The organism is Microbispora sp. H10836, from assembly GCF_012999525.1.
GTDB lineage: Bacteria > Actinomycetota > Actinomycetes > Streptosporangiales > Streptosporangiaceae > Microbispora.
In genome coordinates, this window is the sequence record NZ_JABBWU010000017.1 from 169,958 (window position 1) to 210,666 (window position 40,709).

Below are 40,709 nucleotides of genomic sequence, written 5' to 3' on the forward strand. Positions count from 1 at the left end.
CGTCGCCGGGCGTCCTACGGCGCCGGCGCAGGCCGTACGCACCGGCGGCGAGGACGACGAGGGCGCCGCCGCCGATCAGCAGGGGTGTGGTCACGCCCGAGCTCTTCGCGGCGGGGTCCTCGCCACGTGCCCTGGCCGCCCCCGCCGTGTCCGCGCCCGGCGTCGGAGAGCCGGGCCGTACGGCCAGGGGGGAGGACGAGGGCTTGGCGTCGGGCACGGGCGCGACCAGCTGGCCCACGGGCGTCACCTTGCCTCTCGCGGCGAAGCCCCAGTCGAGCAGCTTGGAGACCTCCTCCCAGAAGCCGCCGGGGTGATGCATGATCGCGACGATGACGGTGTGGCCGTCGCGCCTGGCCGCGCCCACGAAGCTGCCCAGGGCCTTGGACGTCCAGCCGTTCTTGACTCCGAGCATGCCCTTGTAGCGGCCCAGGAGCCTGTTGTGGTTGGCCATCTCGTAGTAGGCGGGCCGGGGAGACTCGCTGGCCTCGGCGTCGTCGCGGCGCTTCTTCCTGTCCTTCTTGAGGTAGTCCTTGGGCGCGGGGAACTTGGCGACCTTCGTGCTGACGTACTCGCGGAAGTCCGGCATCGCCAGCCCGGCCCGCGCGATCAGCGCGAGGTCGTAGGCCGAACTGCGCTGGCCCGGCTGGTCCAGGCCGTTCGGCGTCTTGGCCACCGTGTCGTACGCCTGGAGCCTGCGGGCCTCCTTGTTCATGTCGGCGAGCGTCTTCTTCAGGCCGCCGTTGGCCTCGGCCAGCGCGACCGCCGCGTCGTTGCCGGAGACCATGAGCAGCGCCCGCATGAGGTCGTCGACCTTGTAGATCGGCTCGGGGACGATGCCGACGGCGCTGCCCTCCACGTTGCAGGCCGCCTCGCTCGGCTTGACCTTGCGGTTCTTGTCGAGCCTGGGGATCAGCGTGACGGCCGTCAGCGTCTTGAGCGTGCTCGCCGGCAGGTAGTGCCCGTGCGGGTCCTTGGCCGCGAGCACCTGGCCGGTCTCGGCGTCGGCGACGACGTACGACGAGGCCTCGGTCTTGGGCGGCGCCTTGACTCCCGCGGGGGCGATGATCCCGTGGCCGGCGAGCAGGTCCCCGCCGACGGTGCCGTTTCCCGTGCCGTTCTCCGCCACGGCCGTGCCGATCTCCCGCGGCGCCAGGTCCGGTACGGCCGGCGCGCCCGCGGCGGGAGGGGCGCCGAGCAGCGCCGTCGTCAGCACCCCCGCCGTCGTCACGGTGGCGGCGAGGACACGATGATTCGTCCGCATAGGTGGCTCAGCCTAGCCTCGACTGCCTTCGCATGAAGCGACATATGCCCCATATGCCACAGGGCCACGCGGGGGGTCGCCGATACTGTGAGCCATGACGAGACGTGTATCTGTCTTTCTCGTGGCACTCGCCGCCTTCATGATCTTCGAATGGATCAACCTCGCCTTCAACCTCGCCGACGGGCATGAGACGTCCTTCTACGTCGTCCACGGCGTGCTCGTCGCGGTGAACATCCTCCTGGCACTGGCGCTCGGTGCCGTCGGCGTGCGGGGATGGATGAGGGGTAGGGCCTGATCTGGAAACGACCTTGTCCGATGTGACCTGAGTGTCCACAGGGACCGAACGTGATGGAGGCAAGCTTTGGCGATCGACTTCAATCCCTCGCGTGGCGCGACGCTCGGCGTGGAGTGGGAGCTTCAGCTCGTCGACAGGCACACGCGTCATCTGCGCCAGGACGCCAAAGAGGTGCTCGCCGCGGTGCCCGACCTCAGTGAGGGGCAGCGGCCCAAGGCCATGCACGAGCTCATGCAGTCGCAGATCGAGATCGTCACGGACGTCTGCCACACCGTGGCGGAGGCGGTGCAGGACCTGAAGAAGAGCCTCGGGCGGCTGGCCGAGGCCGTCGAGCCGCGCGGCACGGGGCTCGCCTGCACGGGGACCCACGCGATCAGCGACTGGCGCGACGCGGTCTACGCGCCCAACCAGCGCTACGTGGAGCTGGTCGAGGAGATGCAGTGGCTCGCCTGGCGGATCCAGACGTTCGGCGTGCACGTCCACGTGGGGGTCAAGGAGCGGGACAAGGTCATTCCGATCGTCAACGCCCTCGCGGCGTACCTGCCGCACTTCCTCGCGCTCACCTCCTCCAGCCCCTACTGGGGCGGGCAGGACACCGGGCTGGCGTCGAGCCGGGCCATCGTCTTCGGCTCGCTGCCCACGGCCGGGCCGCCGCACCTGCTCGCGGACTGGGCCGAGTTCGAGGAGTACATGGACACGCTGCTGCGGGCGGGCACGATCCGCAGCATCAAGGAGGTGTGGTGGGACATCCGGCCGCATCCCGACTTCGGCACCATCGAGATCAGGATGTTCGACGGGATCCCGACGCCGCGCGAGGTCGGCATGGTGACCGCGCTGTCCCAGTGCCTCGTGCAGCAGTTCGACCAGCAGCTCGACCGGGGGTACAAGCTGCCGCATCCGGCGGCGTGGGTGGTGCGCGACAACAAGTGGCGCGCCACGCGGTACGGCCTCGACGCGGACGTCATCACCGACGACCACGGCTCCACGGCGCCGGTGCGCGACGTATTGTATGAACTTCAGCGCGAACTCGAACCGGTCGCCGAACGGCTCGGCTGCGTCGACGAACTGGCGGTCGTGACCGAGGTGCTGGAGCAGGGCAGCTCATCCGAGCGCCAGCGGGCGATCCTCGCCGACGGAGGGACCCTCCAGGACGTGGTCGACGCCACGCTCATCGAGCTCGCGGAGGACAGGTTCGTGACCTCGAACCCCAACCGCGAGATCGGACAATCGGGCAGCTGACTGGGTAGGGCCTGACATGTCCGGCAACAGTGCCCCAGTTCTGGCAACGTGCGGAGGCCGGCGTAAATACTGGGCAATTCGCCGTATCGGAGGGTCGCGGCGTGAAAGGATTGTGATTGAAGGGTCGGTGGAGGCGAGGCGCCCGCTCGACCCTTTTGGGCTTTTTTGTGACTTTTAATGATCATATGGTGATCCGGCGACCCGTGGCGGGACGGCTCGCCGGAGAAGGGAAGTTCCGTGGCCACCTCATCGAAGCTCGCAACGCCGGACGCGGCCGTGCCGGGAAGCAACGACCTGGCCGGGCAACTGGCGGAATTCCTTCGCGGGCACAACGATGAGCTGATCGAGTTCCGGCGCGACGTACACGCGCACCCGGAGATCGCCTTCAGCGAGCATCGCACGACAGAGAAGATCGCTGAGCGGCTGACGGACGCCGGGCTCACCCCGCACCCGCTGTCGCGCGGCACCGGCCTGTGGGTGGACCTCGGCAGGGACGAGGGCCCCACGGTCGCCCTGCGCGCGGACATCGACGCGCTGCCCATGGAGGACGAGAAGGACGTCCCCTACCGGTCCACGAACTCGAACGCGTGCCACGCCTGCGGTCACGACGTGCACACGGCGATCGTCCTCGGCGCGGGGCTGTTCCTGGCGTCGCAGGCCGACGCGGGAGCCCTCCCCGGCCGGGTGCGGCTGATCTTCCAGCCGGCCGAGGAGGTCGCGGGCGGCGCGCTGGAGGTCATGCGCGACGGCGGCCTGAACGAGGTCGACCGCATCTTCGCGGTGCACTGCGACCCGCGTCTCGACGTCGGTCACGTCGGCCTGCGGACCGGCCCGATCACCGGGTCCTGCGACAGCCTGCGCATCCGCGTCGCCGGTCCGGGCGGGCACACCGCCCGGCCGCACCTGACCGTGGACCTCGTCTACGCGCTCAGCAAGATCGTAACCGAGCTGCCGGCCGCGCTGTCACGCCGCGTGGACCCCCGCTCCAGCCTCAGCCTCGTGTGGGGTCAGATCTCCGCGGGCTCGGTGGCCAACGCGATCCCGGACGTCGGGGTCGCCCAGGGCACGGTCAGGTCGCTCGACGAGGAGGCCTGGCACCAGGCTCCCGACCTGGTCAAGGCCCTGCTCGACTCGGTCGCCGGCGCGTACGGCGTGGAGGCCGAGATCGACTACCGGCGCGGCACTCCGCCCACGGTGAACGAGGCCACCAGCATCCAGATGCTGCACGACGCGGTGACCCAGATCGTCGGCGACGGGGCGGCCGTGCCCACGCCGCAGAGCCTCGGCGGCGAGGACTTCTCCTGGTACCTCGAGTCGGTGCCCGGCGCGCTCGCCCGGCTGGGCACCCGCCCGGTGGGGGCCGTCGACGAGGTCGACATCCACCGGCCGCAGTTCGACGTCGACGAGCGGGCGATCGGGATCGGCGTGAAGGTACTCGCCGCCACGGCGCTGACCGCGCTGTGGGGCGGCGCCCGCTGACCCGCGCCCGCCGAACCGGCCGAGTAGCACACCGCCCGTGCCCGACGCATCCCCCCTGCGCCCGGAAGATCCCCGGCATCTCGGGGACTACCGTCTCACCGGCCGCCTTGGCGTAGGCGGCCAGGGAGTGGTCTTCCTCGGCGCGGCCGGCGCGTCGGGCGGGCCGGTGGCCGTGAAGCTCCTGCACGCGCGGCTCGACGACGCATCCGCCCGGCGCGGGTTCGCCCGGGAGATCGAGGCGGTGCGCCGGGTGGCGCCCTTCTGCACCGCGCAGGTCCTCGACGCCGACCTGGACGGCGACCGGCCGTACATCGTGAGCGAGTACGTCGACGGCCCCTCCCTGCGCGAGCACGTGCGGGCGGCGGGCCCGCGGACGGGCGGCGACCTCGACCGGGTCGCCGTGGGGACGGCCACCGCGCTGGCCGCGATCCACCGGGCGGGGGTCGTCCACCGCGACTTCAAGCCGGGCAACGTGCTCCTCGGCTCCGACGGGCTGCGGGTCGTCGACTTCGGCATCTCCCGCCTCGCCGACGCCACCGCGACGACGGGAGACCCGGTCGGCACCCCGGCCTACATCGCCCCCGAGCAGCTCCAAGGGCGGCCCGCGGGACCGGCGGCGGACCTGTTCTGCTGGGCGCTCACGCTCGTCTACGCGGCGAGCGGCAGGCAGGCCTACACCGGTGACACGCACGCGGCCGTGATGGCCCGCATCCTGTACGGGACGCCGGACCTCGGGCCGCTCACCGGCCTGCTGAAAGACCTCGTCGTGGCGTGCCTGGCCGCGGAACCGGCCGACCGGCCGGACGCGGGACAGGTGCTGAGCGCCCTGCTCGGCCGAGTCCCGGGGCGACCGGGTCCGGCCGCGCCGAATCCTCCCGTGTCCACTGCCACCGAGCCGGTTCCGGCCGGACCCGAGCGGACGGAGCCTGAGCGGACGGAGCCTGAGCGGACGGAGCCTGAGCGGACGGAGCCCGACCGGGTGGCGCACGACCGGACCGGCAAACGACGTCCCGGGCGAGCGCGCGTGGTCGCACTGGCCGCCTCGATCTCCGCGGTCGCCGTCCTCGCCGCGCTGGGCGTCGTGTGGGCGCTGACGGACCGCGGGCCCGGACGCCTCGACGGGACCTGGACAGGCGTCGCCACCCATCCCTCGGCCGGCCGGGTCTTCCCGGTCGAGATCCGTCTCGCCGAGCCGGCGCGGATGCGGTGGGGCGCCGACCTGCACTGCTCCGGCCGTCTCACCCCCGCGGGCGGGTCGGACGCGGTGCTCGTGCTGACCCTCGACCGGGTGAAAGGCGACGCCTGTCATCCGGGAAACGTCACGATCACGTGGCGGGGCGAGAGCGCCGCCGGCTTCGAGGTGACGCGCGAAGGGGAACAGGCCGCCCGCTATTCGGGATCCCTTACCCGCACAAAATAACTCAATTGGGATGAACCTGTCATGAGATGCGGCGCGTTCCCCGCCCTCGTCGAGGGGTATCGCGGACAGTGGGACCACCCTCCTGGTTAGGAGGTCCGATTGCGGGCGTTCCGGGCGGTGACGGCGGGCGCCGTCGCCGCCGCCGTTGCCGCCGCCGCGGGCTGTCACGGCGGGGCGGACGCCGCGCCGCCGCGCACCGGCCCACTGCGGGTCGGGCTCGCGTACGACATCGGCGGACGGGGCGACAAGTCGTACAACGACGCCGCGGCCGCCGGGATCGACGAGGCCGCGCGCAACCTGAGCGGCATGCGGGTGAAGGAGGTGGCGGCCGCGCGGGGCGAGCCCGCCGGCCGGAAGGTGGAGCGGGTGCGGGCGCTCGCCGAGGCCGGGTACGACCCGATCATCGCCGTCGGCTACTCGTACGCTCCGGCGCTGAGGCGGATCGCTCCGCGGTTCCCCCGGACGCGCTTCGCCATCCTGGACGAGCCGTCCGTGTCGGGTCCCAACATCACGAATCTGCTGTTCGCCGAGGAGCAGGGCTCGTTCCTGATGGGCGCGGCGGCGGCCATGAAATCACGCACCGGCGACGTCGGCTTCGTCGGGGGCAACCGCTCCCCCCTGGTCAGGAAGTTCGAGGCCGGCTACGTCCAGGGTGTGAAGCACGTGAACCGGCGGGCGCGGATCAGGATCGCCTATCTCAACGGCCCCCACGACCTCCGGGGATTCGAGAGCCCGGCGAAGGCGCGCAGGGCCGCCCGGCGCATGTACTGCGCGGGCGCCGACGTGGTCTACCAGGTGGCCGGGGCCTCGGGGGCCGGGGTGTTCCGCGCGGCGAAGGACGCGGGGGCGTGGGCGATCGGCGTCGACTACGACCAGGCCAAGAGCGCCGACCCCGCGGTGCGCGACGTGATCCTGACCTCCATGATCAAACGGATCGACGTCGCCGTCTACGACTTCCTCGCCGACGTGGCCGATCGGACCGTCACCAGCGGTCCGGTGGTGTACGACCTCAAGCTCGGCGGTGTCGACTACACCCTCACGGGCGGCCACATCACGGACATCCAGCCGCGCCTGGAACAGCTCAAGCAGGAGATCATCCACGGCAGGGTCAAGGTTTCCCCAGGCTGACGCCCCGGTCACGGTGCGGCGTGGGCTCAATAACGGACATGTTGCGGACTGGTGTGCGGGTTTGGTCTATGCAGGTCAAACAACTATCTTCCGTGCAGGGTTGCCGTGCGTTCCTGCGTGCGTGCGACGAGAGTCAGACGGGCGCGGAACGGAAGGGGAGTCACGACCTTGCTCCACAATCGAATCAGCAGACTGGCCGCCGCCACCGCGGGCGGCGCCTTGCTCATGGCCGCCGCCGCGTGTGGAGGTGGTGGCGAAGGCGCCACGACCGAGGCCTCGGCCGGCGCGTCCTCCGCGCCGCCCGCCGCCGCACAGGCCAAGGTCGGCCTGGCGTACGACATCGGCGGCCGCGGCGACGGTTCCTTCAACGACGCGGCCGCGGCCGGCCTGGACAAGGCCGTGTCGGAGCTCAAGGTCGAGAAGAAGGAACTGGAGGCGACCGCGGGCGAGACCGACGCCCAGAAGGAGGAGCGGCTGCGCCTGCTCGCCTCCGGGGGCTTCAACCCGGTCATCGCGGTGGGCTTCGCCTACTCCGGTTCCGTGGCGAAGGTCGCCAAGGAGTTCCCCGAGGTCAAGTTCGCCATCGTGGACGACGACGCCGCGAAGGGCGACAACATCACGAACCTGATGTTCGCCGAGGAGCAGGGGTCGTTCCTCGTCGGCGTCGCGGCGGCGCTGAAGTCCGAGAAGGGCAACGTCGGCTTCGTGGGCGGCGTCGACGTGCCGCTGATCCACAAGTTCGAGGCGGGCTTCGAGGCCGGTGCGAAGGCCGTCAAGCCGGACATCAAGATCCAGAGCAAGTACCTCACCCAGCCCCCGGACTTCAGCGGCTTCGGTGACCCGGCCAAGGGCAAGACGGCCGCGCAGGGCATGTACGACGCCGGCGCGGACGTGGTCTACCAGGCGGCCGGCGGTTCCGGCGCGGGCGTCTTCGAGGCGGCCCAGGCCGCGAAGGCGACGGCCATCGGCGTCGACTCCGACCAGGCGGCGCTCCCGGCGTACGCCGGCTTCAAGGACGTGATCATCACCTCGATGATCAAGAAGGTCGACGTGGCGGTCTTCGACTTCCTGAAGAACTACAGCACCGGTGCGGTCAAGTCGGGCCCGTCCGTCTACGACCTCAAGGCGGGCGGCGTGGACTACTCCACGACCGGCGGCAAGATCGACGACATCAAGTCGAAGATCGACGAGTACAAGCAGAAGATCATCAACGGCGAGATCTCGGTCCCGACGTCCTGACCTGCGTAATCGAGGGGCCCGGGGGCACCCGCCCCGGGCCCTTTGCTCTACGCTCACTACCACTTGACCGTCACCGGGCACTCCGCGAGGAGGAGGCCGACATTACCGCCGCGACCGTTACGGAACCCGCAGTAGAGCTCACCGGGATCACCAAGAGGTTCCCGGGAGTCGTCGCCAACAGCGACATCCACCTCCGCGTCGCCAAAGGGCACATCCATGCCATCGTCGGCGAGAACGGCGCGGGGAAGTCCACGCTGATGAAGATCCTGTACGGGATGCAGCGCCCCGACGAGGGTGATATCCGCGTCGAGGGGAAGCCCGTGGGCTTCCACACCCCCGCCGACGCGATCGACGCGGGCATCGGCATGGTCCACCAGCACTTCATGCTGGCCGACAACCTGACCGTGCTGGAGAACGTGGTCCTGGGCAGCGAGCCGCGCCGCGGCGGCGTCGCTCTCGACTTCGGCGCCGCGCGGAAGAAGATCAAGGAGATCTCCGACGCGTACGGGCTGGGCGTGCGGCCCGACGTGCCGGTCGAGGACCTGGGGGTCGGCGACCGCCAGCGGGTGGAGATCCTGAAGGTGCTCTACCGGGGCGCCCGCATCCTGATCCTGGACGAGCCGACCGCCGTGCTCGTGCCCCACGAGGTCGAGGAACTGTTCGACAACCTGCGCGGACTGGTCCGCGAGGGGCTGACGATCCTGTTCATCTCCCACAAGCTGGACGAGGTCCTGCGGGTCGCCGACGAGATCACCGTCATCCGGCGCGGGACCACCGTGGCGACCGTGGACCCCCAAGAGGTGACCTCCCGCAAACTCGCCGAGCTCATGGTCGGCAGCGAGCTGCCCAGCCCCGAGACCCGCGAGTCGACCGTCACCGACGTCGTCGCCCTGTCCGTACGCGAACTGACCGTGCGCACCGGCGACGGGCGGCCGGTGGTCGAGAACGTGAGCTTCGACATCCGCAAGGGTGAGGTGCTCGGCATCGCGGGCGTCGAGGGCAACGGCCAGGCGGAACTGGTCGAGGCGATCATGGGCATGCGCCCGTGTGAGGTCGCCACGCTCACCCTCGGCGGCGCCGACATCTCCCGGTGGCCGACCCTGAAGCGGCGCGCGGGCGGCATCGGCTACATCCCCGAGGACCGCCACCGGCACGGCCTGCTGCTGGAGTCGCCGCTCTGGGAGAACCGCATCCTCGGCCACCAGACCCGCAAGCCCAACATCAAGGGCCCGTGGATCGACCGCGCCGGCGCGCGGGCCGACACCCGGCGCATCGTCGAGGAGTACGACGTGCGCACCCCCGGCATCGACGTGGACGCGGCCACGCTGTCCGGCGGCAACCAGCAGAAGCTGATCGTCGGGCGGGAGATGAGCGGCGACCCCGTGCTGCTGATCGCCAGCCACCCCACCCGGGGCGTGGACATCGGCGCGCAGGCGGCGATCTGGGACCACCTGCGCACCGCGCGCGCCGCGGGTCTGGCCGTGCTGCTGATCTCCGCGGACCTCGACGAGCTGATCGGCCTGTCCGACACGCTCAAGGTGATCCTGCGCGGCAGGATCGTCGCCGACGTCGATCCCGCGAACGTGACCCCCGAGCAACTGGGCTCGGCGATGACCGGCGCCGGGGAGGGCGTATGAACGGGTTCGTCGACCGGCTGCTCGGCCGGGTGCGGCTGGGCGGCTGGCTCGCCGTCGCCGCGCCGGTCATCGCGGTCGTCTTCGCGGTGCTGATCACCTCGGTGGTCCTGCTCATCGCGGGCAAGGATCCGGTCGAGGCCTTCACCACACTCGCGGACTACGGCACCCAGCCGCGGTCGATGGCCATGACTCTCAACACCGGGGTCATGTACTACATCTCCGCGCTCGCGGTGGCCGTCGGCTTCCGGATGAACCTCTTCAACATCGGCGTGGACGGCCAGTACCGCCTCGCGGCCGTGGTCGCCGCCGCGGTCGGCGGCGCCGCCGTGGTCCCCGGCGTGCTCAACATCGTCCTCGTGGTGGTCTCCGCGGTGGTCGTCGGCGCCCTGTGGGCCGCGATCGCCGGGCTGCTGCGGGTCTACCGGGGCGTGAGCGAGGTCATCTCGACCATCATGCTGAACGCGATCGCCACCGGCCTTGGTTCTTGGCTGGTCAGCGAGCACTTCGGCGTGCTGACCGGCAACGACCTCGGCACCCGGCCGATTCCCGACGACGCGCACATGCCGGGCATCCCGCTCATCGCGGGCACGCCGGTGCTGGTCAACGGGTTCATCGTGGTCGCGGTCCTGCTCGGCGTCGCGTACTGGGTCGTGCTCAACCGCACCCGGTTCGGCTTCGAGCTGCGGGCGACCGGCAAGTCCGAGTCCGCGGCGGTGGCCAGCGGCGTCAGCGTGAAGAAGATGATCGTCGTCACGATGGTCATTTCGGGAGCGGTCGCCGGTCTGATCGGCATGCCGGAGCTGCTCGGCGCCTCCTACAAGTACAGCAACAACTTCCCGACCGACCTCGGCTTCACCGGAATCGCGATCGCCCTGCTCGGGCGCAACAACCCGGTCGGCATGGCGATCGGCGCACTGCTGTGGAGCTTCCTGTACAACTCCTCCAACCAGCTTCAGCTGCTCGACATCCCCAAGGAGATCGTTCAGATCATGCAGGGCGTCGTCGTGCTCTCCGTGATCATCGCGTACGAGCTGGTCCACCGGTACCGGATGGTGGCGGAACAGCGCCGGGTCGGCCGCCAGCTCGCCGCGCCGCAGGAGGCGCCGAAGACAGAGGCGGCGGCATGAGCGAGCGAAGCGAGCGAGACGGTGAACGCGGCGGGCCGGACGTAATCGAGGAGACGGCATGACGGCGACGGATCTCCCGGTCGACCGCCCGGTCGAGACGCCCCCGGCGCGTCGCTTCCGGCTGTCGGCGCCGGTCCTTCTGCTCGGCCTGGCCGGGCTGGTGGTGCTGCTGTCGGTCGCGCGGCTGGTGACCGGGGCGAACGACATCACCTCGGCGGGCACGGTCAGCGCCGCGCTCGGTCTCGCCGTGCCGATCGGGCTCGCCGGTCTCGGCGGTCTGTGGTCGGAGCGGGCCGGCGTGGTCAACATCGGCCTCGAGGGCATGATGGTGCTCGGCACCTGGTTCGGCGCCTGGGGCGCCCTCCAGTTCCACAGCCCCTGGGCGGGCGTGGTCGCCGGGGCCGTCGGCGGGGCGCTGGGCGCGGTGATCCACGCCGTCGCCACCGTGACCTTCGGCGTCGACCACATCATCTCCGGCGTGGCGATCAACATCGTCGGCGTCGGCTTCACCCAGTACCTGTCCCAGCTCGTCTTCGACGGCATGCCGGGCGGCGGGACGAAGAACTCGCCGCCGCTGCCCAAGATGGGCACGGTGAGCCTGGGCTTCCTCGACGACCCGCTGCGGACCGTCGAGGCCAAGCACTGGTTCGTGCTGTCGGACTTCGCGGGCGTGCTGCGGGGCATCACCCAGGGCGTGTCGTGGTTCACGATCCTGGCGATCCTGCTGGTCCCGCTGTCGTTCTACATCCTGTGGCGCACGCCGTTCGGCCTGCGTCTGCGGGCGTGCGGCGAGCGTCCGGTCGCGGCGGAGTCGCTGGGCGTCAACGTCTACCTGTACAAATGGGCCGCCGTGATCATCTCCGGCGTGCTCGCCGGGCTCGGCGGCGCGTTCCTGTCGATCGTGGCGGCGGGGATCTACCGGGACGGGCAGACGGGCGGCCGCGGGTACATCGGCCTGGCCGCCATGATCTTCGGCAACTGGCGTCCGGGCGGGCTCGCCGGAGGCGCGGCGCTGTTCGGCTACACCGACGCCCTCCAGCTCCGCCAGGGCGGCATCTCGGTGCACGCGCTGCTGCTGGTCGTCGCGCTGCTGCTCGCCGCCGTGGCGGTCTACCAGCTCGTACGGCAGCGGCGCGGGGTCGCGGCCCTGCTCACCGGGGTCGTGGCGATCGCGGTGTTCGCGGTGTTCGCGGTGACGGACACCGTGCCGGAGCAGTTCACCTCGTTCACCCCCCACCTGACCACGCTGCTGGTGCTGTCGCTGGCCTCGCAGCGGCTGCGCATGCCGGCGGCGGACGGCGTCCCGTATCGAAGGGGGCAGGCGAAATGAGCATCGACTGGGAGGCGCTGCGGGTCGCGGCCCGCGAGGCCATGACCCACGCGTACGCGCCGTACTCGAAGTTTCCCGTGGGGGCGGCGGCGCTCGTCGACGACGGCCGGATCGTGACCGGCTGCAACGTGGAGAACGCGTCGTACGGCGTGGGCCTGTGCGCCGAGTGCGGGCTCGTCTCGGCGCTGCACGCGAGCGGCGGCGGCAGGCTGGTGGCCTTCACCTGTGTGGACGGCCACGGCGAGCTGCTGATGCCGTGCGGCCGCTGCCGCCAGCTGCTGTTCGAGCACGGCGGGCGGGATCTGCTGGTGGAGACGCCCGACGGGCCGATGCGGATGGCCGATTTCCTGCCGTTCGCCTTCGGACCCGACGATCTGTCGAGATAGGGGACAAGCGTGGGGTTCGACGCGATCGAGGTCATCATCGCCAAGCGTGACCGCGGTGAGCTGTCGACCGCCCAGATCGACTGGGTGATCGACGCGTACACGCGGGGCGAGGTGGCCGACGAGCAGATGTCGGCGCTGCTGATGGCGATCCTGCTCAACGGCATGGACCGCAGGGAGATCGCGGACTGGACCCAGGCCATGATCAGGTCGGGGGAGCGGATGGACTGGTCCGCCCTCGACCGGCCCACCGCCGACAAGCACTCCACCGGAGGGGTCGGTGACAAGATCACCCTGCCGCTGGCCCCGCTCGTCGCCGCCTGCGGCGCGTACGTGCCGCAGCTGTCCGGGCGGGGCCTCGGGCACACCGGCGGCACGCTGGACAAGCTGGAGTCGATCCCCGGCTGGCGGGCGTCGCTGTCGAACGACGAGATGCTCGCCGTGATCCGCTCGGCCGGGGCGGTCGTGTGCGCGGCGGGCGCGGGCCTCGCCCCGGCCGACAAGAAGCTCTACGCGCTGCGCGACGTCACCGGCACGGTCGAGTCGATCCCGCTGATCGCCTCCTCGATCATGTCCAAGAAGATCGCCGAGGGCACGGGGTCGCTCGTGCTCGACGTGAAGGCCGGCTCGGGCGCGTTCATGAAGAACGTGGACGACGCGCGCGAGCTGGCCCGGACGATGGTCGAGCTCGGCACCGACGCCGGGGTGCGCACGGTGGCCCTGCTGACCGCCATGGACCGGCCGCTGGGCCTGAAGGTGGGCAACGCGCTGGAGGTCGAGGAGGCCGTCGAGGTGCTCGCCGGCGGCGGCCCCGCCGACGTGACCGAGCTCACCGTACGGCTGGCACGGGAGATGCTGGAGGCCGCCGGGGTGCCGGGCGCCAAGGATCCCGAGGAGGCGCTGAAGGACGGCTCGGCGATGGACGCCTGGCGGCGCATGATCGCCGCTCAGGGCGGCGACCCGGACGCGCCGCTGCCGAAGGCCGCCGAGTCGGCCGTGGTCACCGCTCCCGCCTCGGGCACGCTGCGGACGCTCGACGCGCTCAAGGTCGGCCTGGCGGCCTGGCGGCTCGGGGCCGGGCGGGCCCGCAAGGAGGACCCGGTGTCGGCGGGCGCGGGCGTCGTCCTGCACGCCAAGCCGGGCGACGCCGTACGCGAGGGTGCGCCGCTGATGACCCTGTACGCCGACGAGGCCGGCCGGTTCGACCGGGCTCTCCAGGCGATCGAGGGGGCGTACGAGATCGGCGAGGACGGCGGCGCGGACCTGCTGCCGCTGGTCATCGACCGCCTGACGGCCTGAGCGTTCCTCCGGGCCCTTCCCCGGCGGTGCGGGCCTCGGCGTCGCTCGCCGCGAGGGCGTCGCCGAGGGGCGTGCGGTAGTACAGGACCGACCGGCCCGCCCTGCGGCGCCGTACGAGACCGGCGTCGAGGAGCACCCTGAGGTGGCGGCCCACCGATCCCAGCCCTTGGCCGGTCAGCGCCACGAGGTGGGTCGTGCTCTTGGGAGCGGCGAGCAGCACGAGCACCCGCGCCCTGGCCGGGCCGAGCAGCCGGCCGAGCGCCTCCGGCGCCGGCGCGCGGTCCGGCTCGGCCAGTGTGCCCGAGCAGGGGTAGACCAGGGCGTAGTGCCGGCCCGAGGTCCAGGCGGTCCAGGCCTGGCGGTGGGTGACCGGGACGAACATCAGCCTGGCCCCGCCGATCCGCCTCGGCGGGTAGTCGTAGGTGTTGATCTGCAGCCGGTTGCCGCCGAGCCAGCGCATCCCCTTGCGCATGTCGTTCAGCGCGGCGGCCCAGCCGCCCTGGCTCAGATGGCCGACGCGGGCGACGACGTCGGCCTCCATGATCCGCCGACGGCGCGGCCAGTCGGGCAGCACGGTCCGCGTCCACACCCACTCCAGCAGACCCGCCGCGCGTTCGGGCAGGTCGTAACGGCGCAGCGCCGTGGGCAACGGGCTGCGCAGCGCCACCTCGATGTCCGCGTGCGCGATCTCGGGCGGGGTCGCGCGGACGCGGGACAGTTCCTCCTCGAACGCCGGGTCGCCCTCGCCGGTCGGGGCGGGCGTGAGGAAGTCGGCGGTCCAGCTGCGTCCCCGCGCGGCCTTCAGCAGCAGCGCCGTGATCGGGTCGCCGGCCAGGCGGGCCCGGTAGGCGGGCAGATGCTCGTCGAGCCACTCCCGCTCGCCCGGATGCGCCCCCGACGCCTTCTCCAGCGTCCAGAGGCAGGCGGTGGCCTCGGCCAGCGGGGAGATCACGAACCGGCTCTCCGCGAGAGTGTCGGCGTTGACCAGCCACCAGCCCATGTTTCGCCTCCCCGCGAAACATTACCGGCGGCCCGTGAAGGTGATCGACGCTCACGTCATGCGCACGTATCGGGAACTGTTCCGCACCCCCGAATTCACGCCGTTGTTCACCGTGGCGTCCGCGCAGGTGGCTGCCTCGACCGTGAGCGGCCTGGCGCTCGGCACGCTCGTGTACGGGACGACACGGTCGCCGCTGCTGTCGGCCCTGAGCATGTTCGGCGCGTCCTTCGCACAGGTGCTCGGGGCGACGGTGCTGCTGTCGGCCGCCGACCGGCTGCCTCCGCGCGCGGCGATGACAGGTCTGGCACTGGTCTTCTGGGCCGGCACGGTCGTGCTCGCCCTGCCCGGCCTGCCGCTGTGGGCGCTGTTCGCCGTCGTCCTCGGCATGGGGCTCGCCGCGTCCCTCGGCGGCGGGGTCCGGTTCGGGCTGCTCAACGAGATCCTGCCCAAGGACGGCTACCTGCTCGGCCGATCGGTGCTCAGCATGTCGGTCGGTGTGCAGCAGATCATCGGATTCGGCGCCGGAGGTGCGCTCATGACCGCGCTGTCCCCGCGCGGCACCCTGCTCGCCGCGGCGGGGCTGTACCTCGTCGCCGCAGTCGTCGCCCGGTGGGGACTGTCAGCGCGCCCGCCCCGCGCCCAGGGACGGCCCTCGCCCGCGCAGACCTGGCGGACCAACCGCACGCTCTGGTCGTCGGTGGTGCGCCGCCGCCTGTACCTGGCTCTCTGGGTGCCGAACGGCCTGATCGTCGGGTGCGAGTCGTTGTACGTGGCCTACGACGCCTCGCACGCGGGGCTGTTGTTCGCCTGCGCCGCCGCCGGAATGCTCGCAGGCGACACGCTGATGGGGCGGTTCGTCCCCAAGCGGTGGCGCGAGCGGCTGAGCGCTCCGCTGCGCCTGCTGCTCGCCGTGCCGTACCTCGTCTTCCTCCTCCACCCGTCCCTGCCGGTCGCGGTGGCCGCCGTCGTCCTCGCCTCGGCCGGATACTCGGCCGGCCTGCTGCTCCAGGAACGCCTCATGGCCGTCACTCCGGAGGAGATGAGCGGGCAGGCGCTCGGGCTGCAGTCGTCGGGCGTGCTCACCATGCAGGGGGTGGGCGCCGCGATCGCGGGGGCGGTGGCCCAGTTCACCTCGGCCGCGGCCGCCATGGGCGTGATGGCGGTGGCCTCCGTCGCGGTCACCCTCGCGCTGGCGCCCGGCCTGCGGGCCGATGCGGCCGTGGAGGTCCGCTCCTGCGCGCCCGCCGGCAGGGCGGCGTGATCGGTCGTACGAGAACGTATGTCAGGGTGGTCGCGCCGTACCGGACCGGCCGGACGCGCAGAGGGGAGAACCGTGTCCGATCATCGAGGCATCCGGCATGTCGAGATCGGCGTCGCCGACCTGGCCCGCTCGCTCGGCTTCTACCGCGACCTGCTGGATCTCACCCCGGTGGACGGCCCGGCCGGGGGACCGGGCGTCGCATGGCTGCCGGCGGGGCCCGTGCTGCTCAAGCTGGTCGAGACGGGCGACGGCGATCTCGGCGGCTGGGTGAACGACGACCTCCAGCGCGGCATCCGGCACATCGGCTTCAAGGTCGGCGACGTCGACCTGCGGGCGGAGCGCGTGCGCGACGCCGGCGTGCCCTTCACGCTGCCACCGCTCGACGCGGTCGGCGGCGTGCGCATCGCGTTCTTCCAGGACCCGGACGGCACCCATCTGGAGATCACCGACAACTACCTCCGGTATCACCGGGTCGCCTCGCCCGAGCCGGCCGAGCGGGAACGGCTGGCCGCCCTGGCCAGGCCGCGTACGGCGCCGCCGGTCTTCGACCACGTGGCGGTCACGTCCGCCGATCTCGGCACGGCGCTGGCCTTCTACCGGGACACGCTCGGCTACGAGGTGATCGGCCAGATAACGCAGGACCAGGATCCCCGCGGCTTCCTGATCACGTATCTGCTGGCCGGGGACGCGGTTCTGGAGGTGTTCACGTTCACCGCTCCGACGACCGCGAGCCCGTGGACCCCCGATCCGTGCCGGAAGGGTTTCCGGCACATCGCGGTCGCCGTCGAGAACCCGGAGAAAGAGGCCGCGCGGCTGGTGGCCGCCGGGGCACGGGTCGCGGCGGACGGCCTGCTCGTCGACCCCGACGGCGTTCCCCTGCGCCCCTCCTGACCGCCCGGCGCTCGTCGATCAGGCGGGGCGGGGCGCGTCGTCCGGGACGGGAGGCGCGTAACCGGCGTTGACGAGGTGCGGGAACAGGTGCGCGGACAGGACGGCCCGATGGGTGGGGATCGCCTCCGCGTGCCGCCGCCGGCCTTCCTCGGTTACGTGGACGAACACGCCGCGCCTGTCCGCCTCGCACATGGCGCGGGCCACCAGCCCTTCGCGTTCCAGCCGGGCGATGAGGCGCGACAGCGCGCTCTGGCTCAGGTGGACCTGGCCGGCGAGCTCCTGAACGCGGAACTTGGCCGCCCCCGGCTCCGCGCACGGCGACTGCGCCTCCACCAGGCGCTCCAGCACCTCGAACTCGCTCACACCGAGCCCGTGCCTGTCGCTCAGCTCCCGCTCCAGCGCACACGACACCTCGGCGTACCGGGCGAGCAGTTCGCGCCAGGCCATCACCACGAAGCCGGTGTCGGTGTCGTTCACGTGAGACCGCCTTTCTCCGCGCGACCATACCATGCGTACGCAATAGATGCAAACGCATTAATTGCTTGTGCATTGAATGCATGTGCATGTAACTTCCCTTGCCATGACTTCCTCCACTCAGGACGAGCGCTGGGGGGCCCGCCTGTGGGGTGCTCTCACCGTCCTCTGCGCCGTCGTGTTCCTCGACGCCCTCGATGTGTCGATGGTCGGGGTGGCGCTCCCGTCCATCCAGGCTGATCTCGGGATGTCCACCTCGTCACTCCAGTGGGTGGTGAGCGGCTACGTGCTGGGGTACGGCGGTCTGCTGCTGCTCGGGGGCCGGACCGCCGACCTGCTCGGGCGCCGCCGGGTGTTCCTGTCCGCACTGGCCGTCTTCGCGGTCGCCTCGCTGCTCGGCGGGCTGATGAGCGACGGGACGCTGCTGATCGCGGCCCGCTTCGTGAAGGGCGTCAGCGCCGCGTTCACCGCGCCCGCCGCGCTGTCCATCATCACCACGACCTTCGCCGAGGGCCCCGCCCGCAACCGGGCCCTGAGCATCTTCACCGCCTGCGGCGCCAGCGGATTCTCACTCGGGCTGGTCCTGTCCGGCCTGCTCACCGAGATCGGCTGGCGCTGGACGTTCTTCATGCCGGTGCCTGTCGCGATCATCGCGCTGGCCGCCGGGGCGCGGCTCCTCGATCGGGGCGAGGAGCGCGGCGAGGGCGGCCACGACCTCCTCGGCGCCGCGACCATCACGGCGGCCATGCTGCTCCTGGTCTTCGCCGTGGTGGAGGCGCCCAAGGTGAGCGTGGTGCGCACCGTGCTGTCGCTCGCCGGGGCCGCCGCCCTGATCGGGCTGTTCGTCTGGCTGGAGCGCCGGGTCCGGCACCCGCTGGTCCGGCTCGGCATCCTGCGCTCCGCGCCGCTCGTCCGGGCCAACATCGGCCTGGTCATCCTGTTCGGGTCGTACGTCGGCTTCCAGTTCGTGGCGATGCAGTACTTCCAGAACCTGCTGGGCTGGAGCGCGTTGCAGACCGCACTCGCGTTCCTGCCGGCGGGGCTGCTGGTCGCGGTCACCTCCACCACGATGGGCGGGTTCGCCGACCGCTTCGGCACCGCGCGGCTGATCGTGGTGGGCTCGGTGGCGCTGCTCGCGGGATACGGGGTGTTCCTGCGGGTGGACCTCCACCCCGGCCTGCTCACGATGGTGCTGCCGGGCATGGTGCTGCTCGGCGTCGCGTTCGCGCTGTCGTTCCCGTCGCTCAACATCCAGGCGACCGCCGGAGTCGACGACGAGGAGCAGGGGCTCGCCTCGGGCCTGCTGAACACCTCCGGCCAGGTCGGCGGAGCAGTGGTGCTGGCGATCGTCACCGCCGTCCTGACCTCGGGGGCGGACGGCGGCGACCCGATCGCCCGATTCCGTGCCGCGATCGTGGTCTCGGCCGGGTTCGCCCTTGTCGGCCTGGCCGTCGCCCTCAGTGGGCTCCGGTTCAGGCGGCAGCCGGTCGAGGCGCGGGAGGAACCGGTGCTGGAGATGGTCTGACCCGTCCACCGGTTCGGAGGGGCGTCCCGGTCACCGGGGCGCCCCTTTTCCACGGTCCGCGCGGCGCGGGGACGCGAGTCAGCGCAGCGCGCCGGGCACCCAGAGGGCGGGCACGCCGCCCGCCTCGTCCAGAGCGATCGGCCGGGCGGCCCCGGTGCGCACGTCGACGGCGTGGACCGAGTATTCCTCTCCCTCGTCCTCGTCGTCGCCGGGCCGCTCCGCCTCGACGATCACCTCGTGCTCGCTCGCCCAGCCGCGAACGGCGGCGACGCGCGCGCCCGCCGGAAGGGCCGCCTCACGCCGGGTGAGCACCCGGCCGGTGGCGGTGTCGAGGGTGGCCAGCAGGCCGTGGTCGTCCTCGCGGGGGTGGGCGCGCTCGCCCGCGACGGCGAGGGCGTGTCCGTCCGGGGAGACCGCGACGCCGGACTCGAACAGCGCCGGGTCGATCGGCGTACGGCTCAGTGTGCGCCCGTCCGGCCGCACCCGCAGCAGGACGGTGGTGGTGAGGCGGCCGGGAGCCACGTCGGTGTCCCACGTGGCCGTGCCCGTCACCGTGCCGTCGTCCCCGACCGCCAGGATCCGCATCCGCCGCGGCAGCGTCGAGACCCGATAACTGGTGAGGCTCTGCACCCGGGGTGAGGGCGCCTGCGCGGCCGAGCCGAAGTCGGCGGCCATCCACCGCCCTCCGGGTGAGATGACCAGATGGGCGTCCTCCGGCGACGCGTCCTCGCCGAGCGGGAGCATCCCGCTTCTCTCCGCCCGGGCGCGACGCCGGTCGAGGACCATGAAGTCGGACGACGTCTCGCTGTAGTAGGCCATGCGGTTGCCGTCCCCGCTGACGGCCACAAGGGGCTGCCACCCGTCGCCGAGCTCGCGGGTCACGTCCGCCAGCCGCCACTGCTCACCGGCGGCTGTCACCACCCGCCAATGGTCGCAGCCGTTGTCCGCGTACTCCTCGGCGACCGGGTCCCAGTCGTCCCTCGTGCAAAACCCCCGGTAGGCGAAGCGCACGGGGTCGGGCAGGGAGGCGGGCAGCGGGCCGGGGATCGTCGCGCTCGCGTCCGGGGAACCGGGGGCTCCGGGGGTGCCGCCGTCCGCTGCCCGCCCCACGCGCCCGGCCAGGCCCGCCGCGGCGAAGGCGAGGGGGACGACGACCAGGGCGGTGAGCGTGACGCTCATGCCGGTGACCAGGGCACGGCGCCGTGTCCCGTGCCGCCGGCCGGCCCGCGCGGCCTCGGCGGCGAGCGGGAGGGGGTCGAGCGCGGGCATCGCCGCGGACAGGGCGGCCAGTTCCCTGCGCAGCGCGGCTTCCCACGGATCGTCGTCCCGTTCGTCCGCGCCGGTGTTCCCCGACGAGGGGGCGGGTGCCGACGGGGCCGTGTGCGGCACGGGCGTGGCGTGGTACGGCGCGGTATGGCCCGGGGCTTCGGAGGCCTGCCCCGCCTCGTAGGGCGGGGGCCAGGGGACGTGGGAGGGGGCGGCCGCCTCCGACGGCGGGGCCCAGGAGGTCGGCGAGGGCCCGGCGGCCTGCGACGACGAGATCCAGGCGCTGGGCGAGGAGAGGGCTGTCTCCGACGGTGCCGGCCACGAGGCCGGCGAAGGGCCCGTCGCCGCGCCGCCGGTGCCGCCGCCCGCGTCCCCGGTCCCAGGGGCCGGCGCCGTCCCGGCGACGAACGAGGCGGGAAGGCGATTGCGCAGTTCGGCGACGGCGAGCACGGTCTCGGTCTTGGCCGGTGTCGCGTCCATGCGGCACAGGCCGGCCGCCTGCCAGGTGGAGTGCCCGTCATGGAAGCAGGCCACGACCAGGGCGCGCCGGTGCGGCGTCAGCCCGGTCAGCGCATCCAGGAGAGCCGCCGCGTCCGTGCCGGGACTGAAGACCGGATGCGCGTCGTGCCCGCGGGCGGCCCGGGGGGTTCGCGGACGCTTCGGGTGGGCCCGGCTCAGGTAGGCCCGGTAGAGCGCCTCACGGGCGGCATGGACGGGGAACGACCAGCGTACGGCGCTCCACTTGGCCGCGACGGCCGAGAGCGCGGTCACCACGAGAGTGCGGGCGGCCGCCGGGTCTCCCGTCAGCGACAGGGCCGTACGCGCGAGCGGCTGGGCCTGGTCGGCGGCGAAGGCGTCGAAGCCCGGCAGATCTCTCACCACGGCTCCCCGTCCGCGCGGCGACGGGTACCGCGTCGTGTCTGGTTCACGTATCACCCCGGCCCTGCGGTCCCTCCCGCCTCCGCAGCCGCTCAAGCCTAGTGCGGATGCGGGCAAATGACAGGATTTCGGGGAACGACTGACAGACTGGTCGGCATGGTCAGGAGGATCGACGGCCCCACCCGCATCCCGGTGCCGGGCGGCAAGGTCATTGACGAGTACGTCGGCCGCGTCAACAGCGGCGACGAGCAGGTCTCCATCGCGCGCATGGTGGCCCCGCCCGGCTGGGAGGAGCCCGCGCAGACCCCGGAGTTCGCCGAGTACACGCTCGTGCTCAAGGGGTCGGTCGTCGTGGAGCACGAGGGCGGCACGACCGTGATCGAGGCGGGCCAGGCGTTCGTCAGCGAGCCCGGCGAGAAGATCCGCTACAGCTCCGGGCCGTCCGGCGCGGAGTACGTGGCCGTCTGCCTGCCCGCGTTCTCCCCGGATACCGCCAATCGCGAGGAGTGAGAATCGGCAGGTCTCGGCGATCCGAAGCCGTTCCGTCCCTGGCTAGGATTGCCGGACGGACGACCGTGGGGAGGAGGGTGGCATGAGTAAGCTGCCCGATTTGGAGGAGATTCGCAGGGCGCCCAAGGTGCTCCTGCACGACCATCTCGACGGCGGGCTGCGTCCCGCGACGATCGTCGACCTCGCCCGCGAATGCGGCCACACGCTGCCCACGTACGACCCCGGTGAGCTGGGGGCCTGGTTCAGGGACGCCGCGGACTCGGGTTCGCTGGAGCGCTACCTGGAGACGTTCTCGCACACCGTCGGGGTGATGCAGACGCGCGAGGCGCTGGTCAGGGTGGCCGCGGAGTGCGCCGAGGACCTGGCGGACGACGGCGTGATGTACGCGGAGGTGCGGTACGCGCCGGAGCAGCACACCTCCCGGGGCCTGTCGCTGGACCAGGTCGTGGAGGCCGTGCTGGAGGGCTTCCGGCTCGGCTCGGCCGGGCCCGACGGCCGCCCGCGGATCAGGGTGGGCACGCTGCTGACGGCCATGCGCCACCAGGCCCGCTCGATGGAGATCGCCGAGCTCGCCGTACGCTACCGGGACCTCGGCGTGGTGGGGTTCGACATCGCCGGCGCCGAGGCCGGTTACCCGCCCACCCGGCACCTGGACGCGTTCGAGTACCTCCAGCGGGAGAACGCCCACTTCACGATCCACGCGGGGGAGGGCTTCGGCCTGCCCTCGATCTGGCAGGCCATCCAGTGGTGCGGCGCCGACCGCCTGGGCCACGGCGTGCGGATCATCGACGACATCAGGGTGTCGGACGACGGCGAGGCCAAGCTCGGCAGGCTGGCGGCCTACGTCCGCGACAAGCGGATCCCGCTGGAGATGTGCCCGACGTCGAACCTGCAGACCGGGGCCGCCCCGTCGATCGCCGAGCATCCGATCGGCCTGCTGCGGCGCCTCTACTTCCGGGTGACGGTCAACACCGACAACCGGTTGATGAGCGGGACGAGCGTGTCGCAGGAGTTCGCCAAGCTGGTGGACGCCTTCGGCTACGACTGGGACGACCTGCAGTGGTTCACGGTCAACGCGATGAAGTCGGCCTTCATCCCCTTCGACGAACGGCTCGCGCTGATCAACGGCGTCATCAAGCCCGGTTACGCGCAGATGAAGTGGCGCGCATGAAACCTCAGGTCTACCGGTCGAGGCTGGCCTGGATCTGCGGCTGGGCCTGGATGCTGTTCGCCGCCTGGAACGTGTGGGACCTGGTCGCCCACGGGAGCATCCCCAGCGCGCTGATCGCGGGCGCGGTGCTGGGCGTCATCACGGCGCTGGTCTTCGTGATGGCGCTGCGGCCCGCCATCGTGGCCGAGGAGGGCGGCGTCCGCGTGCGCAACGTGCTGAGGAACGCCTACGTCCCCTGGAGCGGCGTGGACGACGTGTCCGTGGCCAGTGCCATCGTGATCGAGTCCGGGGGCACCACCGTACGCTGCTGGACGCCCCAGGCGACGGCCCGTGAGCGGGCCAGGGCCGCCGGGCGGGCCGCCAAGGCGGCCAAGTCGGCGAACCGGGCCGAACGGGCGGCGGCCGAGGCCGTCGGCGCCCGCACCCACGCCGACTGGGTGGCCGCCCAGCTCACCGAGATGAGCCGGTCCCGCCGGGAGAACTCCTCCGGTGAGACCCGCGTCACCTGGTCTCCGTCCGCCCTAGCGGCCGTCGCCGCCGCGCTCGCCCTGGTCGCGGCCGCCTTCGTCGTCTCCTGACCTCGGAGACGGACCCGGCGGCTCCGGGGTGGTCACCGTCTGCCGAAGGGGTCTGAGTGCGTCTGGCGCGAGTGATCGTCGTCGTTGTGCTCGCCGCGCTCGCGAGCGTCTACGTGGTCGCCGGTGCGCCGATCGCGCTGGCGGTGTTCGGCGTGCAGGTCCTCTACCTGCTGAAGGTCAGGACGTGGTGGCTGCTCGCCGCGCAGGCCGTCCTCGTCTACTCGGCGAGCGTCGCCGGCGGGGTCTCCACCGGGATCCTCGGCTTCCTGGCCGGATCGCTGCTGCTGACCAGTGCCCATCGTGATACCGCGCGCGTGCTCGCGCCGCTCGTGGTGGTGAGCGCGGCGCTGATCGACGCCGCCCGCGGCGGGGCGACGGCCGACGCGACGATCACCGTGGTGCTGGTCTCGCTGGTCGTCTTCGGCCTCACCCGGCTCGTGGAGCGCGCGGGCGAGATGCACGCCGCCCGGCTCTCGCTGGCCGCCGCGGCCGTGGCCGCCGAGCGGCTGCGCCTCGCCGCCGAGCTGAACGACGGCCTCGGGCGGAGCCTCGAGGTGATCGTCGAGGGCGGTCGCCGCGCGCTCGCGGAGCCGCACGGCGCGGCCGAGGTGCTGGCCTCGGTGACGGCCACCGCGCGCGCGGCGCTGACCGACGCCCGCGCCGCCTCCGCGAACTACCGCGCGACCTCCCTCGCTCCCGAGCTGGTCACGGCGCGGGCGATGCTCGACGCCGCGGGAATCGCCGTCGAGGTGCGCGGCGGCCACACCGAGCCCCTCGGCCCCGGCGGGGCGCTGCTGGCGGGTGTGCTGCGGGAGGCCGTCACCGACGTCGTACGGCGGGGCACCGCCCGGCTGTGCGTCATCGAGACGGGCGAGCAGGGAGACGAGCGGGGAGACAGGGTGCGGCTGCGCGTCGTCGACGACGGCCACCGCACCGCCGAGGGCGCGGACTTCGACGGCCTCCGGCTGGAGGAGGCGGGCGGCACCCTCGCCACCGGTCTGACCCCCGCCGGGCACTTCGTGGTTGAGGCGACCCTTCCCCGCGGGCCGTCGGCGGAGACGGCGTCCGGCGAGGCGGGCACCGGCGCCGGTGCGGGGGAGAGCCAGGCGGGCGGAAGGCGGCGGTGGCTTCTGCCGGAGCCCGCGCACGACACGTCGTACGCGGTGTCGGTCACGGTGTCGGTCACGGTGCTCGCGGCCGTCCTCGTGGGCTTCAGCGTCAAGGCGCTGCTCCAGCTCCCCGGCGCCCTCGTGCTCCCGGCCGCGGCGTGCCTCGCCGTGATCGTCGTCATGCAGCTCCGCTCCGTCGACGGGCGTCACATGGTGGCGCTGGCGGTGATGGCGGTGCTCACGTACGCGCCCATCCCGGTGTTCGGACCCGTATGGCTCGGAGTGGCGGGCTTCCTCGCCGGGCCGGTCCTGCTCGCGTTCCCCTGGCGGGTGGCGTGGCCGGCGGCGGCGGCGATCGTGGCGAGCGTCGCCGGGGCCGGGACGCTGTTCGGCCTGCCCGCTTCCGTCCTCGCCAACAGCACGATCAGCGCGCTCGTCACCGGGCTCGTGGTCTACGCCCTGCTCCGCCTGGCCCAGATCGTGAAAGAGCTCCAGGCCGCGAGGGAGAGCCTGGCCCGCTCCGCGATCGTCGAGGAGCGTCTGCGCGCCGCCCGTGACCTGCACGACCTGCTCGGGCACTCCCTGGCCGCGATCCTCCTCACCTGCGAGCTGGCCCGTCGCCTGCGGAGCCCTCGGGAGCGGATCGAGGAGATCGTCGCCATGGCGGAGGGCGCGCGGGCGGACCTGCGCTCGGTGTCGGGGGAGCAGCGGGAGCTGTCCCTGGCGGCCGAGGTGGAGTCGGCGCGCACGGTGCTGTCGGCCGCCGGGATCCGGGTGACCGTGGAGCCGATCGAGCCGGACCTGCCCGCCGAGGTCGAGACCGTGCTGGGCACCGTGCTCAGGGAGGCCGTGACGAACGTGCTCAGGCACAGCGAGGCCCGCCACTGCGCGATCACGATGCGAGCCGACGAGAGCGGGCTGCGGCTGCGGGTGCGCAACGACGGAGTACGCCCGGGGAACACCAGGCGCGGGTCGTCCGGCATCGGCAACCTGACCACCCGCCTCGCCGCCCTGGACGGCCGGCTGACCTCGCACGTGGACGGCGACCGGTTCACGCTCGACGCCTGCGTGCCGCATCCCGCCCCGGCGCCCGCGCGAGTCTAGATCCAGCCGGCTTCGGTGGCGATGCGCACGGCGTCGGTCCGGTTGCGGGCGTTGAGCTTGGTGACGATCCCGGTGAGGTAGTTGCGCACGGTGCCCGCGGCCAGGTGGAGCCGCGCGGCGATGTCCGCGGCGTCCGCGCCGGAGGCCGCCAGGCGGAGCACGTCCGCCTCGCGCGGGGTGAGCGGGTTGTCCGACAGGTCCCAGGCGGTGACCGCGAGCGAGGGGTCGAGCACCCGCTCGCCGGCCGCGACCTTGCGGATGGCGGCCACGAGTTCGTCCGGCGGCGCCGTCTTCAGCACGTATCCGGCCACACCGGCGCCGAGGGCACGGCGCAGGTGCCCCGGCTTGCCGTACGCGGTCAGCATCAGGGCGCGGCAGGCGGGCAGACGCGTGCGGAGCTCGGCCGCGGCCGCCAGGCCGTCCAGTCCGCCGGGCATGTCGATGTCGAGGACGGCGACGTCGGGGCGGTGGACCAGCGCGGCGGCCAGGGCGGCCTCTCCGGACTCCACGGTCGCGACGACTTCCAGGTCCTCCTCCAGCCCGAGCAGGGCCGCCAGGGCGCTCCTGATGACGTGCTGGTCCTCGGCAAGGAGTACGCGAATCACGCGGATATGTCTACCAGTGTCCGGATCATGACGAGGTCATGGTCACGAGGTGAGGCCGTCTCTGGGAAGCGGCACCGCTGATCAGCAGGCTTGAGCACATGACAGAGGTGCTCCGCCTTGACGCGGTGAGCAAGGTGTATGGGAAGGGACAGGGCGCGGTGGCGGCCCTGCGCGAGGTCTCGGTGAACATCCCCGGCGGGAGCTTCACCGCGGTGATGGGACCGTCGGGTTCGGGCAAGAGCACGTTCCTGCACTGCGCGGCGGGGCTGGACACGCCCTCCTCCGGCTCGGTGCGGCTGGGCGGCACCGAACTGTCCGGCATGGACGAGACCCGGTTGACGGAGCTGCGCAGGCAGCGGATCGGTTTCGTGTTCCAGGCGTTCAACCTGGTCTCGTCCCTGACCGTGCTGGAGAACATCACGCTGCCGATGCGGCTGGCGGGTGCGCGGGCCGACCGGGGGTGGCTCGAGGAGATCGTCGGGCGGGTGGGGCTGACCGGCCGCACCGGGCACCGCCCCGCCCAGCTGTCCGGCGGGCAGCAGCAGCGGGTGGCCATCGCCAGGGCGCTGGTGACCCGGCCGCAGGTGGTCTTCGGCGACGAGCCGACCGGCGCACTCGACACGATGACCGCCGGTGACGTGCTCCGGCTGCTGCGGGAGGTGGTGGACGGCCTCGGCCAGACCGTGGTGATGGTCACCCACGACCCGGTGGCCGCCTCCTACGCCGACACCGTCCTGTTCCTCGCCGACGGCCGGATCGTGGACGCGATGGCCGCGCCGAGCTCCGAGAGGGTCGCCGAGCGCATGACCAGGATGGGGGCGTACGCGGCATGATCACGGGACTCGCCCTGAAGACCCTGCGGCACCGCAGGGCGGCGTTCGCGGGGGCGTTCGTGGCGCTGGTGTGCGCCGCCGCGCTGGTCTGCGCGTGCCTGATGCTGCTGGAGACCGGCCTGCGGGGCGGGGTCGCCCCGGAGCGCTACGCGGGGGCGCCGCTGATCGTCGCCGGCGACCAGAACGTCCACGAGACCGTGACCAAGTCCTCCGGGAAGGTCAAGACGAAGGCCAAGCCACTGTCGGAGCGGGTCTGGATCCCCGAGGCGACGGCAGCGAGACTGCGCGGCCTGCCCGGCGTCTCGAAGGTGCTGACCGAGGTCACGTTCCCCGTGAACGGGCACGCTGTCGGGCACGGGTGGGAGTCCGCGGGGCTCACGCCGTTCGCCATCGCACAGGGACGCCCGCCGCGCGCGGACGGCGAGGTGGTCGTGGACGCCCGCTCCGGTTCATCCGTGGGTGCGGCTCTCGACGTCCGGGGGAAGGCCTACCGGGTCGTGGGGGTCACCGCGCAGGCCCTGCCGAGCCAGGACACGGTGTTCTTCTCGACGGCCGAGGCCCGGCGGCTGGCCGGGCGCCCGGGGCTGGTGACCGCGATCGGCGTGTTCCCCCGCGTGGATGTCTCACCGGTGCTGACCGATCGTCTCGTGGCCTACACCGGGGACGGGCGCGGCACGGTGGAGTTCCTCGACGCGGAGCGGGCGCGGGTGCGGCTGATCAGCCTGGGCGGCGCGCTGGGCGGCACGTCCCTGCTGGTGGCGATCCTCGTCGTGACCGGCACCGCCGCCCTCGCGGTCCAGCAACGGCGGCGTGAGATCGCCCTCCTCCGCGCGGTCGCCGCCACGCCCGGTCAGGTGCGCACGCTACTGGGCGGCGAGGCGCTGCTGGTCGGTCTGGCGGCCGGTGTCATCGGATCGGCCGCCGGCATCGGCCTCGGGTTCTGGCTGCACGGCCGGTTCGTCGAGCTGGGCGCCTTGCCGGCGAACCTGCGCCTGGTGGTCAGCCCGTTCCCGGCCGCGGCCGCCCTGCCGGCCACCGTGGCGGCGGCCTGGGCCGCGACCCGGCTCTCGGTGCGCCGCACCGCGCGGATCCGCCCGGTGGAGGCGCTCGGCGAGGCCGCCATGGGCGGGGGCCTGCCCCTCGGCCGGTCGATTGCGGGCGTCCTGTGCGTCGCCGGCGGGATCACGCTGACGCTGGTGCTGTCGGGACTCGAGACCGAGGCGGCGTCGAGCCCCGTGACGATGCTGACCGCGCTCGTCTGGACGGTGGCCTTCACCCTGCTCGGACCGGTGCTCGCCCGCGCCGCGACCGTCCTGCTCGGCGTCGCGCTGCGTGCCTCCCGCGCCGGATATCTGGCGGCGCGCAACCTGCGGACGGGCCCGGGGCGGATGGCCTCCGTGATGGCGCCGCTGACCCTTCTGGTGGCCATGACCTGCACCATCCTGTTCACCCAGACGACGATGGGGCACGCGTCGGCCGCGCAGGCCGCCGCCGGCACCCACGCCGACTACGCGGTGAGCGGCACGACGGCCGATGCGGTGCGCCGTGTGCCGGGCGTGAAGGCCGTCACCTCGGTGGTGCGCACCTCCGTGCGCGTCGGGCTGGACAAGTACGGCGCGCAGGGCGTCGACGGCGGCGATCGGCCGATCGGGCAGGCCGTGGACCTCGGCGTCGTGTCCGGCTCGCTCGACGGGTTCGGCGCCCGGTCGGCCGCGCTGAGCGAGTCGGCCGCCACCAGGCTCGGGCTGTCGGTCGGTGAGACGCTCAAGCTCACCCTGGGCGACGGCACCCCGGCGGAGCTGAAGGTGGTGGCGATCTACTCCCGCGGCCTCGGCTTCGGCGACCTGACCCTGCCGTACGCGCTGATCGCAGACCATGTCGACGATCCCTCGGGCACCCTGCTCGTCGAGGCCCCCTCGGTCCCGCGTGCGGTCCTGGCGGCCGTGGCGCCGGTGGTGACGCCGGCGGAGGGGACCGGGACGCAGACCCCGAACGCCGAGGTCAACTATGTGGCGATGGGCCTGATCATCGCGTTCAGCGCGATCGCGGTGGTCAACACGCTGGCCATGTCCACCATGGACCGGTCGCGGGAGCTGGCCCTGCTCCGCCTGGTCGGCGCGACCCGGCGGCAGGTGCTGCGCATGCTCCGCCTGGAGACCCTGACCGCGCTGGTCGTCTCCGTGCTCGCCGGGACCGGCATCGCGCTGGTCACGCTGTCGGCCTTCAGCAGGGGGATGACCGGGTCGGCCCTGCCGTACGTCCCCCCGGCCGGCTACGCGCTGGTGATCGCCGCCGTGGCCGCGCTCGCCCTGGTCGCCACGAGCCTGCCCGCGCGTCTCGCCCTGCGCGCCCGCCCGGCCGAGACCATCGGCGCCCGCCAGTGAACCCTCTTCCCCCGGTAACCTCCACGGCTGGAATCATGATGGGAGCGGACGCCGCGGCGGTCCGCCGCACCTTCCTGGACCTCGCCGAGCGCCTGGACCGCGCCCCCATCCCGTGGCCGGGCGCCAACCCGGTGCGGCTCGACGGCGCGGTCCTGCGCGAGACGATGCTGAACGCGCTGTATTCCGACACGTTGTTCCCCGCCCTGGCCGGGGCTCATGCGGGCGGCGCTCGGCCCGGGTCCCCTCCCGGTGCCCTCCACCGCCCCGGACGAGGCGCCGGTGCGGGTCACGGCGAAGGGGCCGTCCAACGTCCTGCTCGTGCAGAACCTGCGCGACCCGGCGACGCCGTACAGCGGCGCCCCGCGGATGCGCGAGGCACTCGGGAGCCGGGCGCGCGTGGTCGCCGTCGACTCGGGCGGGCACGGTCCTACCTGATCAACGGCAACGCCCGCGGTGACGGCGTCGTCACCGCGTTCCTGGTCACCGGCGAGCGGCGGCGCGGGACATCGTCTGCGGGTAGGTCACAGGCCGAGCGCGACGGAGAGGTCCTTCTTCAGGGCCTCCAGGTCCTGCGCGGCCCTGGCCCGGGCGGGCGCGACGTCCTCGCCCTCGACCGGTACGACGACCTCCAGGTAACACTTGAGCTTGGGCTCGGTGCCACTGGGCCGGACCACGACCCGGGCGTCGCCGGACAGGCGGTAGCGCAGGCCCTCGGTCGGCGGCAGCCCCGCCACCCCCTGGGACAGGTCCTCGGCGGACTCCACGACCCGGCCGGCCAGCTGCACCGGCGGCTGCGTGCGCAGGCGCTTCATGGCCTGCGTGATCAGCGACAGGTCCTCGACCCGGACCGACAGCTGGGCGGTCGCGTGCAGGCCGTAGCGGCGGGCCTGGTCGTCCAGCAGGTCGAGCATCGACCTGCCGTCCCGCTTGGCGGCGGCGGCCATCCCGGCGACGACGAGGGCGGCCCCCACGCCGTCCTTGTCGTGGACCGGCAGGCCGGTGTCCGACCCGACGCTGTAGCCCAGCGCCTCCTCGTAGCCGAAGACCAGCCCGGGACCCGACTTCATGATCCACTTGAATCCGGTCAGGGTCTCGGCGTGCCGCACGCCGTGCTCGGCGGCGATCCTGGCGAGCAGCGATGACGACACGATCGAGGTGGCGACCAGCCGGTCGTCTCCCGAGGTGTGCCGCAGCACGTGCTCGGCGAGCAGGCCGCCCACCTCGTCGCCGGTGAGCATGCGGTAGCCGCCGCCGGGCAGCGGGACGCCGACCGCGCACCGGTCCGCGTCGGGGTCGTTGGCGATCACCAGGTCGGCGCGGGTCGCGGCGGCGAGTTCGAGCGCGAGGTCCATGGCGCCCGGCTCCTCCGGGTTGGGGAACGCCACGGTGGGGAAGCCGGGGTCGGGCATCGCCTGCCGGCTCACCATGACCGGCACCTCGAAGCCCGCCGCGCGGAACGCCTCGGAGACGGTCGTGCCGCCGACGCCGTGCAGCGGCGTGTACGCGACCGCGATGTCGCGGGCGTCGCCGATCGGGAGCGCTGCCAGGGCCCGCAGGTACGGCACGACGATGTCGTCGTGGCCGAGGGTCCGCCAGTCCTCGCCCAGCGGCAGCGCGTCCACCCGGCCGGCCGCGTCGATGGCGGCCGAGATCTCCTCGTCGATCGGCGGCACGATCTGCGCGCCGTCGCCCCAGTAGACCTTGTAGCCGTTGTCCTCGGGCGGGTTGTGCGAGGCGGTGACCATGACGCCCGCGTCCGCGCCCAGGTGGCGCACGGCGAACGCCAGGACCGGGGTGGGCCATTTGGCGGCCATGACCGAGGCGCGCAGGCCCGCCCCGGTCAGCACGCGGGCCGTGTCGGCGGCGAACACGTCGGACTTGTGCCGCCCGTCGTAGCCGATGACGACGTGGCGTCCGGGGCCGAGCACACGGGCCAGCCCCGCCGCCGCCCGCATCACCGTGACCCGGTTCATCCGGTTCGGCCCGGCCCCCAGCGCGCCGCGCAGGCCCGCCGTGCCGAACTCCAGCTTGGCGCCGAAGCGGTCCTCCAGCGCGGCGAGATCGTTCCGCTCCAGGAGCGCGTCGAGCTCCTCCCGCGTCTCGGGGTCGGGGTCCTGCTCACGCCACTCTTCGGCGAGCCGTACGAGATCGGTCATGGGTCCCCCTACAGCTTGTCGACGACCTGGGCGAGCAGGACGCCCATGCGGGCGGCCGTGACCCGGCCGACCTCCAGGACCTCCTCGTGGTTGAGCGGCTCGCCCACCAGGCCCGCGCCGGGGTTGGTGACCAGGGAGATCCCGAGCACCTCGGCCCCGGCCTCCCGGGCGGCGATCGCCTCCAGCACGGTGGACATGCCCACCAGGTCGCCGCCGAGCGTGCGCAGCATGCGGATCTCTGCGGGCGTCTCGTACGTCGGGCCGCGGAAGGCGACGTACACCCCCTCGGCCAGCGTGGGGTCCACCCCGCGGGCGAGGTCGCGCAGGCGCTTGGAGTAGACCTCGGTGAGGTCGATGAACGTCGCGCCGGTGATCGGGTTGTCGCCGGTGAGGTTGATGTGGTCGCTGATCAGGACCGGGTCGCCCACATTCTGGGTCTCCGGGCGCAGCCCGCCCGCCGCGTTGGTCAGCACGACCGTGCGCACCCCGGCCGCGACGGCCGTGCGCACCCCGTGGACCACCGGCTCCACCCCGCGGCCCTCGTAGAGGTGCGTACGCCCGAGGAAGATCAGGGCGTTGAGCCCGGCCGAGGTGCGCACCGCCCGCACCGTGCCCGCGTGACCGGCGACCGCGGGCGGGGAGAACCCGGGCAGTTTCGTCACCGCGAGTTCGGCGACCGTCTCACCGATCGCGTCCGCGGCCGGGACCCAGCCCGAGCCCATGACGAGGGCGACGTCGAAGGAAGAGATGCCGGTGAGGTTCCTCAGCGTGGTCGCGGCCTCGGCCGCCAGGTCATATGGGGTCACTTTGCTGAGGGTACAGAAGCGCATGAACCCGGCCGATAAGTGCCGGGGCCGTGTCAGTCGCCGAGCTTCTTGCAGGGCCGGGTGCGCAGCCACGTGACGTAGTCGTCGGGCGCGCCCGCCTTCTCCGCGGACTCGGCCAGGATGCCGATGTACCGCGCCGACGGCAGCCCTCCCTCGTAGGAGTCCAGCACGTACGACCAGGCGAGCACGTCGCCCTCCAGTGTCGCGACGCGGAGCCGGACCTTGCGGTAGAGGCCGAGGTCGGTGCCCATCCAGCGGTCGAGGGACGCCTCGTCCCACTCCGGCACGTCGTACAGGACGACGAATACCTGCTCGTCGGCGTCCTCGACTATCGTGGCGAGAGCGCCCTCCCAGCTGACGTCCTCGCCGCCGAAGGTGAGCCGCCAGCCCGGGAGCCAGCCCGTTCCTCGCATGGGCGAGTGGGGCGCCCACTCCGCCATCTGCTTGGGGTCCATGTTGCTGCCGTAGGCCGCGTAAACAGGCACGGCACACAAGCCTAAACCAAGATCCCGGAAGTTGGACGGGTAGCGCGCACCGGGTGTGGCGAGAGAAATCCGCGTAGTCAGCCCGTTACGCGCCCCTCGCCGGGAATGCGAAGCCAGGATGCGTGACAATGGAGCATGTGACAAGGATCGTGATCATCGGTGGTGGCCCCGGCGGATACGAGGCGGCCCTGGTCGCCGCGCAACTGGGCGCCCAAGTCACCGTCGTGGAGGAGGAGGGCCCCGGCGGGGCGTGCGTGCTGACCGACTGCGTGCCGTCCAAGACCCTGATCGCCTCGTCCGTCCGTAAGCAGGCGCTTCTCGACGCCTCGTCCCTCGGGGTCCACTTCGACGGCGGTCCCGACGGCGACGCCGGCGGGGTGGCCGTGGACATGATCGACGTGAACAAGCGCGTCAAGGAACTCGCGCTGGCGCAGTCGAACGACATCGCCGCCCGGCTGGCCGCCGAGGGCGTGGAGGTCATCCGTGCCCGGGGCCGTCTGGTCGATCCCCAGGTTGTGCGGGCGGGGGACCGTACGATCCGGGCCGACGTGGTCATCGTGGCGACCGGCGCCCACCCCCGCGTGCTGCCCGGGGCGGAGCCCGACGGCGAGCGCATCCTCAGCTGGCGGCAGCTGTACGACCTGGAGGAGCTGCCCGAGCACCTGATCGTGGTCGGCTCCGGCGTCACCGGCGCCGAGTTCGCCGGCGCCTACCGGTCGCTCGGGTCGCAGGTCACGCTGGTCTCCTCGCGGGACCGGATGATGCCCAACGAGGACGCCGACGCGGCCGAGGTGCTCGAGGAGGTCTACCGGCGGCGCGGCATGAACGTCATGGGCCGCTCGCGCGCCGCCTCCGTGAAGCGCACCGAGCACGGCGTCGTCGTGACGCTGGAGGACGGCCGCACCGCCGAGGGCAGCCACTGCCTCATGACCGTCGGCATGGTCCCCAACACCTCCGGGCTCGGGCTGGAGGACAACGGCGTGCGGCTCGACCGCAACGGCTTCATCGAGGTCGACAAGGTGTCGCGGACATCCGCGCCCGGCGTGTACGCCGCGGGAGACTGCACCGGCGTCCTGATGCTCGCCTCGGTCGCCGCCATGCAGGGCAGGATCGCGGTCTGGCACGCGCTCGGCGAGGCCGTGCAGCCGATCCGGCTGGCGACGGTCGCCGCCAACATCTTCACCGACCCGGAGATCGCCGCCGTGGGCGTGTCGCAGCGGCAGATCGAGGCGGGCGAGATCGAGGCGAACGTCGTCAAGCTGCCGCTGGCCACCAACGCCCGGGCCAAGATGCAGGGCTTCAACGACGGTTTCGTGAAGCTGTTCTGCCGTCCGAACACCGGCATCGTGCTCGGCGGCGTCGTGGTCGCCCCGCGGGCCTCGGAGCTGATCCTGGCCGTGTCGCTGGCCGTCCAGCACCGCCTGACCGTGGACCAGATCGCCCACACCTTCGCCGTCTACCCGTCGTTGTCGGGCTCGATCACCGAGGCCGCCCGCCGCCTCATGTCCCCGCTGACCGCCGGGGGCATCTGACCCGTCAGTCCGCACACGCCGCGCCCACGGGGACGCGGGCGGCGGCGCCCGGACGCGGCCGCAGGGCCCGCGCCGGCCAGATCATCGCCGCGACCATGCACGTCACCAGGGCGAACGCGAACGGGAAGGCGAACGCGCCGGCCAGCCAGCCGGTGACGGGAGGAGCCACGAGCCCCGACATCCAGGTGATCGTCGCGACCCCCGCGACGCCCTCGGCGGGTGTCCGGGCGACCTGGCCCGCCGCCGCGAACACCAGGGGCACGACGACGGCGATGCCGGCGCCGAACAACGCGAACCCGGCGATCACCGGCACGGGAGTGCGGGAGGCGACCACGATCACGCCGCCGAGGACCGCTGTGACGGCCCCCGCGCGCACGGTCGCGACCGGCCCGAGCCCGCGCACCACGAAGTCTCCGCCGAGCCGCATCACGACCATGCACGCGGTGAACACGGCGTAGCCGGCCGCGGCGACGCCCGCTCCGGCCCCGGCGACGTCCGTGAGGTAGATCGCCGCCCACTGGCCGCTGGCCCGCTCCGCGAAGGTGGCGAAGAAGCCGATCAGGCCGATCAGCAGGACGGCCCTCGGCGGCACCGTGAAGCGCGACGGCGGCCTCTCGTCCGGCGCGGGCCCGTCGTCGAGGAGCGCACGGCTTCCCGCCGCGCCCGCGGCGACCAGCGACACCGCCACGAGGATGAGATGAGCACGGGCGTCCAGCCCCGCCTGCGCGGCCACCGCCCCGACGCCCGCGCCGCAGAGGTTGCCGACGCTCCACATGCCGTGCAGGCCGGACATGACCGAACGGCCCAGCCGCCGTTCGACGAGCACGCCCTGGGCGTTCATCGCCAGGTCGGACATGCCGGCGGCGGCGCCGGACAGGAGGAACGCGGGCACCAGCCACAGGGGTCCCGGCGCGAGCACGGGCAGGGCCAGTGACGCGCACCACAGGGCCAGGAGGGTCCGGGTCGTGGCCCTGGCCCCGAACCGGTAGGCCAGCCGGGCGGTCAGCGGCATCGTGAGGAACGAGCCGATCGGGGGGCAGAGCAGGATGAGCCCGAGGACTCCGGTGTCGATGCCGTGGTGCTCCTGGAGCCACGGCATCCGGGTGGCGAGGGTGCCCGCCACCGCTCCGTGTACGGCGAAGACGAGGGCTGTGGCCCGTTGATGTCTGTCTCGCATGGGGATAAATTAACAGGCAGGGTTCCTGATAAAAAGTGGGTTCTTCATGAAGACCGCGACGCCCCAGCTCGCACGGGCCATCAACGACCGGCTCGCACTCGATCTGCTGCTGGAACGTGGCCCGCTGACCGCGCCGCAACTGCGCGCGCTCACCGGCCTGTCCCGCCCGACCGTGTCGGACCTGATCGAACGCCTCCAGGTCAACGGACTGATCCGGGTCACCGGGGAGAGCGGCGGCGACCGGCGCGGCCCCAACGCCCGGCTCTACGGCATCGTCGCCGACCGGGCCTTCGTGGGTGGTGTGGACGTGCGGCGTGACGTGGTCAACGTGACGGTCGCCGACATCACCGGCGCGACCGTGGGCTCGGCGACACGGCCGATCGGCGAGAACCTTCCCGCGCTGGTCGCGGAGGCGCTCACCGAGGCGGCCGGCTCACGTCCCCTGCACGCGGTCGTGATCGGCGCGCCCGGCATGGTCGACCCGCAGACCGGAGACCTGTCGGCGGGGAACGCCGAGCCCGCCTGGCGGCCCGGGCTCCTCCCGGCCCTGCGCACACTGGTCGACGCGCCGGTCACCGTGGAGAACGAGGTCAATCTGGCCGCCGTCGCCGAGCACACCACCGGGGCGGCCGCCGGGCGGGACGACTTCGCGCTGCTGTGGCTCGACGACGGCGTCGGCGCGGCCGTCGTGCTGGACGGCAGGCTCCGCCGGGGCGCCTCCGGCGGAGCCGGCGAGATCGGCTTCCTGAGCCGGCTCGACATCACGGTGTGCGACCTGCTGGGCGCACAGGCCGTACGCGGGGTCGGCCTGCCGGCCCTCGCGGACAGGGTCGCGACGGCCGCGTTCACGCTCGTCGCCGTGCTCGATCCGGGCCTCGTCGTGCTCGGCGGCGCCACCAGCCTGGCGGGCGGCGACCCGCTGGCGGCCCTGGTCGCCGAGCGCCTGACGGAGGTCTCGCCCGTTCCCGTGCACGTACGCGTGAGCGGCATCCCCGACAACCCCGTGCTGCGGGGCGCCGTCTCCACCGCTCTCTCGATCGCCCGCGACGCCGTCTTCGGACAGGGCCGCCGCTGACCGGCGGACCCGAGCCCGCCCGGTGACCCGCGGGGGCGGTCGCCGGGCGGGCCCGCCTGCCGGCGGGGACGGTCAGTGGTGGCCGCTCGTGCCGGACAGCCCCGATCTGACCGTGTGCAGGGCCTGCCGCCCCCGCGCCACCGCCACGGCCGCCGCCTGCAGGTCGTACGGCGTCTGGGCGACGTGCAGCGCCTGCTTGGCCGCCTCGTACGCGTCGAGCGCCGCGCGCCATTCGTAGGTCGGGCCGCTGACCTGGTTGATCTTCATCTCGAAGTCGAGGGCGTCGATCTCCTCGCCGAACCGGGTCACGTCCTCCTCGGCGGCGTGCCTGGCCACCGCCATCTCGGCCACGAACCGCTCCTTGCGCCGGTGCGCGACACCCCACAGGATCAGCGTCAGGCTCAGGCCGAGTCCGGACAGGATGACGAGGATGAGCGCGGGCGACGGGCCCTTCGGGCGGACGACGTTCCCGGGCATGTCCCGCGCCCCGGTCGTCTCGTCCGCGGCCGTGACCTCCCCGCCGGCCGAGTCCTCGTCGGCGGGCGCGCCGGGCGCGACGGCGTCGTCGGGGAGGTCGGCAGGCGTGCCCCGGGCACCGGTGAGGTCCACGTCGTCGGCCTGGGTGAAGGAGGCCTTGTCGACGTTCGCCCCGTGGAAGTCCGCGCCGTCCAGTTCCGCCTGGGTGAACTCCGCCTCCGACAGGTCGGCGTCCCTGAGCACGGCATGCTCCAGGTGGGCCTGGCCGAGCTTGGCCTCGCCGAGCTTGGCCCGGGTGAAGTCGGCCGTACGGCCCTTGATCTGCCCGAGCGTGGCGTCCTTCAGATCGGCGTCAACGAGTTTGGCGTCGGTGAGGTTGGCCTGGGTGAGCACGGCCCGGGTGAGGACCGCGCCGGTCAGGTCGGAGTGCGGGAACTCGGCCTGCACGGCGTCCGCGTCGGCGAGGATCGCCCCGCGCAGGTTCGCCTGCTTGGCCCGCATCTGACCCATGTCGGCCTCGGTGAGGTCGGCGCCGCGCAGGTCGGCGTAGTCGAGATGCGCCTGGCCGAGGTCGGCCTCCTTCAGCGAGGCCTTGCGCAGGACGGCCCCGGTGAGGTCCTTGCCCGTGAGATCCACCGTGTCCAGCTTCGCCCCCGTGAGGTCGGCACAGCGCAAGCTGTAAGGCAGCGTCGCGCTGGTGAGGTCCTTGCCGCGCAGGTTGGCGCCGCTGCCCGGCTTGCAGGGAGCCGATGCCGCGTGAACGGCGGTCGCGGGAAGTGAGAGGAACGCGAGCGACAGGGCGGCGACGAGGGCAGGGACGAGACGACGCACGGGGGGCCTCCTGAGGGGAACGCCCCGAGTGTCCCACGCGATCTTTACCCCTGCTTGCAATCCGCTTGCCCATGTGCATGGTCACGTACGGCACAAGCGTGGGCGAGGGGTGACGCCTGGAGTTTTCCGCATGATCACGCACCGCATCGACCCAGGTCGCGTGGCACCTGTGCGACAAACTGCGAGATCACGACGTAGGGGCGGGTGGGAATGACGAAGGGGCGGGCCATCGGGCCCGCCCCTCGTCGATGCCGCGCCGGTAGCGCTCAGGCGTTACCAGTCGCCTCCGCCGAAGTCCCCTCCGCCGAAGTCGCCGCCGCCGCCCCAGTCGCCGCCTCCGCCGAAGTCTCCGCCGCCGCCGCCGCCCCAGTCGCCGCCGCCCGCGTCCACGCCCGCGGCGTAGCCGGAGTCGTACCCGGCGCCGTAGCCGCCGTGGCCCCAGCCGCCGAAGGCGCCGCCGAGCATCGTGCCGACCATCATTCCGGTGAGCAGGTCGCCGCCGAAGCCGCCGTAGTAGCCGTACGCGTAGGGCTGGTAGGCGGGACCGGCGTCCCAGTACGGCCGGCGCTGGCCGTTGACCATGACCTCGCGCATCTGCGGGTCGAAGCCGCGCTCCACCGCCTCGGCGTCCGCCGCGCAGGCGGGGACGTCGCGCACCGCGCCACCGGGCGGCGCCCAGCGCACGTTGCGCACCGACGGGCCGTGCTGGGGGTTGAAGAAGCACGGGGGCAGCCGCTCGGGCAGCGGCTGGTCGTTCACGCGCGCCTTCACGCAGGCCAGCGCGTAGCGCCCGTCCTCCAGGGTGGAGGTCACCGTGCGCAGCTCGTCCGCCCGCCGGACCGCGGCCAGTTCGTTCTTGGCCCGCTCGTAGGAGTCGAGCGCCCGCTGCCAGTCCGTCGTCGTCTCGGACTGCGGGAGCATCTTGACGTCCATGTCGAGTGCGGTGATCTCCTCACCGAACTTCGTGACGTCCTCCTCGACCGTCTGCTTGACGGCGGCGAGCTCGGCGGCCTCGCGCTCCTCGCGCTTGCGCTTGTTGCGGCGTCCGACGATCCACAAACCGGCACCTCCCACGACCGCGATGCCCAAAATCCCGACGAGGACCCCCGAACCGCCGCCACCGCCGACGGTGCTGCCCTTGGCGCGGGCGGCCTTGACGTCGCCCTCGCGCACCAGGTTCACCCGGTTGACGAAGTCCTTCATGCCGGTGACCACGTCGCTGTTGGAGCTCGTGGACAGCCGGGTCAGCGTTCCTGCCGCGTTCTTGGGCAGCTCGCTCGATCCGGCGAACAGGCTGTTGCCGTCGAGGAGCGCGACGGTCGCGCTCGACCGGCCGGCCTTGTCGAGTTCGGTCAGGAGCTGCGGGATGTAGGTGCTCACCTGGCTCGTGGTCACGGTGCCGTCGGGCATCGCGACGACGTAGATCTTGGACTTCGAGTCCTCCAGCGCTTGGCGGATCTCGTCCTGCTGACTGGACGACAGCGGGGTGCCGCTCATGGCGTACAGCGGGTTGCCGCTCTTCCAGGACGACAGGACCGTGGCCGGGTCCGGGGGAGCCGCCGCCATCGCGGCCGGGGCGAGTGCGAGCATTGTGATGAGCCCGGCGAGCAGCGCCGCCAGGGCGGCCCCCACCCGGCCGAGCGGTGTCTTCATGGTCACGGCTTCAAGCCTCCTTCGCCCTACTGGACGAACGGCAGGGCGTGATGGTTCCTCCACAAAAACCTATCGTTCCGCATAGGCGACGGGGCATGCGTCCTTCCGGTCGGCAAGTGGCCCTCGCGCCGCTCGCCGAACCGTCTGTCCCGATCCGCCGCCGGCCGCCGCAAGGCGATCAAGTCGCGACGGAGGAGAGGCGCGTCACGGTGCTCCGTCGCGGTACGGCCCGTCACTTCTCGTGAGAGGTGACGGCCGGGGCGCCCTGCTCAGGCGTCCTTGATCTCGCACAGGACGGCCCCGGCGGTGACCGTCTGGCCGACGGAGGCGGCCAGGCCGGTGACCGCGCCGCCCTTGTGGGCGGTGAGCGGTTGCTCCATCTTCATCGCTTCCAGGACGACGATCGTGTCGCCGGGCTCGACGGTGTCGCCGTCGGCGGCGACGACCTTGACGATCGTGCCCTGCATCGGGCTCACCAGGGAGTCACCGCTCGCCGCGGCCTTCTTGGCGCCGCCTGCGCCCGGCCGTCTCGGCGCGGTCTTCCTGGCCGGGCCGGAGCCACCCGCACCGCCCGCGGCGCTCAGATGCGGCGAGCCCAGTCCGGCGGGCAGGACGACCTCCAGGCGCTTGCCGCCGACCTCGACCGTGATGCGTTCCCGCTCGGCCGGCTCCGCGGCGCCCATCTCGCCCTCATACGGCGCGATGGTGTTGTCGAACTCGGTCTCGATCCACCGGGTGTGCACCGTGAACGGCTCGCCGGTGAAGGCGGGGTCGTTCACCACGGCCCGGTGGAAGGGCAGCACGGTCGGCATGCCGCCGATCTCGTACTCGGCCAGGGCCCGGCGTGAACGCTCCAGCGCCTGGGCCCGGGTGGCGCCGGTGACGATCAGCTTGGCCACCAGCGAGTCGAACGCCTGCGGCACGCTCATCCCGGTCTCATATCCGCCGTCCAGCCGCACCCCGGGCCCCGACGGGACCCGCATCGAGGTGATCGTCCCCGGCGCGGGCAGGAAGCCCCGGCCCGCGTCCTCGGCGTTGATCCGGAACTCGATGGAGTGGCCGCGCAACA

The 40,709-nt window shown here is 72.6% G+C and carries 35 protein-coding genes (1 of these 35 cut by a window edge); 23 read left to right on the forward strand and 12 right to left on the reverse strand.

Going from position 1 to position 40,709, the window contains the following annotated elements:
- A protein-coding gene (locus tag HHX30_RS28525) for a D-alanyl-D-alanine carboxypeptidase (RefSeq protein ID WP_169985386.1) crosses the window boundary here: on the reverse strand, window positions 1-1,261 show its 5' portion. The gene continues 11 nt to the left of window position 1, outside the view; 1,261 of the gene's 1,272 nt are visible here — the first part of the coding sequence; its start codon is at window positions 1,259-1,261; its stop codon lies off the left edge, out of view.
- 94 nt (window positions 1,262-1,355) lie between these two features.
- Here HHX30_RS28525 and HHX30_RS28530 point away from each other — a divergent pair, with 94 nt between their 5' ends.
- The 11 genes from HHX30_RS28530 (at window position 1,356) to HHX30_RS28580 (ending at window position 13,837) form a co-directional block, all read left to right on the forward strand.
- Window positions 1,356-1,556 carry an SCO4848 family membrane protein gene (locus tag HHX30_RS28530; protein ID WP_169985388.1) on the forward strand — a complete coding sequence of 67 codons (201 nt, stop codon included), beginning with the start codon at window positions 1,356-1,358 and terminating at the stop codon, window positions 1,554-1,556.
- A 66-nt stretch (window positions 1,557-1,622) separates the two neighbouring features.
- Window positions 1,623-2,795: a glutamate--cysteine ligase gene (locus HHX30_RS28535; protein WP_169985390.1), complete on the forward strand. Its 1,173-nt coding sequence runs from the start codon at window positions 1,623-1,625 to the stop codon at window positions 2,793-2,795.
- Between the two features lie 237 nt (window positions 2,796-3,032).
- On the forward strand, window positions 3,033-4,274 hold the full coding sequence (locus tag HHX30_RS28540; protein WP_169985392.1) for an amidohydrolase: 1,242 nt from the start codon (window positions 3,033-3,035) through the stop codon (window positions 4,272-4,274).
- 37 nt (window positions 4,275-4,311) lie between these two features.
- Window positions 4,312-5,694: a protein kinase domain-containing protein gene (locus tag HHX30_RS28545; RefSeq protein ID WP_311922896.1), complete on the forward strand. Its 1,383-nt coding sequence runs from the start codon at window positions 4,312-4,314 to the stop codon at window positions 5,692-5,694.
- A 99-nt stretch (window positions 5,695-5,793) separates the two neighbouring features.
- The gene (locus HHX30_RS28550) at window positions 5,794-6,822 is read left to right on the forward strand and encodes a BMP family protein (RefSeq protein WP_169985393.1); all 1,029 of its coding nucleotides are present in this window, start codon (window positions 5,794-5,796) and stop codon (window positions 6,820-6,822) included.
- Between the two features lie 168 nt (window positions 6,823-6,990).
- Window positions 6,991-8,061, forward strand: a complete 1,071-nt coding sequence (locus HHX30_RS28555; RefSeq protein ID WP_249350534.1) for a BMP family protein — start codon at window positions 6,991-6,993, stop codon at window positions 8,059-8,061.
- A 101-nt stretch (window positions 8,062-8,162) separates the two neighbouring features.
- Window positions 8,163-9,698, forward strand: a complete 1,536-nt coding sequence (locus HHX30_RS28560) for an ABC transporter ATP-binding protein (protein ID WP_169985471.1) — start codon at window positions 8,163-8,165, stop codon at window positions 9,696-9,698.
- A complete protein-coding gene (locus HHX30_RS28565; protein ID WP_169985395.1) occupies window positions 9,695-10,825 on the forward strand; it encodes an ABC transporter permease in 1,131 nt (376 codons plus the stop codon). Before HHX30_RS28560 ends, HHX30_RS28565 begins: the two co-directional genes overlap by 4 nt.
- A gap of 58 nt (window positions 10,826-10,883) precedes the next feature.
- The gene (locus HHX30_RS28570; RefSeq protein WP_169985397.1) at window positions 10,884-12,155 is read left to right on the forward strand and encodes an ABC transporter permease; all 1,272 of its coding nucleotides are present in this window, start codon (window positions 10,884-10,886) and stop codon (window positions 12,153-12,155) included.
- On the forward strand, window positions 12,152-12,541 hold the full coding sequence (locus HHX30_RS28575; RefSeq protein ID WP_169985399.1) for a cytidine deaminase: 390 nt from the start codon (window positions 12,152-12,154) through the stop codon (window positions 12,539-12,541). Before HHX30_RS28570 ends, HHX30_RS28575 begins: the two co-directional genes overlap by 4 nt.
- A 9-nt stretch (window positions 12,542-12,550) precedes the next feature.
- On the forward strand, window positions 12,551-13,837 hold the full coding sequence (locus tag HHX30_RS28580) for a thymidine phosphorylase (RefSeq protein WP_169985401.1): 1,287 nt from the start codon (window positions 12,551-12,553) through the stop codon (window positions 13,835-13,837).
- Here HHX30_RS28580 and HHX30_RS28585 read toward each other — a convergent pair.
- Window positions 13,815-14,837, reverse strand: a complete 1,023-nt coding sequence (locus tag HHX30_RS28585; protein ID WP_169985403.1) for a helix-turn-helix transcriptional regulator — start codon at window positions 14,835-14,837, stop codon at window positions 13,815-13,817. The two genes, HHX30_RS28580 and HHX30_RS28585, sit on opposite strands and share 23 nt — an antisense overlap.
- Window positions 14,838-14,895: 58 nt before the next feature.
- Here HHX30_RS28585 and HHX30_RS28590 point away from each other — a divergent pair, with 58 nt between their 5' ends.
- Together HHX30_RS28590 and HHX30_RS28595 are read left to right on the forward strand one after the other, a co-directional pair.
- Complete coding sequence (locus tag HHX30_RS28590) at window positions 14,896-16,098, forward strand: MFS transporter (protein WP_169985404.1); 1,203 nt, start codon at window positions 14,896-14,898, stop codon at window positions 16,096-16,098.
- A gap of 72 nt (window positions 16,099-16,170) precedes the next feature.
- Window positions 16,171-16,989 carry a VOC family protein gene (locus HHX30_RS28595; protein ID WP_169985406.1) on the forward strand — a complete coding sequence of 273 codons (819 nt, stop codon included), beginning with the start codon at window positions 16,171-16,173 and terminating at the stop codon, window positions 16,987-16,989.
- A gap of 18 nt (window positions 16,990-17,007) precedes the next feature.
- Here the strand turns inward: HHX30_RS28595 and HHX30_RS28600 are convergent, their stop codons facing one another.
- On the reverse strand, window positions 17,008-17,466 hold the full coding sequence (locus tag HHX30_RS28600; protein ID WP_311922897.1) for a MarR family transcriptional regulator: 459 nt from the start codon (window positions 17,464-17,466) through the stop codon (window positions 17,008-17,010).
- A 103-nt stretch (window positions 17,467-17,569) separates the two neighbouring features.
- Here HHX30_RS28600 and HHX30_RS28605 point away from each other — a divergent pair, with 103 nt between their 5' ends.
- A complete protein-coding gene (locus HHX30_RS28605; protein ID WP_249350536.1) occupies window positions 17,570-18,988 on the forward strand; it encodes an MFS transporter in 1,419 nt (472 codons plus the stop codon).
- A 78-nt stretch (window positions 18,989-19,066) separates the two neighbouring features.
- Here the strand turns inward: HHX30_RS28605 and HHX30_RS28610 are convergent, their stop codons facing one another.
- Window positions 19,067-21,133 carry a hypothetical protein gene (locus HHX30_RS28610; protein ID WP_169985413.1) on the reverse strand — a complete coding sequence of 689 codons (2,067 nt, stop codon included), beginning with the start codon at window positions 21,131-21,133 and terminating at the stop codon, window positions 19,067-19,069.
- Window positions 21,134-21,289: 156 nt separating this feature from the next.
- Between HHX30_RS28610 and HHX30_RS28615 the strand changes: the two genes are divergently transcribed.
- The 4 genes from HHX30_RS28615 to HHX30_RS28630 all read left to right on the forward strand — a co-directional run bounded on the left by HHX30_RS28615 (window position 21,290) and on the right by HHX30_RS28630 (window position 25,605).
- The gene (locus HHX30_RS28615) at window positions 21,290-21,643 is read left to right on the forward strand and encodes a cupin (protein ID WP_169985415.1); all 354 of its coding nucleotides are present in this window, start codon (window positions 21,290-21,292) and stop codon (window positions 21,641-21,643) included.
- 82 nt (window positions 21,644-21,725) lie between these two features.
- Entirely contained in the window at window positions 21,726-22,814 is a 1,089-nt protein-coding gene (locus tag HHX30_RS28620; protein WP_169985417.1) for an adenosine deaminase, read from the forward strand.
- Window positions 22,811-23,392, forward strand: coding sequence for a PH domain-containing protein (locus tag HHX30_RS28625; protein WP_169985419.1), 582 nt, complete (start codon window positions 22,811-22,813; stop codon window positions 23,390-23,392). Before HHX30_RS28620 ends, HHX30_RS28625 begins: the two co-directional genes overlap by 4 nt.
- A 56-nt stretch (window positions 23,393-23,448) precedes the next feature.
- Window positions 23,449-25,605 carry a histidine kinase gene (locus HHX30_RS28630; RefSeq protein ID WP_211592644.1) on the forward strand — a complete coding sequence of 719 codons (2,157 nt, stop codon included), beginning with the start codon at window positions 23,449-23,451 and terminating at the stop codon, window positions 25,603-25,605.
- Here HHX30_RS28630 and HHX30_RS28635 read toward each other — a convergent pair.
- Window positions 25,602-26,210 carry a DNA-binding response regulator gene (locus tag HHX30_RS28635; RefSeq protein ID WP_169985421.1) on the reverse strand — a complete coding sequence of 203 codons (609 nt, stop codon included), beginning with the start codon at window positions 26,208-26,210 and terminating at the stop codon, window positions 25,602-25,604. The genes HHX30_RS28630 and HHX30_RS28635 overlap by 4 nt on opposite strands.
- A 98-nt stretch (window positions 26,211-26,308) precedes the next feature.
- On the opposite strand from HHX30_RS28635, the gene HHX30_RS28640 reads away from it, so the two are divergent.
- The 3 genes from HHX30_RS28640 (at window position 26,309) to HHX30_RS28650 (ending at window position 29,862) form a co-directional block, all read left to right on the forward strand.
- On the forward strand, window positions 26,309-27,043 hold the full coding sequence (locus tag HHX30_RS28640) for an ABC transporter ATP-binding protein (protein ID WP_169985423.1): 735 nt from the start codon (window positions 26,309-26,311) through the stop codon (window positions 27,041-27,043).
- Window positions 27,040-29,427 carry an ABC transporter permease gene (locus HHX30_RS28645; protein ID WP_169985425.1) on the forward strand — a complete coding sequence of 796 codons (2,388 nt, stop codon included), beginning with the start codon at window positions 27,040-27,042 and terminating at the stop codon, window positions 29,425-29,427. Before HHX30_RS28640 ends, HHX30_RS28645 begins: the two co-directional genes overlap by 4 nt.
- A gap of 249 nt (window positions 29,428-29,676) precedes the next feature.
- Complete coding sequence (locus HHX30_RS28650; protein ID WP_311922898.1) at window positions 29,677-29,862, forward strand: alpha/beta hydrolase; 186 nt, start codon at window positions 29,677-29,679, stop codon at window positions 29,860-29,862.
- A gap of 86 nt (window positions 29,863-29,948) precedes the next feature.
- Here the strand turns inward: HHX30_RS28650 and HHX30_RS28655 are convergent, their stop codons facing one another.
- From HHX30_RS28655 to HHX30_RS28665, 3 genes are read right to left on the reverse strand one after another with little or no spacing between them, the layout of a single operon-like run.
- Window positions 29,949-31,583: a phospho-sugar mutase gene (locus HHX30_RS28655; RefSeq protein ID WP_169985429.1), complete on the reverse strand. Its 1,635-nt coding sequence runs from the start codon at window positions 31,581-31,583 to the stop codon at window positions 29,949-29,951.
- 8 nt (window positions 31,584-31,591) lie between these two features.
- A complete protein-coding gene (locus HHX30_RS28660) occupies window positions 31,592-32,389 on the reverse strand; it encodes a purine-nucleoside phosphorylase (RefSeq protein WP_396705628.1) in 798 nt (265 codons plus the stop codon).
- 53 nt (window positions 32,390-32,442) lie between these two features.
- Complete coding sequence (locus HHX30_RS28665) at window positions 32,443-32,895, reverse strand: gamma-glutamylcyclotransferase (RefSeq protein WP_169985433.1); 453 nt, start codon at window positions 32,893-32,895, stop codon at window positions 32,443-32,445.
- 137 nt (window positions 32,896-33,032) lie between these two features.
- Here HHX30_RS28665 and HHX30_RS28670 point away from each other — a divergent pair, with 137 nt between their 5' ends.
- Window positions 33,033-34,427, forward strand: coding sequence for an NAD(P)H-quinone dehydrogenase (locus HHX30_RS28670; protein WP_169985435.1), 1,395 nt, complete (start codon window positions 33,033-33,035; stop codon window positions 34,425-34,427).
- A 4-nt stretch (window positions 34,428-34,431) separates the two neighbouring features.
- Here the strand turns inward: HHX30_RS28670 and HHX30_RS28675 are convergent, their stop codons facing one another.
- On the reverse strand, window positions 34,432-35,604 hold the full coding sequence (locus HHX30_RS28675) for an MFS transporter (protein ID WP_169985437.1): 1,173 nt from the start codon (window positions 35,602-35,604) through the stop codon (window positions 34,432-34,434).
- 46 nt (window positions 35,605-35,650) lie between these two features.
- Between HHX30_RS28675 and HHX30_RS28680 the strand changes: the two genes are divergently transcribed.
- A complete protein-coding gene (locus HHX30_RS28680) occupies window positions 35,651-36,679 on the forward strand; it encodes an ROK family transcriptional regulator (protein WP_169985439.1) in 1,029 nt (342 codons plus the stop codon).
- Window positions 36,680-36,751: 72 nt separating this feature from the next.
- Here the strand turns inward: HHX30_RS28680 and HHX30_RS28685 are convergent, their stop codons facing one another.
- The 3 genes from HHX30_RS28685 to HHX30_RS28695 all read right to left on the reverse strand — a co-directional run.
- Window positions 36,752-37,987, reverse strand: coding sequence for a pentapeptide repeat-containing protein (locus tag HHX30_RS28685; RefSeq protein ID WP_169985441.1), 1,236 nt, complete (start codon window positions 37,985-37,987; stop codon window positions 36,752-36,754).
- A gap of 273 nt (window positions 37,988-38,260) precedes the next feature.
- On the reverse strand, window positions 38,261-39,640 hold the full coding sequence (locus HHX30_RS28690; RefSeq protein WP_211592695.1) for a hypothetical protein: 1,380 nt from the start codon (window positions 39,638-39,640) through the stop codon (window positions 38,261-38,263).
- Window positions 39,641-39,909: 269 nt separating this feature from the next.
- On the reverse strand, window positions 39,910-40,709 hold an 800-nt coding region (locus HHX30_RS28695), incomplete at its 5' end, for a biotin/lipoyl-containing protein (protein WP_283246907.1).

What these genes read in the sequence shown, in the direction of transcription:
- HHX30_RS28530 (WP_169985388.1), top strand. Translation starts at nt 1,356, where the DNA reads ATGACGAGACGTGTATCTGTCTTTCTCGTGGCACTCGCCGCCTTCATG.
- HHX30_RS28640 (WP_169985423.1), top strand. Translation starts at nt 26,309, where the DNA reads ATGACAGAGGTGCTCCGCCTTGACGCGGTGAGCAAGGTGTATGGGAAG.
- HHX30_RS28575 (WP_169985399.1), top strand. Translation starts at nt 12,152, where the DNA reads ATGAGCATCGACTGGGAGGCGCTGCGGGTCGCGGCCCGCGAGGCCATG.
- HHX30_RS28655 (WP_169985429.1), bottom strand. Translation starts at nt 31,583, where the DNA reads ATGACCGATCTCGTACGGCTCGCCGAAGAGTGGCGTGAGCAGGACCCC.
- HHX30_RS28565 (WP_169985395.1), top strand. Translation starts at nt 9,695, where the DNA reads ATGAACGGGTTCGTCGACCGGCTGCTCGGCCGGGTGCGGCTGGGCGGC.
- HHX30_RS28645 (WP_169985425.1), top strand. Translation starts at nt 27,040, where the DNA reads ATGATCACGGGACTCGCCCTGAAGACCCTGCGGCACCGCAGGGCGGCG.
- HHX30_RS28620 (WP_169985417.1), top strand. Translation starts at nt 21,726, where the DNA reads ATGAGTAAGCTGCCCGATTTGGAGGAGATTCGCAGGGCGCCCAAGGTG.
- HHX30_RS28585 (WP_169985403.1), bottom strand. Translation starts at nt 14,837, where the DNA reads ATGGGCTGGTGGCTGGTCAACGCCGACACTCTCGCGGAGAGCCGGTTC.
- HHX30_RS28680 (WP_169985439.1), top strand. Translation starts at nt 35,651, where the DNA reads ATGAAGACCGCGACGCCCCAGCTCGCACGGGCCATCAACGACCGGCTC.
- HHX30_RS28590 (WP_169985404.1), top strand. Translation starts at nt 14,896, where the DNA reads ATGCGCACGTATCGGGAACTGTTCCGCACCCCCGAATTCACGCCGTTG.
- HHX30_RS28570 (WP_169985397.1), top strand. Translation starts at nt 10,884, where the DNA reads ATGACGGCGACGGATCTCCCGGTCGACCGCCCGGTCGAGACGCCCCCG.
- HHX30_RS28625 (WP_169985419.1), top strand. Translation starts at nt 22,811, where the DNA reads ATGAAACCTCAGGTCTACCGGTCGAGGCTGGCCTGGATCTGCGGCTGG.
- HHX30_RS28675 (WP_169985437.1), bottom strand. Translation starts at nt 35,604, where the DNA reads ATGCGAGACAGACATCAACGGGCCACAGCCCTCGTCTTCGCCGTACAC.
- HHX30_RS28605 (WP_249350536.1), top strand. Translation starts at nt 17,570, where the DNA reads ATGACTTCCTCCACTCAGGACGAGCGCTGGGGGGCCCGCCTGTGGGGT.
- HHX30_RS28690 (WP_211592695.1), bottom strand. Translation starts at nt 39,640, where the DNA reads ATGAAGACACCGCTCGGCCGGGTGGGGGCCGCCCTGGCGGCGCTGCTC.
- HHX30_RS28615 (WP_169985415.1), top strand. Translation starts at nt 21,290, where the DNA reads ATGGTCAGGAGGATCGACGGCCCCACCCGCATCCCGGTGCCGGGCGGC.